The organism is Leifsonia sp. EB41 (genome assembly GCF_041262565.1).
Taxonomy (GTDB): Bacteria; Actinomycetota; Actinomycetes; order Actinomycetales; family Microbacteriaceae; genus Leifsonia.
The window spans coordinates 2,523,518-2,581,188 of record NZ_JBGCCJ010000001.1; the positions used below are offsets into that span (position 1 = coordinate 2,523,518).

Below are 57,671 nucleotides of genomic sequence, written 5' to 3' on the forward strand. Positions count from 1 at the left end.
GCTGTACTGCTTCGGGCACCTGATGCAGGCGGCGGTCGCCCGCGTCCGGACCGGGCACTACGACCTCCTCGTCGACGTCGCCCGGCGGCTCGCCGACCACGTCTACCGCGAGTTCGGGCCGGGCGGCCGGGACGCCATCTGCGGTCACCCGGAGATCGAGCCGGCGCTGGTGGAGCTCGGCCGTGCGCTGGACGAGCCGCGCTACGTGGAGCTCGCTGAGCTGTTCCTCGCGCGGCGCGGCCGGCGCACCCTCGCGACGACGCTCTTCCAGAGCAGCGAGTACTTCCTCGACGACCAGCCGGTGCGCGACGCGGAGGTACTGCGCGGGCACGCCGTGCGCGCTGTCTACCTCGCGTCCGGCGCCGTCGACCTCGCCGCCGAGCGTGACGACGCCGACCTGCTGGCCGCGATCGAGACGCAGTGGGCGAACACGGTCGCCAAGCGCACCTACCTCACCGGCGGCATCGGCTCCCACCACCAGAACGAGGAGTTCGGCCACGACTTCGAGCTGCCCGACGACCGCGCGTACGCCGAGACGTGCGCTGCGATCGGCTCGGTGATGCTGAGCTGGCGACTGCTGCTGCAGACCGGCGACGCGAAGTACGCCGACCTGATCGAGCGCACGCTGCTCAACGCCGTGCTGGTGTCCCCGCGCGAGGACGGCCGCGCCTTCTACTACTCGAACACCCTCCACCAGCGGGTGCTGGGGGTGGAGACGCGGGACGACGAGCTCAGCGAGCGGGCGGAGGCCAGCCTCCGGGCGCCCTGGTTCGAGGTCTCGTGCTGCCCGACAAATGTCGCCAGGACGCTGGCGAGCGTTGCGGCGTACTTCGTGACAGCGGATGCGGACGGGGTGCAGGTGCACCAGTATGCGGACCTCGACGTCGACACGACCCTCGCGTCGGGCGTCCGGGTGGCCTTCGAGCTGCGCACCGGATACCCGTTCGACGGCGGCGTGGCGGTGACGGTGCTCAGTGAGGGGGAGTTCACTCTGCGGCTGCGCGTCCCGGCCTGGGCCGCGGGCGCGCACTCGGCGACGATCGACGGGGAGCCGGTCGCGATCGTGGACGACTACTTCACCGTCGCCCGGAGCTTCCGCCGCGGGGACGAGGTCCGGGTGGCCTTCGACCTGACGCCCCGCGTCGTCGCGGCGCACCCGCGGATCGACGCGGCGCGCGGCGCGGTCGCCGTCGAGCGCGGCCCGCTGGTGCTGGCGCTGGAGTCTGTCGACCTCCCCGCCGGGGTGGACTTCGACAGGGTGCGGGTGGATCCGACGCTTGTGCCCGAGGCGACGCCGGACGGGGCGAGTGTGCGGCTGCGGGTGTCCGGCGGCGGGGACGCGAGCGCGTGGCCGTATGCCGAGGTCGGGTCCCGCGCCGTCCAGGACGGGGAGCAGCAGGTCGTGGAGGCGCGCCTCCGCCCCTACTTCGCGTGGGCGAACCGCGGCCCGAGCCTGATGCGGGTGTGGATCCCCACCGCCGAGTGAGAGACCGCCCGGTCGCCGGCCGACGTCATCGGTGCCGGCGGCCGGGCTTATTCGGCATTGCCTTAATTAAGCGTCCGCTGTACTATCGATCCATGACCACCCCCACCACCGCCTTCGCCGCGCTGGCCGACCCCACCCGGGCGGCCATCGTCGACCTGCTCGCCCGGCGCGGCGAGCTGGCGGCGGGGGAGATCGGGGCGGAGTTCACGACCAGCGCGTCCGCAATCTCCCAGCACCTGAAGGTGCTGCGCGAGGCGGGCCTGGTGACCGTGGAGAAGCGGGCGCAGCAGCGCGTCTATCGGCTGGACGCGTCGGCGCTCGCCGGGGTGGAGGGCTGGCTGGCCGACCGTGCCAGGCAGTGGGCCGCGCGGATGGACAAGCTGGCCGCGCACATCGAGAAGACACGAGACAGGGGAGAACTCTCATGACGAACGAGACGACGGACATCGTGGTGCGGCGCATCCTGAACGCACCGGTCGCCACCGTGTGGCGGCTGTGGACCGACCCCGAGCTGGTCACCGAGTGGTGGGGCCCGGAGGACTACACGTCGCCGTCGGCGCAGGTCGACCTGCGCGAGGGCGGCTCCTACGTGTTCAGCATGCGCGCGCCGGAGTACCAGGGCGGCGCCGAGAGCTTCACCGGCGGCACCTACACCGCGATCGTGCCGGAGGAGCGGCTCGAGTTCACGCAGAGCATCACCGACGAGGAGGGCGTGCCGCTTCCCGACGACCAGCTCCCCGAGGGCTTCACGCAGAACATCCGCACGGTGGTGGAGTTCGCCGACGTGGGAGGGCTCACCGAGCTCACGATCACCGAGAGCGGCTGGTCCCGCAGCCTGATGTCGGTGTTCGCGTACGCGGGCATGCACCAGTCGCTCGACAAGCTGACGACGGACGTGCTCCGCCGGCTGACCGCCGCGGTCGCCTGATGGAGATGCGGCTGGAGCTCGTCCCGCTCCCGGTCTCCGACGTCGACCGGGCCAAGGCGTTCTACGCGGACACGATCGGCTTCGTCCTCGACCACGACGTGCAGCCGGGCAACGGGATGCGGATCGTCCAGCTCACCCCGCCCGGCTCGGCGTGCTCGATCGCGTTCGGCACCGGGATGGGGACAGGGGAGCCGGGCGCGAGCACGGTGAACGGACTCCACCTGGTGGTCGACGACATCGCCGCGGTGCGCGAGGAGCTGGTCTCCCGCGGCGCCGACGTGGGCGACATCCGCGACATGGGCGGCGTGAAGTTCGCCTCCTTCAGCGACCCCGACGGCAATACCTGGGAGCTGCAGGACCTGACCGGGCTCGCTCAGTTGCGGTAGTTGTAGACGTCCAGCCCGAAGCGGTTGAGCCCCGGAGTCGCCGCGTAGCCCAGGTAGGGCAGCCCGAAGGTGTCCTCGATGCTCGCGAGCAGGCTGTAGTGGTTGTACGGGGTCGTGGACCAGGTGCCGCCCTTCACGAACGGCGACAGCACGAGCGCCCCGACCCGGCCGCCGCCGAGGCCCGAGATGCCGGGGAGCGGCGAGTTCGGCCCCGGCCCCTCGTTGCAGCAACTGGAGGCGTCCGACTGCGGGCCGTCCGACTCGTCGAAGGTGATCACCAGCGCGCCGTCCTGCTTGAACGCGGGCGAGGAGGTGATCTTCGGCACCCACTGCTTGAGCCAGGCGTCGGCGCTCGCCAGCCCGCCCGGCCTCCCGTCGACGCACGGCGAGTCGTGGCCGTCGTCGCACAGGTTCGGCGTGATCAGGGAGAAGTTCGGCGTGGTCGCGACGGACGTGAGGTCGGTCGGCAGCCGCGAGAGGTCGACGTCGTTCGCGGCGCAGGCCGCCGACCCCGTGAGGCTATGGAAGTACACGAAGGGGTTGTGGCGGGCGGCGTACTGATCGCCGACCTTCGCCTTCTGCGTGTCGTCGACCGCGCCGAGGGCGGGATGCCGGCACGGCGTCCCCATGTCCTCCATGTAGCCCTTCCAGGTGCGGCCGGACGCGGTGAGCTGGTCGGCCACCGTCTTCACCGTCGACGGGAACACGCAGCCGTCGCCGACCGCCTGACCGGGGGAGGCGGTCCCGCTGCCGGCGAACGGCGAGTAGGTCTGGCAGTCCGCCTGCATCTGCGGGTTCGGGCCCTGGCCGGAGATCTCGGCCACGTAGTTCGGTTGCGAGTTGTGGGCCGTCCCGTAGTAGGAGTTCAGCAGCACGCCCTGGCTTCGCAGCGTCGTCGACAGGTACGGCGCCGCCGAGCCGGGCCCCCAGGTCTCGTCGTAGCCCTTGTTCTCCAGGTTGATCACGAAGACGTGCTTCGCCCCGGGGAGGTACGATCCCGTCGTCGCGGCGCTCACGGTCTCCGTGGCGGACGGCTGGAACGCGAAGGCGACCCCCGCGACGGCTGCCGCCGCGACGGCGAGGCCCGCGATGAGCCGGGTGCGTGTTCTCCTGATGGTCACGGCAGCGTCCACCCTTCTGCGACGGCCTTCTGTTTGAGCGGCGCCCACTCCTCGGCGGCGGGCGGCCCGACCGGTGCGCACGCCGGGCCGGCGACGAACGGCGGCACGGTGTAGGTCGGCGCGGCCGGGTTCGGCGCCGATGCGAAGTCGAGGACTTCGGCGAGGTTGCGCGCGCCGGCGTCGCGCGGGGTGAGGGCGGGGAGGCCGAACCTCCACTCGATCGCCTTCAGCACCGACGTGTGGTCGTACGTGCCGTGCGCAACAGCGCCGCGGCGGGCGCGTGGCGAGACCACCATCGACGGCACGCGGAAGCCGCGCTGGCCGGTGCCGGCCGTAGGGGTCGCGTCGGCGGCCGTGCCCGGCACGACATGGTCGAAGAAGCCGCCCCACTCGTCGTAGTTGATGACGAGCATGGTCCTGGCCCAGGTCGGCGAGGTCGTGACCGCGTGGTAGACCTCGTTCAGGAACAGCTCGCCGCTGCGGAGGTCGGCGTGCGGGTGGTCGTCGCCGGAGGTGCCGGACGACTCGTCCTCGAAGCGCGGGTCGACGAACGACACCGCAGGCAACGAGCCGCTGGCGCAGTCCGCGAGGAAGTCGGAGTAGGGGTGCGAGATGCCGAGGTACTTCGACCCCCACAGCGCGAGGAAGGGCACGTCGCTGAAGTAGTACTTCCCGCTGACGCCTGCCGACGCGAGCTCGTCCCAGATCGTCGGCATCGTCGCCGTCGCCGTCGAGTTGTGGAGGCGGTCGGTCTGCGCGGCGTGCATGTAGATGCGGTTCGGGTACGTCTCGGCGAGCGTCGCCGCGAAGTACTGGTCGCACACCGTCCACTGCGGGCCCGCCTGACCCCAGAAGCCGAGGTCCGCCTGAGCGTAGTAGCCGATCGAGAAGTCGTCGTTCTCGCCGGCCTTCAGCCAGCCGTCGCACTTGCCGCCGTTGAGCTCGATGCGGCCGCCCTCGTAGGAGTGGTCGGGGTCGGGGTGCCCGCAGCCCTGGAAGTCGGCGAGGTGGTGGGGCGTGTGCGGGAAGCCGTACCGGTCGGTGTAGCGCAGGCCGCTCGGCATCCCGGTCGCGCCGGGCATCCAGCCGGTGAGGTGGTCGAACGAGCGGTTCTCCATCATCACGACGACGATGTGGTCGATGCCGGAGGCTGCGGGAGCTGGGAGCGGCGGCGTGGAGGCGGTCGTCGCGCCCGGAGTCGTTGTCGCGGCGTTCGCGGCGAAGGCGGTGCCCGCGGCGATGGCTCCGGCCGTCAGGCCGCCCGCCAGGTTCAGGAAGTGTCTGCGATCGACGTTCACGTCAGGCCACGGAACCACGGGGGCGCGCACATGTGACCCCCGTCGGGTGAGGCGTCACTCAGCGGTCACGCAGCCGTCACCCGCTGTTCACCCGGTGCGACGGGGACGCCTCCGTGCGATCCCGAGCACGATCAGCACCACCCCCACCACCAGCAGGACCACGCCGACGATGCCCCAGAACGAGGACCCGCTCATTACGGACCCGCCGAGCACGTCGGTTCCCTGCAGCGTCCACACCAGACCGATCGCGGCGAGGATGATGCCGGGGACGAGGAACGGCCAACTGCGCTTCATGGGCTCAGAGTACGTCGTGAACGCTCCGGCCTGAATGACCGATCGCGCCGTGACCCACCGCGTCAGGGCCTCCCCGGCCACTCCCGCCCGGCCCACGGGTCGTAGTCGGCCACGAGCGCGCCCTGCTCCGGCCGGTCGGCCTCCTGCACGTGCTGGAGGTTGATCCGCACCCGGTACCACTGCGAGCTCGACCCGCGCATCCCGTCCAGCAGCTCGTCGGCCGGGTGCAGCGACTCCGCCACCTGGGGGTGGGCCGCCTTCCACTGCTCGAGGGCCGCCAGGGCCTCCGGCTTGGTCTTGGTGCGTGCCACCTCGATGAGCGGCATCTGCGAGACCCGGCGGCCGGCGCCGTCGCCGGCCCGCGGCGGCTTCTCGGCCGGCCCGAGCCGCTTCGCCAGCGCCAGCAGCGCGTCCAGCGACCCCGCGGCGTCGTCGATCCCGGCGTGCGGGTCGCCGACCTCCGCGAATCGCGCGGGCACCGTCAGGACGGTGAACTCCTCCGGCCGGCGCTCGCGCACCTCGTCCCAGTCGAGCGGGGTGGAGACGCGCGCGTCCGGCAGCGGCCGGATCGAGTAGGCGGAGGCCACCGTGCGATCCTTGGCGTTCTGGTTGAAGTCCACGAACACGCTCTCCCCGCGCTCCTCCTTCCACCAGCGCGCCGTCGCCAGCCCCGGCGCCCGGTTCTCGACCTCCCGCGCGAGCGTCTCCGCCGCGAGCCGCACGTCCGCGAAACTCCACTCCGGCGCGATGCGGACGAGGATGTGGAGGCCGCGCGACCCGCTCGTCTTGGGCCAGCCGACGAGCCCGTGATCCTCCAGCACCTCCCGCGCGACGAAGGCCACATCCACGATCTGCGACCAGTCGACCCCCGGCATCGGGTCCAGGTCGACCCGCAGCTCGTCGGGATGGTCGAGGTCCTCCGCCCGGACGGCGTGCGGGTTCAGGTCGAGGCAGCCGAGGTTGGACACCCACGCGAGCCCCGCGGCGTCACGGAGGACGGCCTCCTCGGCGGAGGTCCCGCGGGCATAGTGGAGGGTCGCGGTGTCGATGAAGTCGGGATGCCCCTCCGGCACGCGCTTCTGGAAGAACGGCTCCTGCGTGAGCCCCTTCACGAACCGCTTCAGCACCATCGGCCGCCCGCCGGCCCCGCGCAACGCGCCGTCCGCGACGGCGAGGTAGTACCGGGCGAGGTCGAGCTTGGTGAGCCCTGGCTCGGGGAAGACGACCTTGTCCGGGTTCGAGATGCGGACGTCGTGGCCGCCGGCCTCCAGGAACACCTCGGACTTCGACGACGGGGTCATGCCGCCACGGTAGCCGCGGGGGCGGCGCGGGGCCAGGGGGCTCTGGGGCGACCGCGCCCTCTGGACAGGTCGGGCTATGGTGGGTTGTGGCATTGAAATCGGCAATGTCACGTGCAACAGAAGGATAGCGATTGTGAAAGTCATGAACAAAGTTGTTTCGACGGTCCTCGCGACGGGGGCCCTGACGATCGGGGCGGCCCTCGGCGCGGCCCCGGCGAATGCGTACACGAGTTACCCCGAGGGCGGCACGTGGGACTACGGCAACTCCGGGAAGACGTGGTCGAACTACCACCACGGCTCGAAGACGCACCGTTCCACCGCGTGCAATTCCTACACCTGTCTGAGGTCTTCCGACGCGGGGAGAGGCTCGTGGTCGTACTCCTCGGTCGCGTGGACCGTGACCGGAAACACTTGGTACTACTACAACTACTAGGACCGGGAGGGTGGGGTGGCAGAGGCCACCCCACCCTTTCGTCCCTGAAAGCCGCCATGACGAGATTCATTTCACGTATCGGGATTCTGATCGCCTGCGCTCTGGTCCTCACCGGCTGTTCCGTCTCGGGTGAAACATCGGGCGAACAACCCGATCGGCCGGCACCCGCCGGCGCCGGCTGGGAGAGCGAGATCGCGGATGCCGTTCGACGTGCGACGACGGACTTCGAGAGGAACGCGCTGGCCGACGGACGGATCTCCGATGCGGAGTTCGCCGAGATGGAGAACGGCTTCGTGGCCTGCCTGAGCGATCGGAATGTCGCTTTCGGTGGATTCGGGCCGGCCGGGGGATACGGCTTCACTCCCGGACCCGGGACGACCACAGCCGAGGCCAATGGAATCGCGGATGAGTGCTCGGCCAGCAGTGGGCTGGACACCGTCGGCTCCCTTTACTTCGCGATGCAGCGGAACCCGCAGAATCTGGACGAAGCCTTCATCACCGCGGCCTGCCTGGTGAAGAAGAAGGTCGTTCCGCAGACGTACTCGGCAAGCGACTACGCCCGGGATACGCCGACGAGAGCGTATCCGTTCACGGACAACGCTCGCGGCGAAAAGGCGATGGAGGAATGCGACACGGACCCGTTGGGTCTTCTGGAGGGCCAGAAGCGATGAGGTCGGGCGTCCTGCCGCGGTTCCTCGTCATCGCCGTTGCCGCCACGGTTCTCTTCGCGTCCGGGGCGACCGCGGCCTGGTTGTGGTGGGGAGCCGAGCCGCCCGCTTCTCTCGCTCCGCCGAAGCCCGCCGGCGCTGCCCCCGTTTCGTACCGGGAGTTCTTCGACGAGCGGACCGTGAGTCTTCGGATCGAGTCCGCTGAGGATTCGCGACTGGAGTCGGGGGTCGGCGGTCGCGTCACCTCCTTCGCGTGCTCGCCGGGCGCCGTCATCGAATCCGGATCGGTGATCGCGGCGATCGACGGCCGTCCCCTGGTGGCTCTCGCGACGTCGCCGCCCCTCTGGCGCGATCTGAGGGTGGGCGACAACGGCGACGACGTCCGGGCCCTCCAGAAGGAGCTCGTGCGTCTCGGATATCCGGCGACTGTGGATGGAAAAGTCGGGAAGCGGACGCTCGGCGCCGTCGCCGCACTCTTCGAGCGCGCGGGTGATGCTACGTACGATCCGGGCGTCGTGGAGGCTGCGCGGATCGTCTGGTTGCCGGCCGAATCGGTGACGGTCGGGGAGTGCACGGCGTCGATCGGCGAAACGCTGGAGGCGCGCGCCGCGCTCGCTTCCGTCGCGGGGGCGATCACCCGCGTTTCGGTGGACGAGCCGAATGCCGGCGTCGTTCTCGGCGAACGGACGCTGACGGTCGACGCGATCACGGTCCCTCTCGACGAATCGTGGAGCGTGACCGATCCAACCGCCCTCGGGGCGCTGGGCGTCGCCCCGTCGATCGTTCGACAGAGGAACACGGCGATGAGCGAGACCAGCGCGGATGCCGGTGGGACTCTGCGCGGCACACTCGCCCTCGCCTCCCCCGTCGACGTGGGCATCGTTCCGCCCGCGGCCGTCCACTCCATCACGGGACAGGTGGGGTGCGTCGCTACGGGGCAGAAGGCGCTCCGCGTCACCATCGTGGGGTCGCAGCTCGGTCAGACCTACGTGCTGTTCGAAGGCGGGGAGCGGCCGGACACCGTGCAGCTCTCGGAATCGCGACGCCCCTCGTGCTCGTAGCGCTCGACCGGTTGGGCCACCGGTTCGGTCGATCCGGGGATTGGCTGTTCAGGGGGCTCAGTTTCGAGTTCCGTCCGGGCGAGGTCTACGCGTTGACCGGGCCGTCCGGGTCGGGGAAGAGCACGCTGCTCTCACTGCTCGGCGGACGGAGCCGCCCGGCGGAGGGGGCCGTTCAGCTCGTCGGCATCGGCACCGTGAGCTGGGTCTTCCAGAACCCGTTCGGGTCGCCGCGGCGGACGGCGCTCGACCACGTCGTGCTGCCCATCATCGCCCGCGGCGAGCCGATCGCGTCGGCCGAGCGGCAGGCGCGGGAGTACCTGACGCGCTTCGCCCTGGAGTCGGTTTCGGATCGGAGGTTCGGCGAGCTGTCCGGTGGCGAGTCGCAGCGGCTCATGCTGGCTCGCGGCCTGGCATCGCGGCCGAGCCTTCTCCTCATCGATGAGCCGACCGCGCAGCTCGATCGGCGCACCGCGGAGCGCGTCGACGCTGCGATTTCGGCCGTCGCCGATCCGCAGACGATCGTGATCGTGGCGACGCATGACGCGCGGACGCGCGATGCGTGCACGGGGCACCTCGACCTGGGCTCTCAGCAGGAGCTGAGCGCCGGGTGAGGTTCTCCAGTCTGTGGCGGGAGGCCGGCCGCAACATCGCGACAGGCACCGCACGCTTCGTTCTCCTCAGCATGCTGCTCGGCGTCGCGCTCGGGTCCCTGGTGCTCATCGACGGGATGACGACCTCGGGCCTCATCGCCTCCGCGGAGAGATTCCGCTCGTCCGGAGCGGCGACGGAGACCCTCGTCGCGGAGGGTCGCGTGGACGGAGAGGCGTGCGAAGCGGTGTCGAGGCTCCCCGGAGTCACGGCTTCGGGAGCGTTGCGGTCGTCGGCGGGCAAGATCACCATCGCCACCCTCCCCGACGCCCCCGTACCGCTGTACGAGGTGTCGCCCGGCTTCGTCGGCATCCTCACGGATCGGACCGAGCTCCCAGGCGGGGTTCTCGTCCCCGCCGAGTCGGCCGAGACGCTCGGTGTCTCGGCCGGGGAGGTCGTCGCCTCGGACGTGGGCCCGATGCCGATCGCCGCGACCTACGACTATCCGCCCGATGGCCGCCGCGCGGGCTTCGGCTACGCGATCCTCGCGGTCACGAACCAGGCCGGGGAGTACGACGAATGCTGGGCGCAGGCCTGGCCGCAGCTCCCGAACCTCCGGACCCTCCTGCTCGCCACCGTCATCCCGTCGGACGGCGCCGATGAACGGAAGCCCCAGGTCTCGCAACTGAACTCGTCGCTCGGCGCCCTGTTCGAGGGAAGCGCTGCGTTCGCCGAGCGTCTGACCCGGGTGGCGACGCCGGCGGCGGCGACCATCGCCGCCGGTCTCGGTCTCGTCAGTGTCCGGTCGAGGAGACTCCAGCAGGCGTCGGCCCTCCACGCTGGTGTGGCCAGAAGCGACCTCTTCGCGCTCAACCTCCTCGAAGGCGGAGCGTGGGCGGCGTCGGCCGGGGCGATCGGGATGGGGATCGTCGTCGCTGTGGCCGCGACCGTCGGGCCGGGCGACCGCGTCGCCGTGTTCCAGTCGTTGGCGGCCGTCCCGCTGGCAGGCGTGGCGGGAGCGCTGGTCGGAGTGGCGGTAGGGACGGCCGCGATGAGCGAACGACAGCTCTTCCGCTATTTCAAGGACCGGTGACGGCACCTCACTGCAGACAGAACTCATTCCCCTCCGGATCGCGCATCATGATCGCGAACTCCGGATACGGGCCCCACGACCCGTCGAGCACCTGCTCCACCGTCGCACCCAGGCCGACGAGGCGGGCAGCCTCGGCCTCCACCTCGTCCCGCGTCGCATGGCGGTCGGCGGAGGGGGTGATGTCGATGTGCATCCGGTTGCGCTGGCGCTTCTCGTGGTCGTAGCGGGTGAAGTAGAAACGCTGGTGGGCCGGGTCCGCGTCCCAGGCCACGGCGCGGGCGGCGAGGTCGTCGTCGGTCAGGCCTGCGGCGCGGAGCTCGGCCTCCTCCTCGGGTGTCAGCCACTCCGGCTCGGGGTAGCCCATGACGGCGGCCCAGAAGCTGGCGAGGGCGGCGGGGTCGGCGGCGTGGAAGGTGACGTTCGCGATCCGTGCGGTCATCCTCCGGAGTGTAATGGGTCGCTGTGGCCCGGTGTCGACTGAGGAGGCGGGCGCCCGGAGACAGCGCGGGATTCCACACCTAGACACGCGGAGCGCCACACCTTAGACAGGGCGTGTGCCGGCGCTGGACCCCCGTCCGGCGCTGCTTCCCGCTGCCTCTCCGACAGCGACCCGGACGGAACCGAGCTGTACTACACCGATCAAGGCTCGGGACGTCCCGTGCTCTTCTCCCACGGCTGGCCGCTCAGCTCGGACGCCTGGCAGGTCGAGCTGAAAGTGTTCGCCGACGCCGGCTATCGGGTCATCGCCCACGACCGGCGCGGCCACGGCCGCTCGTCCCAGACCTATTCCGGAAACGACATGAGCACGTACGCCAGCGATCTCGCCGAGCTCGTGGACCACCTCGACCTCCGCGAACTCGTCGTCGTCGGCCACTCGACCGGTGGCGGGGAGGTCGTCCGGTACGCCGCTCAGCACGGCGCCGGCCGGGTCCGTGCCGTGGTGACCGCGGGAGCCGTCCCCCCTCTCATGCTCAAGACGGATTCCAACCCGGAGGGCACCCCGCTGGAGGCCTTCGACGGCATCCGCGCGAACGTCCTGCACGACCGCTCGCAGTTCTGGAAGGAGCTCGCGCTGCCGTTCTACGGCTTCAACCGCGACGGCGCGGCCGTCTCCCAGGGGCTCATCGACGACTTCTGGCGGCAGGGGATGCTGGTGAACCTCGCTGCCGCCTACGACTGCGTGAAGGCGTTCAGCGAGACCGACCAGACGGCCGACCTCCAGGCGCTGGAGGTGCCGATCTTCATCGCGCACGGCGACGACGACCAGATCGTGCCGATCGTCGCAGCGGCGGAGAAGTCGATCACGCTGGTCACGGACGGGACGCTCAAGGTCTATCCCGGAGCCTCGCACGGCATCTACGGTTCATACCAGGAGGAGCTCGACAAGGACATCCTCGCGTTCATCGCGTAGCGGGTCCGGCCGGGGTCCTCCCTTCCCGTCGTCGGTTGGAGGACCCCCGTCATGACCTCCGCGCTCGCCCCGCTCGGGGTCCGCGTCTTCCGGTTGCTGTGGATCGCGGGCCTGGTCAGCAATATCGGGAGCTGGATGCAGACCGTCGGGGCGCAGTGGCTCCTGGTCGAGCACGGCAGCCCGGCCTCCGTCGTCGCACTCGTGCAGACGGCCGCCGCAGCGCCCGTCCTGCTGCTGGCCCTCCCTGCCGGAGTGATCGGCGAGTTCTTCAACCGGCGGACGCTGCTCATCGTGGTGCAGGCGGCGCAGTTCGTCATCGTGCTCGGCCTGGCCTGGCTGACCTGGGCGGGCGCCACCACGCCCGCCCTGCTGCTCGCCCTGACCTTCCTGCTCGGGGCGTGCTCGGCGGTGCAGCTCCCCGCCTACCAGGCAGTCGTGCCGGAGGTCGTGCCCGCGCCGATGATCGCGGACGCGGCCGTGCTCTCCTCGGTCGGCGTCAACGTCGCCCGCGCGATCGGCCCGGCCCTGGCCGGCCTCCTGGTGGCGCAGCTCGGGGTGACCGCTGTCTTCGTCGCGAATGCGCTCTCGTTCCTGGTCTTCCTGGTCGCATTGGTCGCCTGGCGCGGCTACACGCCGACGCGCGGCCGTCCGGAGCGCTTCCTCGACGCCACCCGTGCCGGCATCCGGTATGTGCGGAACGCGGGCGCGATCCGCGGCCTGTACCTGCGGCTCGCGCTGTTCCTGCTCCCGGCGAACGGACTGTGGGCGCTGCTCCCGGTGCTGGCCAGCGCGGAGTTGCACCTGAACGCCGGAGGCTACGGCCTGCTCCTCGCATCTCTCGGCGTCGGGTCCGTCGCCGGGGCGTTCCTGCTCCCGCCGCTGCGTGCGCGGTTCAGCACGGGAGCGATCGTCGCCGCGTCGTCCGGCGTCTTCGGGCTGTGCACACTCGCGCTCGCCCTGCTCGCGAACCTCGGGCTCGTCCTCCTCGTGCTCGTGGTGGCCGGGTTCGCCTGGATCGGCGTGATCGCGACGATCAACGGGACGGTGCAGTCGTTCCTCCCGGTCTGGGTGCGGACCCGCGGGCTGTCGATCTACCAGCTCGTGCTCTTCGGCTCGACGGCGGTCGGCGCCGCCGTCACCGGGGTGCTGGCGGGCTGGGCCGGGGTCGTGCCCGTGCTGGCGGTCTGCGGCATCCTGCTCGTCCTGCTGGGGATCGTCGGCGCGCTCCGCCCGGCGATCGACACGCGCGACAAGGGCCGGGCGATCGTCCCGATGCCGCTCACCGACCTCCCGATGGTGCAGGGCGAGGAGGGCCCGGACGGCGCCGCGGATGCTCCGGTACTCGTGCTGATCCGTTACACCGTCCCGCCGGAGCGCCGCGACGAGTTCGAGACCCGGATGCGTTTCGTCGGTCGCTCGCGGCGCCGCACGGGTGCACGGGACTGGAGTCTCTACTCCGACCGCGAGGACCCGGACGTGCTGGTGGAGGCCTTCCGGGTCGGGTCCTGGAGCGAGCACCTGAGCCAGCACGAGGAGCGCATGACCGAGTACGACCGGCAGCTCCTCGACGCGGCGCGGGCGCTCGCCGAAGGGGAGCCGGAGGTCGAGCACCTGCTCGAGGCCGAGACGACCCGGCGGCGGCGCTAGGCTGCCGCGCATGACCTTCGACCCCGAGAGGGACGTCGCCGCATACGGCCGGCGCGCGGCCGGCTACGAGCGCGGGCCGCGCGGGTTCCTGCACGGCGAGATCGTGCGGCGCGTCGCGGTGCTGGCGGTGTCGCTGGTCCGCGGGACACCCGAACCGCGCATCCTGGACGTGGGGTGCGGCAGCGGGGCGCTGCTGCGGCTGCTCTGCAGCCTCCGCCCGGACGCGCGGCTCACCGGGGTCGATCCGGCGGCCGGGATGGTACGGGCCGCGGCGGCCTCCACGCGCGCCGAAGTGCTGCGGGCCGCAGCGGAGGAGCTCCCGTTCGCAGACGCGTCGTTCGACCTGGTGGTGAGCTCGTCCTCCTTCAGCCACTGGGAGGACAAGGCGGCCGGTCTGGCCGAGTGCCGGCGGGTGCTGGCGCCGGGAGGCGCGCTCCTGCTCGCGGACGTGTTCACGACGCGCGGACTGCCGGTGCGGGTGTTCGGGCCGGGCGGGGCATCGGGGAGCAGGGAGCGGGCGGCGGAGGCGATCGGAGCGGCCGGCTTCGCGGTGCCGGTGTGGCGGCCGGTGTTCGCTCGCGTCATCTGGGGTGCAGCCGCGCGCGCGTGAACAGGAAGACACGTCCCGATCTCCTTCGCAACGGCGTTCGGCAGGAGTTCGGACGCGCGTCGCGGCCGTAACTCCTTTCGGAGGGGGCAGGCTGCTAGTGTCCAGGGAAAAGCCGAGGGAGGCCAGGTGTCGGTAGTCGGCATCGTCGCTGAGGGGCCGGGCGAAGCCCGCGTCGCGTCCAGCCCGAGTTCCGTGAAGAAGCTCGTCTCCCTGGGGTACGACGTGCGCGTGGAGTCCGGCGCGGGAGTCCTGGCCGCGTTCACCGATGACGCCTTCGCCGCGGCGGGCGCGACCGTGACCTCCCGGGCCGACGCATGGGCCGCCGACATCGTGATCAAGGTCGCCCCGCCGACCGAGGACGAGATCGCGCTCCTCTCCGACGGCGCCACCCTCGTCGCGACCCTCAGCCCCGGCCTGCGCCCCGACCTCCTCGCCGCGCTCTCGCAGCGCGGGATCACCGCGCTCGCCCTCGACGCCGTGCCGCGCATCTCCCGTGCGCAGTCGATGGACGTGCTCAGCTCGATGGCGAACATCTCCGGCTACCGGGCCGTGGTGGAGGCCGCCCACGAGTTCGGCCGCTTCTTCACCGGGCAAGTGACCGCGGCGGGCAAGGTCCCGCCCGCGAAGGTGCTGGTCGCAGGAGCGGGCGTCGCCGGCCTCGCCGCGATCGGCGCCGCCTCCAGCATGGGCGCGATCGTCCGCGCCACCGACCCGCGGCCGGAGGTCGCCGACCAGGTGCGGTCGATCGGCGGCGAGTACCTGGCCGTGGAGGTCGCCGGCGACGACGCCATGCAGTCCACCGACGGCTACGCCAAGGCGACCAGTGAGGCCTACGACCGCCGCGCCGCCGAGATCTACTCGGAGCAGGCACGGGACGTCGACATCGTCATCACGACCGCGCTCATCCCCGGCCGCCCCGCACCGAAGCTCCTCACCGAGGCCGACGTCGCGAGCATGCGGCCCGGCTCGGTGGTCGTGGACATGGCCGCCGCACAGGGCGGGAACGTCGCGGGGTCGGTGGCGGGGGAGCGGGTGGTCACGCCGGGAGGGGTGATCATCCTCGGCTACACCGACCTCCCGTCCCGCCTGCCGACCCAGTCGTCGCAGCTCTACGGCAACAACCTGGTCAGCCTCCTCACGCTCCTCACGCCCGGCAGCGACGGGAGGCTCGTCCTCGACTTCGACGACGTCGTGCAGCGGTCGGTGACCGTCGTGCGCGACGGCGAGACGACCTGGCCGCCGCCACCCGTCACCGTCTCCGCGGCGCCGCCGCCCGCGGCCGCTGCGCCGGTCGCCGTTCCCGCGCCGAAGGAGCCGTGGCTGACCCCGGTGCGCAAGGCGGTGCTGACCGCCGTGGGCCTCGCCGTCCTGCTCGCGCTGGCGGCGCTGGCTCCGCCCCCGTTGCCGCAGCACTTCACCGTGCTCGTGCTCGCGACCGTCATCGGGTTCTACGTGATCGGCAACGTCCACCACGCGCTGCACACCCCGCTGATGAGCGTGACCAACGCCATCTCGGGCATCATCGTCGTCGGCGCGATCGTGCAGCTCACGTCGCACGACCCGCTCGTGCAGGCGCTCGCCGCGATCGCGGTGCTGGTGGCCTCCATCAACGTGTTCGGCGGGTTCGCGGTGACGCGGCGGATGCTGGCGATGTTCACACGGAGCGACGCGGTCGGGGGTAGTGGGCCCGGCGGTTCCGGCAGCGGTTCCGGTCGCGGTAGCGGTTCCGGACGCAAGGGCGGGGCGAACCGGTGAGCCTCAGCGTCGCGGACGCCGCCTACCTGGTCGCGGCCGTCCTCTTCATCATGAGCCTCGCCGGCCTGTCGCGGCACGAGACCGCCCGCGGCGGGGTCGTCTACGGCATGGTCGGGATGGGGATCGCGCTCGTCGCGACCATCGGGTTCCTCGTGCTGCCCGCGTCGTCCATCGTCCTGCTGATCGTCGCCATGGTCGTCGGCGCCGCGATCGGTCTGTGGCGCGCCCGGGTCGTGCAGATGACCGGCATGCCGCAGCTGATCGCCCTCCTGCACAGCTTCGTCGGCCTCGCCGCCGTGCTCGTCGGCTGGACGGGCCACCTCTCGCACCCCGAGCTGACCGGTTCGCTCCGCGGCGTGCACAACGCGGAGGTGGTGATCGGCATCTTCATCGGCGCCGTCACCTTCACCGGGTCGATCGTCGCCTACCTGAAGCTCTCCGCGCGCATCTCGTCTCGCCCCCTGGTGCTGCCCGGCAAGAACGCGCTGAACATCGGAGCGCTCGTCGTGTTCGTGGCGCTGACCGTCTGGTACGTGATCACCCCCGAGCTCTGGCTGCTGGCAGTGGTGACGCTGATCGCCCTCGCCCTCGGCGTCCACCTCGTCGCGTCGATCGGCGGCGGCGACATGCCCGTCGTGGTGTCGATGCTGAACAGCTACTCCGGCTGGGCCGCCGCCGCGTCCGGCTTCCTCCTCGACAACGACCTGCTGATCGTCACCGGCGCCCTCGTCGGCTCGTCGGGCGCCTACCTGTCGTACATCATGTGCAAGGCGATGAACCGCTCGTTCCTCTCTGTGATCGCCGGAGGTTTCGGGATCGAGGCCCCCTCCGCCGCCGTCGAGGAGGAGGGCGAGTACCAGGAGATCTCCGCCGAGCAGACCGCCGAGCTGCTGCAGAACGCGACCACCGTCGTCATCACGCCGGGCTACGGGATGGCCGTCGCCCAGGCGCAGTACCCCGTCGCCGAGCTCGTCCAGAAGCTCCGCGACCGCGGCGTCGCGGTCCGATTCGGCATCCACCCGGTCGCCGGGAGGCTGCCCGGCCACATGAACGTGCTGCTGGCGGAGGCCCGCGTCCCGTACGACATCGTGCTCGAGATGGACGAGATCAACGACGAGCTGCGTGACACGGACGTGGTGCTCGTGATCGGCGCCAACGACACGGTGAATCCGGCCGCCGCCGAAGACCCGGGCAGCCCCATCGCCGGCATGCCGGTGCTGCGGGTGTGGGAGGCCCGCCAGGTCGTCGTGTTCAAGCGCTCGATGGCCGCGGGTTATGCGGGCGTGCCCAACCCGTTGTTCTACCGCGAGAACGCGAGGATGCTGTTCGGGGATGCGCGGAAAGCGGTGGATGAGATCGTGGGGTACTTCTGAATGGTGGACGGTGACGCGGGCGAGGTGAGCCGCCGGCTCGGACCCGGCTGGTATCCGGACCCGTTCGGCGAAGCGCCGCTGCGCTGGTGGGACGGCACGAAGTGGGAGGCGGCGGTGAGCGGAAACGGTCCAGCCCTCGCCGCCGCGCCGCCCGTGCGCTACGCCCTGGAACGCCGCCCGCTGCCTCCCGAGACGCCGGTGTACACGCCGTGGGTCTGGCTGGTGGTGCTGCTGCCGCTGGCGAGCACCGTCGTCTCGCTGGCCACGATCGGGAGCGTCACTCGGTCGCTCGCACAGCTCGCGAATCCGGGCCTCGCGAATCCGGGCTCCGCGAACCTCGCGCTGCTGACCTCGCCCGGCTACCTCGCTGGCAGCATCCTCGGCTGGGTGGTCTTCGCCGCGTCGGTCGTCTTCAGCTGGCTTGACTACCGGACGCTGAACCGCCGCGGCGTCGACGAGCCGTTCCACTGGGCGTGGTCGTTTCTTGCGTGGCCGGTCTACACGATCGGCCGCGCAGTGATCGTGCGCCGCGTCGCGGGAGGCAGGGGGATGGGTGTGCTCTGGGCTTCGATCGCGGTGTTGATCCTCTCGGTCGCCGCGGGGATCGCCGCAACCCTGATCCTGGGGTCGGCGCTCCTCCAGACCGTCCACCAGCTCCCGGGCGCCGGCGCCTGAGAGCCGGGTTGTCCGGCCGCGCCCGGAACGTCCGTTATGATGGCTGTCGTGCGTCCGCCCGCGGGCGCTCAGGAGACGTCGCATAGTCAGGCCTAGTGCACCACCCTGCTAAGGTGGAGTCCCCGTAAGGGGACCGAGGGTTCAAATCCCTCCGTCTCCGCCGATCGAAACCCCCGAAATCCCAGTGATTTCGGGGGTTTTTTACGCGGTGGGAGTTGGGCTTGCCCACATTTTGCCCACATCTGCCGCAGCGACCGCCGCGTGAAGTCGCAAGGCCACGTCGTCGAGGTCGTCGTCGAACAGGTCTGCGTAAAGATCGAGTGTCATCGCTGCGGACGCGTGCCCGAGCATCCGCTGCACCGCTTTGACGTTCGCACCGGAGCTGATGGCCAGTGAGGCAGCCGTGTGCCGGAGGTCGTGGAGGGTCATCGGCTCGAGCTCCGCGTCTCGGAGCGCAGTCTTGAACCAGCTGCGTGAGCCGGTGCTGACTCGCGTGCGTCGAAGGTGCTGGCCATAGGCGTCGCTGAACACCAGATCGTCTCGGCTCTTCTTTGCGATCTGGGCGGCTACCAGATCAGAGAGGAACGGCGGATAGGGCACATCGCGCCGCTTGTGTGTCTTGGGTGTTCCGATCTCGATGACCCCGGCCACCTCGACGGCATTCACGGTCACGGTGATTCGTCGACGACGAAGGTCGATATCTCGCGTACGCAACCCGACCGCCTCGCCCCAACGCAGTCCGGTGTATGCGAGCAGGAAGACGAGCAGCGCGTGCTGACCAGACGCTGCCGCGAGCCGATGCACTTGCTCATGGGTGAGATAGACGTGCGGCTTCGCGACCTTACGTGGCAGGTTGACGCCGCGGGCCGGGTTGGAGGAGATTCGCCTATCGCGCACCGCGACATCGAGGATGCCGGCCAAGACCCCATACGCCCGCAGGACGACGGTTGCCGAACGGTCCTGGCCGATGCGCGTGACCCAATTCTGAACTTCCGAGAACCGGACGTCGCGAACCTTGACACGGCCCCAGCCCGGTTGGACGTACTTGTGCCAGGCAATCTCGAGCGGCTTCTTGGAAGACGGCTTGAGGTGAGATTGATTGTTGAGCCACGCCGGACCGAGCGCGCCAATCGTGATCGCGGACTGCGACGCTTCGACGAATTCCCCACGCGCTTTAGAGATCTCGATCGAGGCGAGAAAGAGCTCAGCATCGCGCTTGGTCTTGAAGCCGCGCTTGTCGGTCTGCGAGTTATCCGGCTTGCGGTACCGGACGCGGTATCGCCTGCCAGCTGCTGTGTCGTACGGAGTGATGCTCCCCATGGCGGTGAACCTAACTCTTAGTACCGACCCGCACTGTGGCGATCTCGGCGGTCGGGTGCAGTCTGGAGCCGTGGACATGGATTCGTTGCTTCCGGAACCGATGCCTTGGGGCGCGAACGACGCCGAGGCAACCGAGCTCTGTCGCCGATGGATGATCTATCTCGGCGCGAGCGACACCGTTGTCGCGTCTGGCGATGATCGACGAGCGTGCGACTTGTACTCCTCGCGCTATCTCGGTTGGGTCGACAACCGAATGGGAAACCTCGAGGTCGAGTTGGTGGAACGTTCCGCCTCGGTCGCGATCGCTGACGGTCGTGCCGCTGTGATCTTCGTGCGCCGCGGTGTTCTTCCAGCCGCTCGCCAGAGAGCCGATGAGCTGGGCGTTGCCATTCTCGGGTTTGATCCTCAGGACGCGGCGTTGGACGGGGCCAACCTGCTCGGACGTGAAGTCTGTGCATCTGGTTTGGCGGATTGAATACGCTCGCTGTGTCATCGGAGGCCGATCGAAGCCGATTGGCGAGACGGTTCAGGGACGACTGGGACCGTGGCCGATTGCGCAGCCCGTCTTAGCTCGGATCGCGCAGCGGCGCGCGACTTGTCAATGGTCTCTTCGATCGGTTGACGCTGCATCATGTCGACCAGCTGGGATCTCGCGGACTCCTCTGTCGGAGCAACGAGCACGACCGCGTTGCGGTCTTTGCCTCGGGTGAGGCCGACGTACAGACCGGCAGCATCGACTCCCGGCCCGACCAGGGAGCGGTCGGTGGTTTCGCCCTGAACTCCAAATACGGTTGTGGCGTAGGACAGGTGAACGTGTCCTTCTGCGTAGGCGAGGCTGATCTTTCTCAAATCTGTTGAATCGGCGCTGGCGGCGAGGATCACGTGGTCTTTGCCAATCGTCTTCACGATCCAGTTCTGGCGGTTCTGAACGTCGGCGACCGAATCGTTGCGACGGGTCTGCACGACATCGCCTGCGAATATTGCCTGACCCGACTGACCGACCATGACTCGATCTGTGCGAACGGCCTTGGAGTCGATTCGTCGGGCCTGGATCGCCTCACTGACGTCCTGCGCAGCCGCGTGTGTGGCGGTTACTAGCGAGATGGTCTCGTGGTGCGCCGCGGCCTCGAACCAAGCCTCGACCATCGCGTCGCGTGCGGCTACGTCGCTATCGGTCAGCACGACATGATCGGTTCGGATGAGATCGTCAGCGACCTCACCAGACGTGGTCTCGCCCTGTGGATCGCGCAGTCGAAGCGTGAGGTCTGCCCACTCGGGATCGGTGAAGCGGTGCGTGGTTGTGAGCTCCACACGATCGATTGAGCGACGCCAGAAGAGGGCCATGGCACCGGAGTGTCCAACGGGCAAAGCCTGTCGTTGATCGCCTACGAGAGCGATTCCGGCCCCCGTACGTGCAACAACATCCATGAGGGCACTCGCGGCCTCAAGGTCGAGCATTCCGGCCTCGTCAACGACGATTCGATCGCCGGAACCGATTCTCACGCGTGGTCCGTTGTAAATCCCGCCCGTTGTTGGGTCCGTCGCGCCGACCTCGAGACGGGTCCACTCCGTGGCGCCGGCGTTGTTGGGGGCCCAGCGCCAGCCGAACTCGTGAAGGAGTTGGTGCAGGGACGACGATGAACTCATCGTCTCGCGTCCCGCAACCGCCGACGCCTTCTTGGTTGGGGCGACGATGATCATCTTGTGGCCGCGTCTACGGAGCGAAGCGCCCGCGACCTTGAGCATGGTGGTCTTGCCTGTGCCGGCTGGTCCCGAGATGGCGACGTTTCTCGACGTGCCACCGATTGCGGCTGCACCGACGAGCTGCGCCCCATCCAGCGCGCGACCGGGCTCTATCGCGTGGGCAATCATGGCGACTTCTTCGCGGTCGAGCATTCTCCCGGGATTCGAGATCGCGTCGACCTTGTGGGCGAGGGTGGCCTTCAAAGTGGCGGTGGAGACCGCCATGAGGTGCTTGACGTGCTTCGGGGCGTCCGGTTCGGAGATCAAGGTCACCGTGTGCGTTCGAGCCACGACTTCCTCAGCTAGCGTCGTAAGGACGCCGCGGGTGGCGACGACGCCAGTCTCCGCGATTTCGCGGAGCGCGCCGGCGCGCACGTCCATCCAGCTGAAGCGGCCGCCGCTGCCGGTTGAGCGGGCGTCCGCGTCGACAACGGCCTTGGCTGCCAGCAACTCGAGGTCGAGATCCTCGACGGCGACAGAAGGCAGCGGTGCAGGAGAACGCTGCATGCCGAGCGCAGGGTCGGCGGCATGCAGTTCATTGCGGACCAGGTCTGCCCAGTCGTCTTCGTTCAGCTCGCCCGGTTTGTTGGGTCGGTCGGCGGCCCACGCCCAGTGGTCGATCTGGCTGAGCACATCGTGCGACGGTTCCTGCCCTGGGTGCTGCTGTCTCCACCAGGCGATCCGCGTCGCCTTGTTGGCTTCGATCTGTGCGGACCGCTTCGAAAACGGCCGCACCAGGTGCTGCAGTTGGGTGATCTCGCCGTCCTGGTTGAGGGTGAACCCCTTCGCTGCGAGAGCGGTAATCCATGCTGGATCCGTGCGGGAGGCGAGGTCGCCTTCGGCGTTGATGACGTTCTGGAACCGCAGCGCGACCCGGGTGTCGATGTTGGACCATTTGCCGTCTTGGCCTTGGACTTTGACATTCAGCCAGAGGTGGCGGTGCTTGTGCGGGTCCAGGGAGCGGGAGCGTTCGTGGCGGAGTTCGACGACTTCGATCCGGGCGAGGTCTTCGCGGATGGCGCCGCCTTTGCCGCGGCGGGCGTTGAGCTCCGTCTGCCACAGCTTGATGATCCGATCCCGGAGCCGATCTTGAAGGTCTTCGTATGCTGCGGCGAGGTCGGGGTCGAGCATCGCGGCGATCGAGAACGACTTCGGTGCGTTGATCGTCGCATCCAGGACCAGGTCCGCGACCGGGGACTCGAGGTCCCGGCCACGGCGTTCCCCGGTGAGCGGGTCGAGTCCGTCGACCCAGGCTTTGAGCTGGTCGCGGGTGAGGAGGTCGTCGCGGATGGCACCGTTCTCCACGATGTACCGGGTCATGACGGCGGCGGCGTAGCCGGCGGCGGCGATGACACCGTCAGCAGTTTTGGCGGTGAGGGTGGCGTCACAGACACCGCTGAAGGCATAGCTGACCGCTTGCTTGACCCCGTGGGAGGACTGTCCCCGCTTCCACCTGGCTACTCCACCTCGCACCTAAACTCACCTCCCTCTAACCTCTTCTTGGGCTTCTCGAAACTGGACGGTCTTGTCCTTTCGAAAAAAACTCCCTCTACTTACAAGTTCCGGTTCGGCGGACGTTTTTGCGCGCATTTGGCGCGCATCCGCACTCCTTCCGGAGATCGCTCCCTCCCCGGACACCGGTGATCGGCCGGATCTGGCCTGTGTTTCCGGCCTTTTGGGCGCGGGAATCGACCTCACCTGTGAATTTGCAGCCAGCGACGATTACCGAGCGCACATTGACTTCAAATCCGTCCGTCTCAGAGCGGCGGCGGCCCACGCCACGGAGGACCGGCGCGGCTGTCAGAGAGCCGCGCCGTGCTGTCGTGTCCAAATCGATTGCCTTCATACCTACACGTTGTGTTTCCCAGCCGGTTTTGACGCGCGAACCCCACAAATGTCCGAAACCCGCTAGGAACTCGGAGGAATCGTGGCGACACTTTCGACTCGAACCGTGCTGGGGGACCGCAAGGCCACGGTGCGACTAACCACCGACGGTGTCGCGCAGTGACTGAAGCTCGCTCTCGTCAACGACCAGGCGGGTGAGGTTGACGAAGGGTACGCACGACGTTTCCGCGGTGAGCGCGGCCAACCATCCGATAGGCGTGTGCGGGTCGGCGGCGATTACCCACCCGTCCATCACGTAGGTGCTGACGGTCTCGACGCACTCCTGCTTTTCCGCGACAGCGGGTCCGAGGACCCTTCTACGCCGATGAGTCCGCCGTGCAGTTCCGGTGCCATGTTGCTGGCGTCGATGACGAATACCCGCATCCCACTCACTCCCAAGAGTCGATCGTTTTGAGTGCCTTTCCGGCGGGTGATCGAGAGCGAGTGGGAGGTGTGTAGTGCCGGGTCTGTGGAATAGCGGAGCGGAGTGAGCATATGCCGCGAAAGCCCGGCACGGAGGACCGGGAGGGAGCTACGATCGTGCGGCGGAAAGGCCCTCAAACCTCATAAGTGCGGCGCCGCCTGCGGCGTCTTCGACCATCGGCATGCTGCCATGAATGTGGCCCCGTCATCGTCTCGGGTCACGACACGGGACCAGTTGAGACACCATCCATCCGGATGCTGAACGGTTGCAAGTAGACGTCCTTGTCCAAGCGGATTGGAGCTGCGGAATAGGAATCGCTTCACTCCAGACGCCGCTCGGATCACGGCAACGAAGTTGTTGCGAGACCCCGTCGACGGCAGCCATTCCACTTAAGTGCCTACGTGCATCCACTTCTTCCATCCACTTCTTTCTCTTCGCTCATCTCTTGGTCTTGGTCTCTACTGTTCATAGCTTGGGTTCTATCTCGGTTGGCTATTTCCTTCTTTGGTCCCTTCTCAGTTCTGTCCTTGTTTGATCGCGTCCCGTGTCCAGCAGCCTTAACCCGGCACGCTCGAACCTCATGACGCACTCCAGTCGTCAGGGCTCGCCGAAATCGTGCGAGTCAGCCTGACGTGGCTGACCGTTTCGTCACCGTTGCTCCGACGTGCGGTGCTCCCGGGTTGGCAGAGCACCCCCCCGTTTTGGGGTTTCATTTATTGAAAGACCTTCATGAATCTTCTGTTTCTTGCAGTCGCGCAGATCGATAGGTTCGTTGACGTTGCTGAACTTCCGCGGCGCCATTCGCGCGGGAACGAAGCAGTCCGAGCCGTCGGGGGCTCCATGAATGCTTCGTGAGGTTCAGATTCCCTCAGATCGGGTCCAAACGATGTAGGGACACGTTCCGTCGGCTGACGGCGAGTTTCCGCTGGGGGAGGAAATAGACGTGGGTACTGCTGGTCGCGGTGTGCTGAGCCGCGTTGCAAAGTCGGATCAGGTGAGGATTGCGGCGATAGTAGCGGCCGCTGTTGTGGCAGTGACCCTCTGCGTACAGCCCTTTTCGGTGCCACCGGTGCACGCTGATCAGGCGGCGCAGGCATCTGATGCAAGCGCGCTGCCGCAGCATGTCACGAACGCCGCGACCCCGGGGTCCCCGTTGACGAACGCGGGCGTGCGTCAGGTGGGGGAGCTGCCGTCTGCGCCCGGCAAGCCGAATGGGCTGGCAGGTGAGGCATCGGGTGCTGCCTTTGACCCGAACACGTCGACGGTGTCGTCGCGGTCGCAGTTCGAGACGGTGTTTCAGAACACGGATGGGTCGAAGACGGCGCAGTTCTCGACTGTCCCGTTGAACGTGCAGAAGTCTGACGGTTCGTGGGCCACTGTGAACACGCAGGTCACGAAGGACTCTTCCGGGGACCTCACGGTGGGTAATCATCCGCTGTCGCCGAAGTTCGCCGCGGACTCCGGATCGTCGGCGGGTGACTATCAGGTGACCTCGGATGATCACACCGTGTCCTTCAACCTGGTGGGGGAGAAGGCGGAGCCGGCTGGGCAGGCGACGGCCGCGCAGCGGGAGATCACCGGGGGTGGCGCTGCGTCTTCGGTCGCCTACGACAATGTCGCGTCCAACACCGACCTGACCTATCAGGTGACGCCGGGGCAGGTGAAGGAGACCCTGATCCTGAACGCGAAGCCGTCCAGCGCGAATCCGTCGTATGCGTGGAATGTGCACGCTCCGGGACTGATCTTGGCGCAGGACTCTCTTGGGGATATCACCTTCACGGACGATGTCACCGGCAAGGTCGTGTTCGTCACGCCGGTGCCGGCGATGATGGACTCCTCCGCTGTGGCCGGCCAGTCCTCCGCTGCAATCAAGAACGTGCCTGTCACGCTGACGCAGACGTCGACGGTCGACTGGCAGATGACGTTGACGCCGGACCCTGCCTGGTTGGATGACCCGGCCCGGGTGTATCCGGTGCACCTGGATCCCTCGTTGGCGTCGAACTACGCCAACGACACGCATTCGTTCGAGAACAATGGCACCGTGCTCTCCGGTGTCGCCTATGTCGGAAACTCGCGTGCCGGCGGCGACACGATGTGGCGGACCGTCACGCACATCCCGTATGAGCAGCTGTTCGGCTATCAGGTGCTGACTGCTGACCTGCAGGAGTCGTACGCCGGGGACGGCACCACGAACTCGACCATTGGGATGGTGGATATCGCCACCGGGCAGTCCTACGGTTCAGTGGGCACGGCCTTGTCGCCGATCACGATCTCGGCTGGCACATCCGGGTATGGGGACGCCACCGGTGGCGGGTTGGCGAGCACGCTCGCGTCCTGGGTTAATGCGGGCAGCGCGAACAACTACTTCATGCTGGGTGGGCAGGAGACGGCCGGGGCATACACCTACAAGTCGCTTGGGTTGGAGATGTTCGTCAACTACGAGGCGAAACCGACCGCCGGGTGTTCCCAGGTGTCGGTGCCGGATCCGAACGGCTTCCGACCCTACGACATCGTCGCCGGGGTGCGTGGTCACCGGATCGCACATGCTCGGTCCGGCGACGCCGACGTTCCGTGCCACCTACACGCAGGACGGTGGCAACGGGGGAGCGGCCGTCAACTTCAACTACGCCATCTCCAACTCACAGTCACCGTTCGCGTCCCCGTTGTGGACGACCGGGTGGACCTCGTCACAGCAGGTGCAGATGCCGGCGGGGATCCTGCAACCGAATGCGCCGTACTACTGGCAGACCGAGGTACGAGACGAGTGGGGGACCGTGGCGGTCTCACCGCTTTACGGGTATTACACGTCGTCCAATCCGGTGCAGAACGCCGGGACGACCACACCAGCGAACAACTCGATCGTGGCCACAACCACACCGAAACTCTCTGCCCCAGCGGCTGTGTCCACGAACGGGAACTCGTCTTTGAAGTATGCGTTCCGGATCGCGACCGGCACCGACGGCACCACCGGGCAGGTGATCTTGTCACCGGTGCTGACCACCCCGGACTCCAACGGGATGCTGAACTGGACTGTGCCGCCGAACATCCTCACCGACGGCACTGCGTACAGCTGGACATTGCTGGTCAACGACGGCTACGACGACTGGATACCCTCCGTGCAACATGTCACCGTGAACCTGCGGGTGACCAATCCCGGGCCGGCGCCGACCGACACGGCGGGTCCGGTCAGCGTGAACCTCGCCAACGGCAACGTCTCCACCTCGATCTCGACCCCGACCGTGAACACCGTCGGTGGCCCGATGGGGTACCAGCTGACCTACAACTCGCAGCAGGCCACCAACGCCGGCCTGATCGGGCACTACTGGAACCTCACCGGATCCCCCTCCACCTACTCCTACACCACCCTCCCGCCGGCCTCGCAGACCGCGCTGGTGCGCACTGACCCGCAGCTCGCGTTCAACTGGGGCGCCACCGAGTCCCCCGCCGCGGGAGTGAACCAAACCTACTTCCAGGCTCAGTGGGCGGGGTTCATTTCCCCGCCGGCAGGGTCCTACCAGTTCGGGTTCTCCGCCGACGACGGTGTCGAGCTGAGTCTGAACAACACCCCGGTGATCACCGACCAGTTCAACGCCCACGCCGCCCCCAGCAGCCCGCAGATGGAGACCGCCGCCTCCCAGACACTCGTGGTCTCCGGAACCGGCAACACCCTGACCGCCACTCTGGGCGGCCAGACGGTGCCGTATCCGGTGCCGATCACCGTGAACTATTACCAGATGCACGGGCCCGCCTCGATCTACCTGTACTCGCAGACGACCGGGAAACCGGAAACGGCGCAGCCGATCCTGGCGGATTGGTTCACCCACGCCGTGCAGGCCCTCCCGGATGGGTGGGCCGCGTCCCAGCCGATCATGGGCGACGCCGGCCAGTACGCCAGCGTCAAGAACAACGGCGGCTCCGTCACGGTCACCGACACCAGTGGGGCCACCCACACCTACACCCGCACCAGCACCGGCGGCTACACGCCACCGGCGGGTGAAAGCGGCACCCTCGCCCTCGACGGCAGCGGAGCTCTCGCTCTGACGGGCGCCGACGGCACCGTCTACCGGTTCAACCCGGCCGGTAAGCTCACCTCGGCGACTCCGGCAGTTGATGTCGGGAGCAAACCGGCCACCCCGATCCCCACCTACGTGACCACCTCCACGCTGGAGAACGCGTTGCGTTCATTGTCTGACCCGCTCTCCAACACGGCCACCTCGGGCACCCCGTCGTACGCGCGGGCCGTGTACTTCGCCTACGCAGGCGAGCAATACTCCGACCTGGGCATTCCTGCCAACGCAGGCATCACCGGATCGGGTCCGGTCTGCCTGCCGCCGACCGGTGACGGGTTCGGAAGTGCCCCTTCCGGGATGATGTGCGCGATCGTCTATCCGGACGGCAGCACAACCCAACTGGACTACACCGTGCACGGACAGCTCGGCAAGGTGATTACTCCGGGCGGCGCGACGACCCTGCTCAGCTACAGCTCCGGCACCCAACCCCTCGCTCTCACCGGTGTGTCCACCCCAACCGACACCGACTGGGCCGCCGCGAACAACGCCACCACCCCCCAGACGGTGATCAGCTACGACACCACTGGACGCGCTACCGGAGTCACCCTCCCCGCACCGAACAGCACGACCCCGGCACCGGCGAAGACCTACACCTATGCGGCCGTCCCGCTCACGAACCCCGACGGGTCCACCACCGACGGCACCACCTACGTAGACGTCGCCGGGCTCACCCCGCCCACCGGCGGGATGGGCCACCAGGCCGCGGTTACCTTCGACACCGCGTTGCGGAAAACCTCCGCCACCACCGCCTCCGGGTTGACGACGAAGACGTTGTGGAACAACCACGACAATGTCCTCGCCACCCTGGACGCCAACGGGCACGAGACCTCGACCGTCTACGACACCCAGGACCGCCCCACCGACAGTTACGGGCCCGCACCTGCGTCCTGTTTCGGCGCCACAAGCAGCCTGCCGTTCGGCCCCGCCGGCCAGGACCCCAACAAGGGTCTGGACCCCTCCGACGGGCCCGTGCCACCTGCCAACTGCGCGGCGATGAACGGGACTGCGATCGCGCACACCTCCACCGGCTACGACACCTCCCCCAACGAGGAAGGACTCGCGGCGACGTACTACAACAACCTCACCCTCACCGGGGTCCCGGCCGGGTACGGGCAGATCTACAACATCGTCGGATCAAGCGCGCAACAGATCTGGTCCGGCGCCCCCGCAACCGGGATGGGGACCACGAACTGGTCCGCACAGCTGAACGGGCTGCTCACCTTCACCGGCGGTTCCGGGACCACGTGTCAGAACTGGACCTTCAGCGTCTACACGGACAACACCGTCCAGATCTACTTCAACGATCTCCTCGCCATCAACGGAACCACCACAGGCACCTACTCCTACAACTACTGCGCCCTCCCAGGCCAAGTTGTCCGCTTCCGCGCCGTATACACCCACGCCACCGCGCCCACCCCCACATTGCGGATGGCGTGGGTTGCACCCGGCAGTAGCAGCGCTTACATACCCAACAGCTCGATCGCACCCGCCTACAACCTCGCCACCAGCAGCCAAACGGATGATGCCGCCCCCACCAGTGTCACCGGGGTGACGAACGCGAACGTGCCGTCAGTGAGCTCCGCCACCAGCTACGCCTACCCGTGGTTCGGAACCAACCCCACCAGCACGGTCGACCCCAGCAGACTGGCACTGGCCTCGAAGGCTCTCTCTGAGAGCCCGGGCAATGGATATTTGCGGCAAATGACAACCACGAAACCTGCTGGCGGCACGACAACGACCCTCTACTACGGCGGCACCGACACCGCCACCCTCAACCCCAACGTGTCTTATGGGACGGCTCTGAACATCACAAGCCCAGTGTGCGGAGTGGCACTGAACACACCGCAGGATGGTCTCACAATGTCCGTCACCGGGCCCGCGCCTGCGACGGGTACCGGCACGGCCCTGGTGACCAAGTACATCTATGACAACATGGGCCGTGTCGCTGCCACGTTGGCACCCGGAGACACCACGTGGGCGTGCACAACGTATGACAACCGCGGCCGCGTGCAGAAGCAGACCGTTCCCGCTTTCGGCGCGGACACTACCGGCCGCACCCTCACCTACACGTACAGTGCGGGTGGTTATGACAGCAACGGCAACCAGAGCGGCGACCCGCTCACTGCCACCGTGACCGACTCCACCCAGGCGTCCACTCCGACGCACGGGACGATCACGACCCTGGTGAATCTCGACGGCGGGACGGTCTCGTACACGGACTCGTGGGGAGCCGTCACGACTACCGACTACAACCAGGCGATGCAGGTCACCTCCGCTACGGCGACGCTACCGGACAGCTCGAGCCACACCGAGGCCTACGCCTACAACGCAGACGGACAGGCCACAACCGTTACCGAAGACGGGAACACGATCGCCCAGTCCACGTACACGAACGGAATCCTCACCGCCGTCGCGTACCCGGCCGGGGCCGGAAATGCCGGCAATGGCACCTCCGGCACGTTCACATACGGACCCACAGGCGCGGAAACCGCGGTTGCCTGGGCGTTCGCAGCCGGGCAGACCGGGATCAGCGACACCCACGCGCTGTCGCAATCGGGCCGGATCGTGCAGGACACCATCACCGACGGGACAACCAACTACGTCTCCACCTACGGATACGACACTGCCGGGAGGTTGACCACGGCAAGCGTGCCGTACAACCAGCTGACTTACGGGTACGCCGTCGGCGGCGGGTGCGGCCAGAACGTTACCGCCGGCAACGACGGCAACCGCACCAGCATGACCGACATAACCACCGCGCCGGGAGCGAGCAGTTCGAACCCGACGGTGACGATCAGCTCCTGCTTCGACAACGCGGACCGGCTCACCTCCGACACCGTCATCGGCGTCCCGGCCAGCCCAGACATCGTCATGGGCAACAACCTGACCTCCACCGGAACCGGGGCGAACCTGGTCTACGACTCCCACGGCAACATCACCCAACTCGCAACCGAAACCCTCGGCTACGACGACACCAACCGGCACCTAACCACAACGCTGGCCGATGGGACCACCGTCACCTACCAACGCGACGCGGAAGATCGGATCATCTCGATGACCCAAACTCCCGCCGGCGGAACAGCGACCACAACGCACTACGCATTCGCCGGAGCCGGCGACAGCTCGAGCTTTACACTAACCGCAAGTAACATCGTCCAGGAGCAGACCATCGGGCTAGCTGGTGGAGCTACCGCGTCTATCCGTGCGGGCTCGCAAGTCTGGTCCTACCCTGGTTTGAGCGGACACGACCTCGTAACCACCGATGCGACAGGGACACGCACCGGAAGTCTGGCGCTCTACGACCCGTTCGGCGACCCGATAAACCCGACTACCGGATGCATAGGCACGACCGCTGCGGACACATCCGGGCCGACCAACATCACAACCGCGAACGAGTCCAACGGGTTCGAAGGGTCCCAATCCAAAGCCCTTCTTGCCCTTGATGGCCTAGCCACAATTGAAATGGGCGCACGTCAGTACATCCCCCTTCTGGGACGTTTTCTGTCCGTGGACCCCGTCGCTGGCGGCAACTCGAATGATTACAACTACCCAAACGACCCGATCAACTCGGTCGATCTAACGGGAAGAAGCTTCTGGGGCTGCTCGCAGTACTGTCAGGCCGATTGGAAGAACTTCTACAATATGGGAGTGAGCGGAGTCGAAGCGATTGGACCCAACCTTGCCGGGATCGGTGATTGTGTAGTCGCGCTCGCGTGTGGGGACTTCGATGCCGAATCAATGGCGGACTTCTGGAAATCGGAACGAGAGTGGTGGGACGGTGAGCAGGACATGCTCCTTCACGACGCCCATATCAAAGTGATAGTGGTTGTTCCTGTCCATGCTCTCCCTCCAGCCCCACGACCCGCGCCCCGCAGGGCGACTTCAAACTCGACCAAGTCGCGCGGTCGACCGACTCCCTCTCATGTGCCGGGCCCTGTAGCAGTTGGTGCCGGAAACTACTCAAAACGCACAATCCGATTCTTCTGAGGAACACGATGTCGACCAAACGCGGGCTTCGATGGATGGCGCAATGGCGGGGGGCTCCTGCTGCGATAAAGGGATCTGTAGGAGTTCTCATCGCTACCAGTGCAGTGATGCTTGTTTTCGGCGTCCTAGATGTTGCTTCCGGCGCTGCGCGGCCCTTGTCCAACTCGACTGTTGCTCAGATGACGCAGTCCGGCCGAGATGCCGGCGCTGATTTTGGCGTTGCTTTGATCTTCATCATTTTCAGTCTCGGAATCATGTTGTTGTCGATTCTCCCGGCTGCGCTCGGTGCGCTGATCCTCAACGGGGCGTCTGCGGCACGTATCGTGCTTATCGTTCTTGGACTGTTTCTTCTCGCTCTTGGAGCATCCGCTTCCGATTCGCCGCTGGCGATCGTTGCAGTTCTGCTCCTCGTAGCGGTGGCTCTTTCATTCTTTCGGTCCTCCCGCGCTTACCTTTCAAACAAATCAAGCCCGCTTAACTAGCCGAGCCAAAATTCGCGGCAAAACCCGCGATCTGAATTCCGTTGGGTTGGGGCCAGGTCGACTCCGTTCCGTCACACAGCAACCGTGAAGGATTAGGGATTTGCCCACATTTTGCCCACAGATGAACGAGATCCAAATAGATCCAATGAGATCGTAAGTGATCCAAATAGATCTTGTGATCAGGACTATTTGACAAAAGGCCGGGAACTTCAGGTCAGTCTCATAGAGTTCAAATCCCTCCGTCTCCGCCGATCGAAACCCCCGGAAGCTCAACGATTTCGGGGGTTTTTCAGGCTCAGAATCGCCCCCCACAAACCCCACCACTCATTTCAAGGCGGCGTCATCGAGCCGTGCCGAAACGTCGTCCACGTCATCGTCGAAGAGGTCAGCGTGGATATCGAGAGTCATCGCTGCGCCGACTGAAGCCAACAGGTTTGCGTTGGTCTGATATCCACTTGACACCTCTGGCTAGACCGCTCATAATGATCCGGCTTAGCCGCAAAATCGTTTTATATAAAACGATTCGGAACAAGGAGACAACGGAGTCATGACGCTGGAAGTGGGTCTGAAAGAAGTCGCCATTCGTGCGGGTGTGAGCCCGGCGACTGCCTCGAACGCGCTCTCCGGAACGCGCCCGGTGGCGGAGGCGACGAGACGGCGGGTCTTCGCCGTGGCCGAAGAGTTGAACTATCGCCCGAACCTCGTGGCGCGCGGACTGCGCCGGCAGGAGACCAGGACGATCGCTCTCCTCGTCGCCGACATCGCGAACCCGTACTACCCGGCGGTCGCACGCGCCATCCACGACCGGATCGGCGCTCACGGCTACGTCTCCTTCATCGGCAACACGGACGGTGACCCTCAGGCCGAGGTCCGCGTGCTCGAGGAGATGCGATCGCGGAGCGTCGACGGCGTCATCATGAGCACGATGGCCTTGTCGCCGGAGCAGATCCGGAGTGTGGTCGGCCCGACGATGCCTCTGGTGCTCATCACCGGCGAATGGGTGGAGACCCCCAAACACGAGGTTCGCGCGCTCCGTGCCGACGAGGTCGGCACGGACGATGCCATGGGTATCCAGGAGGCCGTCGGCCACCTCCGCTCCAAGGGTGTCACCGAGATCGGATACATCAGCGGGCCGGCCGACTCCGTTCCCGGCGCTGGACGGCTCGAACGCTTCCGATGGGCGATGGTCGACTCCGGGCTCCGCGTCGTGGACGAGTGGGTCGAGCACGCCGCCGGCTACACGCTGGAGGCCGGCTACGAGGCGGCCGACAGGCTCCTCTCTCGCGCAGTCCGCCCAGCAGCGATCATGTGCGCCAACGACCTCATCGCCATCGGCGTGCTCGAAGCCGCGCGCGACAACCAGCTGAATGTGCCCGACGACCTCGCCGTGATCGGCTTCGACGACATCCCCACCGCGAAGCACGTCAGCCCGCGACTGACCACCATCATCAACCCCGCCACCCTCGTCGGCTATGCCTGCGCGGATGCCCTCATGCGCCGGATCGAGCGCCCCGATCTCCCCTTCGAGCACACCGCGCTGCCGACCCACCTGGTCGCGCGGGGCTCGGCGTGACCGTCACCAAGAGAAAGAAGCACGCAACGTGACCAACACTGACGTCTCGGCGACCGTCGAACTCAGCTCCGACTACCAGTCCAAGTTCTTCAACGCCCTCACCCCGACGGACCTCCTGCACGACGAAGTCGTCCAGCGTCGAGAGACAGGCTACGACGTCGACGCGTTCGTCGAGGAGGCGAATCGCACGGACCCGCGCGACAGCGCCGCCGTCCTCGACATCGTCGACCGGATGGAGACAGCCGAGCGCCTTCCCGGCTGGGACTACGTCGAGCCGGACGCCCTCGCCGACATCGAGGCAGCACTCGGGGAGCAGCCCCGGGCGAAGTCGCTCCCCGATCTCACCCTGCGTGACAAGATCAACGCCGCCTGGTTGGGCCGCATCGCCGGATGCAATGTCGGCAAGCCGGTCGAATGGGGCAGCCACTGGACGTCCGAGCACATCCGCGACTACCTGATCCTCGCGGACGCCTACCCGCTGCGGGACTACGTGCCGGTCCTCGACCCCATGCCCGCGGGCTTCGCGCTGACGGAATGCTGGCCGGAGACCACCCGCGGAAACGTCAAGGGCTCCGCCCGCGACGACGACATCGACTACCCGATCCTCGCCCTCCACCTTCTAGAGACGCACGGTCGCGCGCTCCGAGCGGAGGACGTCGGCGCGGCGTGGACGCGGCTGTTCCCCATCGAGCAGGTCTTCACGGCAGAGCGCGCTGCGTACCTCAACCTCGTCGAGGGATTCACCGGTGCCGATGTCGCGAGGAGGCGCAACCCGTACCGGGAGTGGATCGGCGCGCAGATCCGCGGCGACGTCTTCGGCTACGTTCACGCAGGAAACCCGTGGGCAGCGGCCCGCGCCTCCTACCAGGACGCATCCCTGTCCCACGTCGGCAACGGGATCTACGGAGAGATGTGGGCCGCAGCCCTCGTCGCCGCCGCGTTCACCGCAACGTCGGCGCAGGAAGCAGTCGAGCAGTCGCTGGCCGTCGTCCCGCCGCAGTCCCGGCTCGCCGAAGCCCTCCGGCACGTGCTCGCCCTGCGGGCGTCCGACGTCACCTGGGATGAGGCGCTCGCCGAGATCCAGGGAGCATACGGGCACTACTCCTGGGTCCACACCATCAACAACGCCGCCGCCGTCGCCACCGCACTGCTCTGGTCCGACGACGACTTCGTCACCGGCGTCGGCCGAGTCGTCATGAGTGGGTGGGACACCGACTCCAACGGCGCGACCGTCGGCTCCGTCCTCGGGGTGCTCCTCGGAACACGGAACCTTCCCGAACACCTCATCGCGCCCCTCGAGAACCGAACCCGCTCTGCGCTGTTCGGTTTCGACAACTCCGTGATCTCCGACCTGGCCGACCGGACCACGACCCTTGCACTCAACGGCCTGAAGTAATCCGAAACCGAGAGAAAGAGACGAAGATGCCTCGCACCATCCCCCCGACGCACCGCAGCGCCTCCCGCCGCCGGCTCCTGACAGCCGGAGCGATCGCGGTCGCCGTAGCCGCAACCCTTGCGGCTTGCACCTCCAGCAGCTCCACCGCGAACACGAGCGGTGACCCCAACGGCCAGATCCAGTACTGGTTCGCGCCGAACACCCCTGACGCGAAGGGAGTTGCCGACTTCACCACGTACAACATCACGCCCTTCAAGAAGCAGTACCCGAACGTCAACCTGCAAGCAGTTCAGAAGAACGTCAACACCATCAACCAGCAGATCCAGGTCGCCCTGTCGGCGAGCAAGGGACCCGACATCGTCACGGCGTCTGGTATCACCAACCAGATCACGTACTCGAAGGCCGGCTACCTCACCGACCTCAGCTCGTTCGCCGACGCGAACAAGTGGAGTGACACGCTCCTACCCTGGGCGCAGGAAGTCAGCAAGGTCGACGGCAAGATGGTGACGCTGCCGCAGGGGTATGAGACGCTGATCATGTACTACAACAAGACGCTCTTCGAGAAGAACGGCTGGACGCCGCCGACGAACCGCCAGGAGCTGGAAGCTCTGGCCGCCAAGATGGAGGCCAAGGGCATCACTCCCTTCGCGGCAGGCAACTCCGACTACCCAGCCGGAACGGAGTGGTACGTCAGTGCCTTCTTCAACGACGTTGCGGGTGCCGCGACAGTGCACGATGCGCTCACCGGGAAGATCGACTTCACCGACAAGCGGTTCGCCGACTCGATCAACCTGATGAAGGACTACTGGGACAAGGGCTGGTTCGGCGGCGGCGTGAAGAAGTACTTCTCCACCACCGACCCGCAGAAGTACACGCAGTTCGCCAGCGGCCAAGCCGGGATGTACATCTCCGGCTCCTGGGAGTTCGTGACGCTCCCGGACTACTTCAAGAAGGCGAACAGCGAGTTCGACTGGGCTCCGCTTCCGTCGCTCGCCGACGGTGTCCCGGTGACGTACCCGCTGTCCATCGGCAACACCCTCTCGGTGAACAAGAGCACCAAGAACGCGTACGCAGCGGAAAAGTACCTGGACTGGAACCTCAAGGACACGAAGACCATGTGGGCCCAGGTCGCGGCCACCGGCGCCGACGCGATGCCGGTGAACATCAAGCCGTCGGACATCCCCTCCAATGTCGACCCGCGCATCGCTCGGCAGTACTCCGAGCTCGCGAAAGCCAGTGAGGCCGGCGCCGTCGGTTACACGACCTGGACGTCCTGGGGCGGGTCCTCAGACCAGTACATCGTCGACAACACCGACAAGGTGCTGAACGGGAGCCTGTCGACCTCGGACTACCTCAACGGTCTGAGCGCCGCGTTCAAGGACGACGCCAAGAAGGGCAACCTCCCGACCGTCTACTCGACAGGAAAGTCGCTGGGCTGATGAGTTCCACTCTGATGACGGGTACGGCATTCGAAGCCGCGGGCGAGGAGAGGATCCTCGCCCGCGGGCGCCGTCGTCGTGCGAGGCGTCGTAGTGCTGTGACGGGTTTGCTTTTTCTGGCGCCGGCGTTGGTTTTGAATCTTCTGGTGATCGGTGGTCCGTCGATCTCGAATTTGTATTATGCGTTCACTGACTGGTCGGGGTTGGGGCCGGCGAAGTTCAATGGGCTGGATAATGCGGTGCGGTTGTTCCATGATCAGGGTTTCTGGAACGCGTTGGAGCACAACTTCATCTACATGGTGTTCTTCCTGACGGTGCCGATCGTGATGGGTCTTTATGGTGCGTTCGCGTTGTCGCGGGTGCGGCGTGGTGCGGCGCTTTTCCGGGTGCTCTTCTTCATCCCGTATCTGATCGCCAGCGTCGTCAACGCGGCGATCTGGAAGAACATTCTGGACCCGCAGGCGGGTCTTGCTGCAGCGTTGGACAAGGTCGGTATCCATTGGCTGGATAACGTCTATTTCTTCGGCGACCCGAATCTTGCCCTCGGCAGTGTGATGTTCGTCGATAACTGGCATTTCTGGGGTTTCCTTGTCGTGCTGTTCCTCGCGGCGACCACGAACATCGACGGTTCCCGTTACGAGGCGGCACGCATCGATGGTGCGAACGCGTGGCAGGAGTTCTGGCACGTCACGTTGCCGGGTATCCGGCCGACGCTCGCGTTCGCGCTGACCATGATCTCGCTCTGGTCGCTTCTCGCCTTCGACTACGCCTATGCGCTCACCGGCGGCGGCCCGGCCGGATCCAGCGACTTGGTCTCGCTGCTGGTCAACCGGACGGCGTTCGGAGCGAACGAAGCCGGATACGCCGCCTTCATGGGCCTCACCATGTCGGCTCTGGGCGGAATCCTCGTCATCATCATCGGACTACTGCGCCGCAAGGGGGACGAATCATGACCTCGGCAACCAACACCTCGCACGTGATCGCTCAGACATCGCACCCGCGACGCCGGCGCCGCTCGAGGGACGCTCTCGACTCGCGGCCCGGTGGGCTCAAGCGGGCTCCGATCTCGGTGTTCGTACTGACCCTTCTGGCGCTGTTCGCGATCCTGCCGGTCGTGGTGCTCGTCCTGAACGCGTTCAAGTCGGACACCGAGCTGGCGACGAACCCGATCGGGCTGCCGTCGTCGTGGGACTTCTCCAACTTTCAGACGGCGTGGACCCAGGGCGGTCTCGGGCAAGGGTTGGGCAACAGTGTGATCCTTGTGTTCGGCACGATCATCGGTGTGTGGATCTGCGCGGGGATGGCGGCTTACGCGCTCGCCCGGCTGCGCGTGCCGTTCAAGCGGGGGATCTCGTTCTATCTGCTGATCGTCATCTCGCTGCCGGCTCAGATGTTCCTGGTCCCGTTGTTCTTCCTCTGGACGAACCTCGGGCTCTACGACAACCTGTTCGGGCTGATCCTGATTTACACGGCCCTGAACGTCCCGTTCGCGACCCTGCTGCTGGAGACCTTCTTCGCCGGGATCCCCGCAGAGCTCGATGAGGCAGCGCGCCTCGACGGCGCGAACGAGTGGCAGGTCGCGACGAAGGTCATGCTCCCGCTGGCGCGACCTGGCTTCCTCACCGCCGGTCTCGTCGTCGGACTGGCCGTCTATGGTGAGCTGTTCTTCGCGGTGATCTTCATCTCCTCGCCGAACAACCTGCCGATCTCCACCGCTTTCCTCACCTTCCAGCAGGGCTTCACCCGGCTCTATGGCGTCACCGACGCCGCCGGGCTGATCATGATCATCCCCGTGATCCTGCTGTTCCTGCTGATGCAGCGCAACTTCATCAGCGGTCTGGCATCCTCCGGGGTGAAGGGGTGAGCGGCAGAGTCACCGTCGTCGGCAGCGCGAACGTCGACCTCGTCACCCGTGTCGAACGCATCCCCGCCCCGGGAGAGACCGTCACCGCCGAATCGTTCAACATCTACGCAGGAGGCAAAGGACTCAACCAAGCCATCGCCGCCCAACGCGCCGGCGCCCAGACAGAATTGATCGCCGCGGTCGGGAGCGACAGCTACGCGCAGGTGCTCATCGATACGGTCGCCGGCGAGGGTATGGACGACACTCTGTTGAGACGTGAGCCCGGCAGCACCGGCACGGCGTTCGTCACCACCGACGCGACCGGCGAGAACAATATCGTCATCGTCCCCGGCGCGAATGGGCGGCTTCGCCGCCTGACCGACGCCGAGCGGGACTGCATCCGGCGAGCCGACGTCCTCGTCTGCCAGCTCGAAGTGCCGACCAGCGCAGTCGAAGACGCCGTCACCACCGCATGGGAGGCAGGAACAGCAGTCGTACTGAACCCGACTCCCGTTCGCCCGGTCCCGGCTGCGATCCTCGCCGCCGTCGACGTACTCATCGTCAACGAGCACGAGGCCGAGCAACTGCGCGTCGACGAGCTTCCGGTTCCCTGCGTCCTCACCACGCTCGGCCCCAAGGGAGCGACGCTTCGGATCCGGGGCGAGCGGACGATCCAGGTGCCCGCCAGAAGGACGATCGCCATCGACACGACCGGCGCCGGCGACACCTTCGTCGGAGCATTCGCTGCAGAGATCGCGCGAGGGATCGGCTACGCGGAGGCGGCCACCCGAGCGAATGTCGCTGCTTCCCTCTCCGTCGAGGAAGAGGGCGCCGTCCCATCCATCCCGACCAGGCAAGCCGTCGACGACGCGCTGAGCGTGGAGAGAGTAGAGAACCAGTGAACGAGGGAACACGGAATCGAATCCGTGGAGCGGTGCTCGGACAAGCCATCGGAGACGCGCTCGGCGCGCCGACCGAGGGCATGACCCGCGCAGGAATCCGAGAGCAATTCGGTCGGGTGACCGACTTCCTGTCCGATGACCCGGCGGGAACCGACGACACGGAGTACGCGGCCCTGACCGCGCAGATCCTGCTCGAATACGGCACCGCCGTGTCGCCGTCGGACGTCGCCCGCGAGTGGACCGCTGCGCTCGTCGACCAGGAGACGCCGTTCGACGGCGGTGGATTCTCCGAGATGGATGCGATCCACAACCTCGCCAAGGGCCTGCTGCCGCCGGCGACGGGATCCGACAACCACGAACTGTGGAGCGACGGTTCGGCGATGCGGGTCGCGCCGATCGGGGCGTTCGCCGCGGGTGACCCTGGGGAGGCGGCACGTCTGGCCGGCATCGACGCACAGGTCAGCCACGCCCTGGACGGGATCTGGTGCGGTCAAGCTGTCGCCGCTGCCACCGCAGCGGCCATCACCGCGAGCGAGTGGCGGGAAGTCGTCCAAGCCGGCATCGACGCGACTCCGGAGGACTCCTGGTCCCGGCGCATGATCGATAAGGCTCTTGCCGTGGCTGCGAGTCCGGGAACGGCGGAGGAGCGTCTCGACGAACTCGAGCGCCGTGTCGCGATCTTCCACTACCCGTGGGCGGATGTGGCGCCCGAAGCGACCGCTCTCGCATTCGGGGTGTTCGCAATCGCGGAAGGCGATTACGTCGAAGCCGTCCTCGGCGGGGTGAACATCGGTCGCGATGCCGACACCATTGCCGCGATGGCCGGTGCAATGGCGGGCGCGCTCAACGGAGTCGACGCTATTCCGGCCAGATGGACGGATCGCCTCGGGCCTCTGCGTGGCAGCTGCATCGCTGCGATGGCCGGCGTGGATCTCTGGAAACTCGCGGACCGCATCGCCGACTCCGTCGATGCACGAAAGGCACTTACCAATGTCTGAACTTCTCTCTCGTGCTTGCGGAGCATTCTCTGGCCTGGCTGCCGGCGACGCATCCGGCTTCCCGTCCCGTTACCACCGGATGACACGCGCGTCGTTCCGGCGCGGTCTGCTGTGGAGTCAAGCGGTGGAGATGGACGACCAGCTCATCAACAAGTTCCCCTTGCCGTTCACGCTTTCAGCACCTCTAGCAGCGGAGACATTCGCCGCGACGGATGATGCCGAGCAGGCAGCGCTCGGAGGTGCGATCCTGCTTCGCGCGCTCGCCAACCGCGCAGCTCCGTCCGACGCGGTCCCGGAGACCTGGGAGCTGTACTCCGCATGGCAGCAGATCGTCCTGCCTCAGGCCGATGACTACTGGGGTTCTGTCGCAGACCGTTCCGCGATCCTCAACAGTCTCGAAGGCCTCAAACCGCCGGCGACAGGGACGGACAATCCGCACTTCTACGACGACTCATCCGTGGCCCGTTCGCTTCCGATCGGCGTGGCGTTCGCAGGACGACCGTCGGACGCAGCCGATGTCGCGAGGCGGCTGGCTTCGATCACCAACGCGGGCGTAGGAATCGACGCGGCCGCGTCGTTCGCGAGCGTGATCTCATCGACCGTCGGTGGAGGCACATTGCGAGACGCGATCGCGGAAGCAGAATCGGAGATCGACCCCGAGACCTGGCTCGGTCGTAAGCTCCAGCTCGCGGAATCGATCTTCGCGGACGCGGGGTCGCTGATCGGTGCCATCCCGGCCTGGAACGATGAGGTCGCCAATCTCGAGTACAACTTCGGAAATGTGGCCGCCGAGACGCTTCCGCTCGCTCTCGTGATCGCTCGCGAAGCGCATTCGTTCGCGGAGGCCATCGGGATCGCCAACCTCATCCCCAAGCAGGCCGACACGATGCCGGCGATGGTCGGGGCGATGGTCGGCGCGACGCACGGCTTGACCGCCATTCCTGTCACGTGGCGTGAGCGCGTCGATACTCTTCGCGGCTACTGCGTTCCTTCCACCGCCGGCCTTCGGCTTCAGGATCTGGCCGAGGAGCTCGTCGGTCTCGCACAAGTGACGTCCTAGTGACCTCGAGCCGACCCGTCGGCCGGTCCGAGAGGAGCCCTGCCCCCGAGGGAGGACGTCCTGAGGGAGTGTGGAACACGGCGAAACAGAAGTAGCTGGTTCCTGCGGTGGAGTCATCGCCACCGCGCACGAGGGGCCGCGCCGTTGCGCGCGGCCCCTCTCCATACCGTTCAGTGTGCGGGTCGCGCGCGGCCAAGCAGTTCCAGCCGGGTCAGTCGGACTCTTGACAGACGCGAACCGTGACCTCAATACTTGTGCAGCCTTAGCCGATAAAACGTTTTAGATATAACGTTTTAGACGGTTTAGGCGTCTGAATCCGAGAGCAACTGACGACGATGCCGCGCCTCACGACCTTCGAGGTGGCGCGCGGGAGGCGAGGTGACGAAGTAGCACCCACACCGGATATGAGCCTTTCATCGATTCGAACAATGGAGTGAGATTCAATGCCAAGACCCAAACTACGAGCCGCACTCGCTGCGTCCCTGGCCGCAGCATTGCTGGTCACCGGGGCTGTCACGGTGTCGGCACCCGCAGCCGCAACACAGCCGCCTGCATCGCAGACCGCGAAACCGATACAGCAGAGCACGGACTTCCAGAACCTCAACGGCTTCATGTGGTTCTACAACACGTACTTCGACTACAAGTACACGGACATCACCAAGAAGCTCGATCAGTTCAAGGCAAGCGGGATCCGGGTACTGGGATTCTTCAGCCCGTATGACGGTGACAAGACGCTGTGCGCCGGGTGCGACCCGCTCGACTTCTACTCGGTATCGCCGCAGAACGGGACCATCCAGGACTGGAAGAACCTCGTCGCTCAAGCCCACAAGCGCGGGATGAAGGTCGTCTCCTACTTCGTCAACATCTACATGGACGAGAACTCGCAGTTCTTCCAGAATGCGCAGCAGCAGTACGCGGCAGGGGACCGGACGTCTCGTGAGGTGAGTTCGTTCACCTGGACGACGAACCCGAACGACCCGCTCCCGTCGCTCAGGATGGGGCCGCCATGGGCGAGCAGCTGGGAGTGGAGTGCCACTGCGGGCGCCTACTACTGGAAGCTCTGGTTCGGACCGGGATTCAACTGGGACCAGCCCACGAGCGTCGCCGAGGTGAAGCGTTTTGAGGAGTTCTGGCTCGACACGGGCATCGACGGGTTCATGTGGGATGTCGGGCGGCTCGACTCGCGCTTCCAGGAGGCCGCCGTCACTCTGCCGAAGACCTATACGACGAACGACAAGTGGCTGACGTTCGAGACCTCGGGCGCGACGAACGCGCAGGCGCTGCATGCTTTCGGCTTGAACTCGTGGTTCAACTACAGCGATCAAGGCAACTGGACGAACGATTACACGCGCCTGGTCAATGGCCAGATCGACGTAAACGGGCTCGAGACCCAACTCGAGAACTCGGACTACGCTCGATCCGTCGGTGCGACCACCCACGCCTGGACGATCGCAGCCGACGACGACGCCAACCTCGCCGATCACGACTACCCGTCGTATCCGAATGACGAAGTGCAGCGGGTTCAGGAGGCGGCGCTGCTCGCCGGCTCCGGCATCCTCTACGGTTCGCCGATGTACGACCAGTACATCCGCTGGTCGCCGACCGTCCGGGCGAACTGGGATCGCGTGCTGAGCACAGTGAACGACAACAAGGCGCTCCTGCCCGCAGCGAGTCGTGACCGGGTCCCCGCGGGCCCATCCGCCACCGCGTTCGCGGAGCGCCGCACCAGCGAGGACGGCAAGCAGACCGCGCTGCTCGTGTACAACTTCAGCCCGACCCCCGCGACGGTCACCGTCGACCTGACGGGGACCGGAATCGACCTGAAGCAGCAGCCGAAGGACCTCTACAACGGCGGCAAGGGCGCGAAGATCGACGGCGCCGCGTACAGCGTCAGCCTGCCCGGATACGGCTTCACCATGCTGGAGGTGAAGACCACGTAGCGAACGACGCGTGGGCAGCGGGCCGGTCCCGCTGCCCACGCAATCGTGAGGCGCCGGCGACCAGCCGGATCCCCATGACGCCGACGGAACGACGTCGACAGCATCACCCGACCACAAGGAGAGACTCCGGTGCTTCACGAGGTGTCCAGCGACGACCTGAACGCGATGCAAGAGGTGATCGGACCGTTCGGCCCGGCACGGGTCGGCCGCGAAGACGTCACGGTTCAGACGCTCGACGGAGCGGTCCTTCACGGCACCGTCACCCGGCCGATCGTCGACGAAACGCTTCCCGCGATCCTGATCCGTACACCGTACGGCCGGGCGGAGCTCGACGCCGCGGCGGCATTCCTCGCCTCCCACGGTTACGCCGTCCTCGTGCAGGACACCCGCACGTCCACCTCGTACTTCCACGAAGCCGGAGACGGCCGAGCAGCGGCAGACTGGATCGAAGAGCAATCCTGGTTCGACGGGAACCTCATGCTCACCGGGTTCAGCTACCTCGGTTTCACCGCCTGGGCGACAGCATCGACCCGGCCGGCCTCCCTGCGAGCAATGGCGATCGCCGAATACAGCTCCGACCGGGTAACGGCGTGGTATCCGGGAGGTGTTTTCACGCTCGACCAAGCCTTGACCTGGTCGGTCGAGAACGAACCAGGAGGCTCGGCCGCGCCGCCACGACTAGAGGACTTCGCACATCTGCCCCTGAGCGACGCCGACCGGGCGGCAACGGGATCGACGCTCCCCTTCTATCAGGAGCGTCTCGAGTTCGGCGCGGACTCTCCCCACTGGGCGCCGATCGACTATTCGCACATTGCCGAGAGCGTCTCGATCCCCGTTCTGCTCTTCGACGGTTGGTACGACTACCACCGCATCCCCATTCTCCAGGACTTCGAACGCCTGGGGAGCGCCGGAGTCCCTCGGCGACTCGTCGTCGGGCCGTGGACCCACAACCCCCTGGAAATACGCACGTTCTTGGAAGAAGTGGTGGCCTGGTTCGACGTGCACGTCAGAGGCAAGGGCGGGACGCCGCCCGAGGCTTCGTTGTTCGACACCGGTGCTGGCGCCTGGGTCGACTACACCGAATGGTCGGACGACATTCCAACGCGGACCTTCTACGCGGCCGCAGGCAACCAGCTTCACGACAGCGCACCGCCGCACGCAACCGACATCGGCTGGACCTACGACCCGTCGAACCCGACCCCGGCGATCGGGATCACCGCGTTCGGCGGTCTCGATGCCGGCGGCCCCCACGACAACCGAGCCCTCATCGATCGTCCCGACGTGATCACGTTCACGACCGCCGCATTGGCGGCCGACCTCCGCACCGCCGGGCGTGTCTCAGCCCACGCGACAGTCCGCGCCGACGCATCCAGCGTCGACCTGTTCATCCGCGTCCTGGACCTGACGCCATCCGGGGAAGCGTTCAACGTCTGCGAGGCGATCCGTCGGATCACCGATCCGGCGCTTCAGGCAGAAGACGGGGTGGTCGTGGACATCGATCTCGGCCCGATCGTGCACCGGTTCGGCACGGGCCACGCTGTCGGCGTCCTCGTCGCAAGCGGTGCGTACCCGTACTACGACCGCAACCTCGGATACGGAGACGCGCCGCGGGATGCGATCCGATCCAGGATCACGCATCCGGTGATTCAGGCCGGTGGCAGCGGCGGCCTGTCGATCACCTTCTCCGACCACCCGGTCACCGTCACCGACTGAGGGTTCGAGCAAGGGCGTCGCAGACAGTGAACAAGGTCGCTGGCATTGAACCAGTGTGATCTCGTGCACGGCCGCGGCGATTGCCGACCTCCGGGGCGGGAAACGTCTTGTGGTCGGCGTATGCGGCCCCTCAGGGTCCCGTGGACAAGCTCCACTAGGTCGACGGCGGTAGCCAGGCGTCCGCGCGGAGCCCCACAGTTTCCGTCTTCGCCACGAGAGTACTGATCAACCACCTACTGCCGTACAGAGCCATCGTTGCATTGATCACGCACGGTCAACGCGCCCTGAGCATCTAGCACGCACTGGCATCGCGGAGTGGACGCAGGCGGCCGGCTCTCCCGCCTTCACTCGACCACGAGCGGCTTCCAGTACCCGGCGCAGGAGGCGCCGTCCTCGAAGTCGTCGTAGGGGCTGCCCGTGACGGAGACGACCGCGTCCCCGAGCGGGAACGTGGACGGGACGATGATGTGGGCCTGGAACCGGCCGTCCGCGGCGACCTCGACACGCTGGGGCGGCGTCCGCACCTCCCGATGCTGCAGCACGACCTCGTACGTGTGGGCCGGCGGATAGGGGAGCCGGCACGCGGCGGCGTCGCTGGAGAGCACCACCTCGTCCCCTGGATGTGCGACGCCCGGCTGGAGGTGCAGCGGTGCGGGCAGGCAGGCGATCGGTGGAGGAATGATGCCGGTCGACTGGGCCTGCGCCACGAGCGCGACCGTACCGAGCGCGGCGGCAGCCGTCAGCACGGTCGCCGCGGCCGTGACCAATCCCCGTCGACGCATGACCACATCCTGGCCGACGCGGGGCGTCCGCGCGGCCACCGGGTAGCGCGGTCCTATCCCGCGGCGAGCTCGCTGGACGTGGGCGGCTCGGCCCCCGCCCGGGACACGGTGATCGCGGCGGCGCGGGCAGCGTATCCGCCGGCCGACGCAAGCTCAGCGCGTGTGCGGTCACGCGCGGGGTCCGTGCCCGAGCCGAGGAACCAGGCCAGCAGCGCCGCCATGTAGCTGTCGCCTGCGCCGACGGTGTCCGTCACCCGCACGGCAATGGGTTCGATCGCGACCGTCGAGTCTCCCGCGGTGAGGATGGAGCCCGCGGAGCCCTGGGTGACGGCCACGAGTGCGCCGGTGGAGGCGATCGCGCGTGCCGCCTCGTCGACGCTCAGGTCGGGGTAGAGGAAGAGCGCGTCCTCGTCGCTGAGCTTCACGATGTCGGCGAGCTTCGCCAGTCGTTCGAAACGCGCGACAGCAGCGGCTCGGTCGCCGACCAGGTCCGCGCGGATGTTCGGGTCGAAGCTGACGGTCGCCCCGGGGTGGACTTCGTCGGCGAGTTGTTCGATCCTGTCCGAACCGGGTGCGAGGAAGGCGGAGATCGAGCCGATGTGCAGGTGGCGAACAGGGGGGAGGTCGATCCGGTGGGGGAGCTGCCAGTGGATGTCGAACTCGTACGTCGCCGAGCCGTCCGCCCCGATCGAGGCTGCCGCGCTGGAGGTCGTCGGAAGACTCCACGACTCGGGCAGGAGGGCGACGCCGGCCTCGCCCAGCCGGGCGGCGATCGCCTCGCCTCTCGCGTCGCGGCCCAACGCGGTCAGGAACGACGTCGCCACACCGAGCCGGGCGAGGCCCAGTGCGACGTTCGCCGGGGAACCGCCGGGATGCTCGCGCGTCGTGCCGTCGAGGTGGATCACGTCGATGAGCGCCTCGCCGGCGACCAGTACGCGAAGGGGCTCCGCAGACGGGTCGAGGACCTTCTCGGGCGGCGTCGGGGTCGGCATGTGGGGATCCGCTTTCTTCCGAATGGACTTGACCTCCGCAGCCAGGCGTTCCAGACTGCGTACTGATCACTCTAACTAATACGTATTAATTCGTCGAGTTTTCGTTGTGCTTGCAATCAATACGTATTAGTCCAGCCTTCAGAGAGGAAGCGCAACTCCATGATCCGATCCCTCACGATCGCGACGGCCCTCGCCGTCGGCATCACCTTGACCGGGCTCGCCCCTGCGGCGGCCCGCGCATCGGCGGCTCCGCCACCGGTGGCGACCCAGCCGGCCGCCCCATCGCCCACTGCGACACCCTCGACCGGGACCGCGGGCGCCTACCACGAGCAGTACCGCCCGCAGTTCCACTACTCGCTGCCGACCGGGTGGATCGGCGACCCGAACGGGCTCGTCTACAAAGACGGGCTGTACTACTTGTTCAGCTACGGCACCTGGAAGGGCGCGGTGAGCAAGGACCTGGTCCACTGGACGAACATCGATGTCACCGGCCCTGCGCCGGATCCGGGCGCCGGCGCGTTCTTCTCGGGCAGCGCGGTCGTCGACACGCAGAACACCAGCGGGTTCGGAACGGCGAAGAATCCGGCGATGGTCGCCATCTACACGAGTGTCCAGTCGGGCACGAACGTCGAATCCCAGGACATCGCCTACAGCACCGACAACGGTCGCCACTGGACGCGCTACGCCGCCGACCCGGTCATCGACATCGGCTCCGTCAACTTCCGCGATCCCAAGGTCTTCTGGTACGCCCCGAAGCACGAGTGGATGATGTCGGTCGCGCTGAGCGATCAGTACACGGTGGCCTTCTATACGTCGCCCGACCTCAAGACCTGGACGCGAGCGGGCGCCTTCGGCCCGGCAGGCGCCACGACAGGGGTGTGGGAGATGCCCGACCTCTACCAGCTGCCCGTCGACGGCGACAGCCGGAACCAGAAGTGGGTGCTCAGTGTCAGCGTGGGCAGCACCGGCGTGCAGTACTTCGTCGGCCGGTTCGACGGCTCGACCTTCGTCCCGGACGGCCCTGCCACGTACACGCCCCCGGCGGGCACGGCGCTCGACGCGTTCCAGTCCGGGAGCTACGGCGACTGGACGACGACCGGCTCGGCCTTCGGCGCGGCGCCGGCATCGGGCGCGCTGCCCGATCAGCAGCCGGTCACCGGCGCTGACGGCAGCTACGTCGTGGACAGCTTCAACGGCGGCGACGCCGCCACCGGCACGCTCACCTCCCCGGCGTTCACGATCGACAAGAGCCGGCTCAACTTCCAGGTGGGCGGAGGCGACAACCCGTACGCCGCGGGCGCTGTGCCGTTCGGGACCCTCCCGACCGGGACCGTCTTCACCGACTTCTCCGGCACGTCGTACGATCCCGGCTGGACCACGACGGGCTCGTTCGTCGGAACCGGCCCGAGCCACGAGAAACTCGGCAACCAGGTCAGCGCCGGCGTCCTCGACACCTGGGGACCCGACGGCGACCCGAGCGAAGGCACCATCACCTCGCCGAGCTTCACCGTCGGATCGCCCTACATCGATCTGCAGGTCGCCGGCGGCACGCATCCGATGAGCCAGGCGAATCCCACGGCGGTGAACCTGGTCATCGGCGGGAAGGTCGTCGAAACCGCCACCGGGAACAACGCGGGCACCCTCGACTGGACGAGCTGGGACACGTCCGCGTACCAAGGCCAGCAGGCGCAGATCCAGGTCGTCGACCAGAACGACGGGTCGACCGGGTGGGGCCACCTCATGGTCGGCGACATCGTCTTGGCCGACCAGAAGGCGCCCGTCTGGGACACCGAGACCGCGGTGGATCTGCTGGTCGACGGGAAGGTCGTCCGCTCCGCGACCGGCAAGAACAGCGAGAACCTCGACTGGGCATCCTGGGATGTCAGCGACCTCCAGGGCAAGCAGGCGCAGCTGCAGGTCGTGGACAACGCGACCGGCAGCTGGGGCCACATCCTCGCCGACGGCTTCGCCCTGGCCGACAAGCCGGCCCTGAACCAGATCCAGCGAGCCAGCTGGATCGACTACGGCAGCGACTTCTACGCGGAGAACACCTGGACGGACGCTCCCGGTGGGCAGAGGATCAATGTCGCCTGGATGAACAACTGGGCCTACGCCTCGAACGTGCCGACGACGCCGTGGCAGGGAGCCGAGTCGTTCCCGCGGACGGAGTCGCTGCAGACGATCGGCGGGAAGGTCCAGCTCGTCCAGACGCCGGTGGACGCCCTCTCCGGCCTTCGCAGCGGCCCGGTTTCGAACGTCCGGAAGGCGACGGTCACCGGAACGACGACCCTTCCGGTCTCCGGGGCCGAGCTCGAGCTCCAGGCCCGGCTGACGAGGGGAACCGCGTCGACGTTCGGCCTGAACGTGAGGACCGGAGGCGGCCAGTACACGCAGATCGGCTACGACACAGCGGCGGGTGAGCTCTACGTCGATCGGACGCATTCCGGCGACACCGGCTTCAGTCCGTCGTTCCCCGGCCGGGCCGCCGCGCCCGTCGCGCTGGACTCCCGCGGCGGACTCGACCTCCGCATCCTGATCGACGCCTCGTCCGTCGAGGTCTTCACGGGAGACGGCACGCGGGCGATCACGGAGCAGATCTTCCCCGACGCCGCGAGCACCGGCGTCAGCGCCTTCGCCACCGGCGGAACAGCCGGGATCGACTCGCTGCGGGCGTGGAGGCTGACCTCCATCTGGAACTGATCCGACCACGCGAGAAGGCTCCCCGCCCGGCGCGACCGGACGGGGAGCCTTCTTCGTGTGCGGCGCCTAGAGCACCCGCGCGGCCAGCCTGCGGTCGTGCAGCAACGCAACCGACCACGCGAGGTAGTACAGCGCGATCAGCGGGCCTGCGAGCAGCAGCATCGAGATCACATCGGCCGACGGCGTCACGATCGCGGTGAAGCCGAGGATGACGAGGAACGCGATCCGCCAGCTGCGGAGGATCGACTGCGCCGACAGCATGCCGAGGAAGTTGAGCAGCACGAGGAAGACCGGAGAGACGAAGGCGAAACCGGCTGCGACGACGAGCTTCAGCACGAACTGGAAGTAGTCGTTGGCCTGGATGAACGACGACGAGCCGTCCGCCGCGAATCCCGTGAGCAGGAGGACGATGTGCGGCACGATCAGCCAGCCGGCGACGCATCCGCCGAGGAAGAGCGGAACGGCCGTGAAGAAGAAGCCGAACCCGTACTTCAGCTCCCGCCGGTTCAAGGCGGGGACGAGGAAGGCCCAGACCTGATAGAGCCAGATCGGGCTGGACGCCACGATGCCGATCGCGAAGGCCGCCTGCATCCGCAGGTCGAACGCCCCGGTGATGGTGTCGAAGTTGAGCGCCGCGAGGCGGTGCTGGGACGCCGCCGCCTCCGTGATCGGCGCCCGCAGAGCCGCGAGCAGCAGCGGGCCGAGAAACCACCCGCCGACCGTCCCGGCGACGATGGCGGCGGCGGCGCGCACCGCGCGGCGACGCAGTTCCGCCACATGCGACGACAGCGACATGCGGGCGGTGCGGTTCCCGCGGGTCATGGCGCGTCCGACCCTGATCGCTCGAGGGCGTGCCGATCCGGTTCGGGCTCAGCGAGGAGCGCCTCGCGGATGATCCGTCGCGGGTCGTACTGCCGCGGGTCGAACCTGCGCCAGTCGAGGTCGACCGACTCGCCGACCTCCTCGCGCACCTGGCGCTCCACGTCCTCGGCGAGTCCGCGCACGGAGCGGACGAGCTGACCGAGTCTGGCGGCGTACGCCGGGAGCCGGGTCGGCCCGATCAGGAAGGCGGCGATCACGCCGATCACGAGCAGTTTCTCGAAGCTCATGACAGTACGCTCACGGCCGAGCGGAGACCCCGTCGGACCCGGAGGTCGCGGCTGACTTCTCCGCCGCGCTCGCCGTCTCGCCGTCCGAGAGGTCGTGGACCTCCTTGCGGAAGATCCGGATCGACTGGCCGAGGCCCTTCGACAGGGCGGGCAGGCGCGTGGCGCCGAACAACAGCAGCACCACCGCGAGGATCACCAGCAGGTGCCAGCCACCGAGATTAGCCAACATGAGTCATCTCCTTTGACAGACCAATACGAGCCAATTCGTATTAGTAATTCGTATTGGCAGAGTAGGCACCTGGCCGGGCGATGTCAAGCCGGATGGGCCTCAGCCCCGGACCCTGGCCTCCAGGCGCAGCAGGTCGAACGCGCCGTCCGTCGCGAAGACGCCGACCCGGCCGGAGGTCAGGTCGTAGACGCGCGTGCTGAGCGCGACCCGATCGTCCACGACGACCACGCAGATGTCACCGTCGAGGTGGACCTCGACGGTGTGCCGGCCCGGCGGCAGCGGCACGGGGCGCTCCGACTCGAGCTCGTGCGGCACGTCTCCCCTGATCTGCCACTGCTCGCCGCCGGTCGCGCCCCGCGGCCAGCGGTCGAACACCAGCCGGTCGCGGTACGGCTCCAGGCGGATCGAGTACGCCTGCTCGGCGTCGTCGGAGCTGCGGAGGAGGAGCCCGCACGCGTGGGTGGAGGGCGCGATGTCGAACTCGGCGACGATGAGGGCTTCGCTCGGAAGCTCGCCGGCGAGCCAGGTCGAATGCCGGTCCTGCGCGCCGTGGCCGACGACGGCATCCGCGCCCTGCACGGGGGCGAGCTCCGGCAGGAGGTCGCGGGCCGTGCCATAGAGCGCTGTGACGGCCCGTGGCAGGCCGAACCGCAGTGAGCCGTCCGGGGCCTGCTCGGCGCGGAGCGACGACATCGTGCCGGCCCACTGCCAGTCGCCGCTGTCGGTCTCGCCCGCCTTGGTGGCGATCCACCCGATGAAGTGGCGCTCCCCGGCGTGCTCGACGGTCTTCGACGCGTAGAAGGCGCGGCCGTCGACGGTGTCGTACTCCGGCGCGCGCCAGGGGCCGTCGGGGGAGTCGGCGATCCTGTAGCGGGTCTGGAAGGAGTCGGAGAACTCCGAATAGACGAGATACCAGTGGTCGCCCCACGGGAAGACGTCGGGGCACTCCTGGGTGATGAACCGGCGCGGATCCCAGAAGGGCTCCGCGTCGCGCCAGCGCACGAGGTCGTCCGAGACGAGTCGTGCGACGACGCCGGAGCGGCGATAGGGCGTTCCGGTCCGCCGGGTGGCCAGCAGCAGCTGCCACTCCTCGCCGGGAGCCGTGCGGAACACGAACGGGTCCCGCCAGTCCTCCGGCGAATAGCCCTCGAGGGCGCCGAAGGTCCACTCGGGATGACGCGTCCAGGAGTCGAGCCCCGCCGAGGATGTCGCGTGGCAGACGACCTGCGCATCCCCGTCCTCTGTGCGGATGCGGGGATTGTGCCCGGTGTAGAAGAGGTGGTGCACGCCGTCGTCGTCCGTCACGACGCTCCCGGTGTAGCAGTCGAAGTCCTCGGCCTGGGCGCCGCCGGAGGGCAGCACGACACCGCGGTCGGTGAACCGTGCGAAGTCGGTGGTGGTCACCGCCGCCCACGGCATCCCCTCGTCGCGGTCCAGCGGGCGGCGTGGGTCGCGGGTGTCCAGCAGGTAATACAGCCAGACCGTGCCGTCGTGTTCGAACGGGATGACATCGCCGACGTACCCGCCGTCGGGCCGGAAGTGGGCGGAGCTCATCGCGCGGAGTCCGGGCGCGGCGCTCCGAGCGAGGCTCGATCGATGTAGTGACAGGGGACGAGGGTGCGCCGCGGCGGCTCCTCCTCCTCGATCAGCAGCTTGCCGGCGGTGATGCCCATCTGGAGGTGGGGGAGCGCGACGGTGGCGAGCGGAGGGTGCAGCTCCGCGGCGAGCTCCGGCTGGTCGTCGAAGCCCACGATGGAGATGTCCCTGGGACACTCCAGCCCGGCCTCGTGGGAGGCGAGCAACGCGCCGACCGCCATCCGGTCGTTGCCGCAGACGAGGGCTGTCGGAGGCTCGTCGGCCAGGATGCGGGACGCCAGCTCGTAGCCCGAGGACACGTGGTAGGTGCCGTAGGCCCGGGCGACGGACGCGGGGTCGATTCCGGCCTCCACGGCGGCGTCGACGAGGCCGCGCTCGCGCTCCTTGCACGCGTAGTCGTCGGACGGGCCGCCGAGGAACGCGACCCGTCGATGCCCGGCGGCGAACACGGCGGCCGCGACATCCCGCCCGCCCTGGTACTCGTCGGCCAGCACGAGGGGCGCGTCCTCCACGTTGTCCGCCCAGCAGTTGACGAAGACCGTCCGGATGTCCTCGCCGATGTCGAGGGCGGAGATGGGCTCGGGGCCGGGTGCCGCGTACACCAGCCCGGCGACGCCCTGCCGCACGAGGTTCTCCACGGCCGCCTTGCCGCTGTCCGGCGCCTCGGAGATCTCGACGACGAACGAGACGTAGCCCGCGGGCTGCACGGCCTGCTGCACGCCGAGCACGATCTGGCCGGCGTAGGGCTGCGAGACGACGCGGTGCGCGATCACGCCGATGGTGAAGGGGCGGTTGGAGCGCAGGGACTGGGCCGCCCGGTTGGGCTGGAACCGGAGCTCCTTCGCCGCCTTCAGGATCCGCTCCCTGGTCTCCGGGGCGACCGAGATGTCGCGCCGGTCGTTGAGCACGAAGGACACCGTCGGTTGGGACACCCCCGCCCGCCGAGCGACATCCTTCATGGTCACCCGCTTCGCCGGGCCATTGTTGTTCGCAGCCATCTGATCGTTCCTCCCGCAACCGATCATGCCACACAGCCAATACGTATTTGCAATCTGGCGCGGGATAGGGTTATGCTCGGAACCCCAATACGTATTAGTCCGGTCGCGGCACCCGCTGCGGCCTAGACGCTCAGAGAGGAGCGGACGGATGACCAGCACCTTTGGAACGGCCATAGACCGTCGCACTGTGATCAAACTCGGCGGCGCGGGCCTCGCGCTGACCGGTCTGGCCTCCTTGGCCGCCTGCTCCACAGGCGGAGGCGGTGGCACCAACGCATCGGGCACCATCAAGATGCTGTACTTCGGCGACCAGAAGGCGGCCACAGCGCTGCAGAACACCCTGCAGCCGCAGATCAAGAAGCTCGACAAGAACGCCAAGCTCGAAGTCACCGCCATCAACGGCACCGACTGGAACGACTTCCTCGCGAAGGTGCTCACCCAGATCGCCGCCGGCGCGGCGCCCGACCTGGTGAGCGTCGCGACCGAGGGCCTCCAGCTCATGGCCTCCAAGGATCTGCTGATCCCTCTGGACAGCTACGTGACCAAGGACATGTCCTCGCTGCAGAGCTACTTCGACCAGATCCACCCCGCGCTCGTGGAGTCGATGATGTACCAGGGGCACCTGTACGAGCTCCCCGACAGCTTCAACGCCGGCAGCATGTTCTACAGCACCGACCTCTTCCAGAAGGCCGGGCTCTCCCGTCCGGCCGACAACTGGACGATGGACGAGTTCCACACCTATGCGACGAAGCTCAAGGGGCTCGGCGGCGACGTCAACGCCTTCGACTGGGTGGTGCGGCTCTGGGGAAGCTGGACGTCCTTCCTGTACGCCAACAACGGCAACCTGCTCGAAGAGGGCAAGTACTCCGGCGGCGACTGGCTGTGGAACTCCGCCTTCAAGAACAACCCGGTCGGCGTGCACGGCCGCAAGGGCGGCTGGAAGTGGGGCACGCCCACGGCCAACTCGGAGGCCGCCGTCGAGGCGCTCGAGTACGTGGTCGACCTCCAGCGGTCCGGCCTGTCGCCCTCGCCCGACGTCGGAGGCGGCGCGACCCTGCAGGGCCTGTTCTCCACCGGCCGCATCGGGATGACGATCGGTGGCGGGTTCTGGGCCGGCGGCCTGCACAACGCGGGCATGGCGGACGGCAGCTTCGACGTGCAGCGCTTCCCGACCTGGAAGAGCAACAAGTCGCTCTTCGGAGCGGGCGGCTACGGCATCTTCAACTCGTCGAAGAACAAGGACCTGGCGTGGGAGGTCGTGAAGATGATGGTGGAGCCCTCCACCTTCGACATCATGTTCCCCGGCAATGTCACGACCCCCGGCCGCAAGCAGCTGCTGACGGCCGACCGGTACAAGACGACCGGACCGGAGAACTGGTCGGTCTTCTACGACCAGCTCGAGGGCTCGGTGCCGATCTCCGCGCCGCCGTACTACAACGCGCTGGCCACCTCGCTCAACCAGCGGACCACGCAGGCGATCTCGTCGGGCAACGCCAAGGCGGCCCTCGACGGCATGCAGTCCGACTTCGAGAAGGCAGCGCAGGCGTCCTGATGGCTGTCCAGACCCAGGAGCGCCCGCGCGTGAATGGGGCGACCTCTCCTCGCCGTGCCGTCCGTCGCCCCGGTGTGCGACGGGCGGCCCGGCGGGAGGGCGCGTTCGGCTATTCGATGATCGGACTCGCGGTGGCGTTCGTCGCCGTGTTCACGTTCATCCCGATCCTCGCCTCCCTCGGGCTCTCGTTCTTCTCGTGGGACGTCATCTCGCCTCCCAAGTTCGTCGGCGTCGCCAACTTCACCCGGCTGTTCAGCGACGGCTCGACCCTCGCGTCGTTCGGCGTGACGATCCTGCTGGCCATCGGAATCGTCGTGCTCCAGATCACTCTCGGTCTGCTGCTCGCGGTCCTGGTCAACAGCCGCAGGCGGAAGTCCACCAAGGTCTTCTTCCGGACGGCGTTCTACCTGCCGCTGCTGGCCTCCACCGCAGCCGTGTCGATCTTCATGGGCTACCTGTTCGACGCGAAGTTCGGGCTGATCAACTACTACCTGACGCAGCTCGGGCTGCCCGCGGTGCCGTGGCTGACCAACCCGGTGGCGGCGCAGATCACGATCATCCTGATCGTCGTCTGGCAGCAGGTCGGCTTCACCTTCGTGCTGTTCGTCGCCGCGTTGACGTCGGTGCCGCAGGAGGTCCAGGAGGCCGCGGCGATCGACGGGGCCGGAGCGTGGCGCACGCTGCTGCGGATCAAGATCCCGCTGATCAGCCCGACCATCCTGTTCGCCACGGTCGTGGCGATGATCAACGCGATGCAGCTGTTCGACCAGCCGTTCATCATGACCAAGGGCGGCCCGGGCACGGCGACGACCACCGCGACGATCGCGATGTACCAGACCGGGTTCCAGAACCTGCAGTTCGGCTACGCCTCGGCGATCGCGATCCTGCTGCTGGTGATCATCCTGGCGCTGACCGGCATCCAATTCCTCGCCGCACGAAAGCTGGTGTTCTACCAATGACCACAGATGTCGCTCCGAGCCCGACGGTCGTGCTCGGCCGTCGCCGCCGGCCGATCGTGAAGGTCGGCAGCATCGTCGGCATGGTGCTGCTCATCCTCTCCGCGGTGTTCGCGCTCGGCCCGCTGCTCTGGACGCTGACCACCTCGCTGCGCACGCCGGCGGAGGCGTTCACCAACCCGCCGCAGTGGATCCCGACCAGCCCCGACTTCAGCAACTACGCCGCGGTGTTCAACCAGATCCCGATCGGGCAGTTCTTCCTGAACAGCGTCGCCGTGACGGTGCTCATCGTGGTGGGCCAGACGATCACCTGCACCCTCTCCGGCTACGCGTTCGCGATGGTGTCGTTCCCGGGCAAGAACACGATCTTCGGCATCTTCCTGGCCACCATGATGGTGCCGCTGCAGACGATCATCATCCCGGTCTTCGTCATCGTGAAGACGATGGGCATCAGCGACTCGCTCGCCTCGCTCATCATCCCGGCACTGGGGAGCGCGTTCGGAACCTTCCTGATGCGGCAGTACTTCATGCAGATGCCGAGGGAGCTCGGCGAGGCGGCCCGCATCGACGGCGCGTCGCACTGGGGTGTGTTCCGGCACGTCTACGCGCGGATGGCGACCCCGGCGATCGCGACGCTGGCGATCCTCAACTTCTCGGGATTCTGGGCCGAGTTCTACCGGCCGCTGATCTTCATCCAGTCGCAGAGCAACTTCACGCTGCCGCTGGGACTCGTCGGACTGCAGGGCAACCTGGGCACAGGGTCGATCTCGGTGGTCCTGGCCGGCGTGATCCTCGCGATGATCCCCAGCGTCCTCCTCTTCATCTTCGCTCAGCGCTACTTCATCGAGGGCGTCACAGCCGGCTCCTTCCGCTGAGCCCCGCACCGGCCCCGTCGAGGCGGCCGTCCACTAGAGAGATGTGAACTCCATGCAGGACCACCACCTTCCCCAGTTCCACGTGCGCCTTCCGCGCGGGTACCTCAACGACCCCAACGGCCCCGTGGAGTTCGGCGGGACGACGCACCTGTACTTCCAGTCGCGTTCGCACGCCGAGCTGGCGGTGCCGGTGGAGTGGGGGCACGCGACGAGCGAGGACCTCGTGCACTGGACGCTGCAGCGGCCGGCCATGAGCCCGGTCCCGGGCGGCGTCGACTCGGGCGGATGCTGGTCGGGGAACACGGTGGTCGACGGAGACCGCGTGCGTGCTTTCTACTCCGGAAAGGTGGACGACAGCCCCTACCAGTCGATCCTGACCGCCGTGTCCGACGAGGACGGCACGAACTTCAGCCGGCCGTCGCAGGTGGTCGACGACCCGGCGCCCGAGGAGGGCGTGACGATGTTCCGCGATCCGTTCGTCTGGCGGGACGGTTCGAGGTGGGGCATGGTGGTCGGCGCTGCCGGCCCCGACAGCACGGCGAGCATGCGTCAGTACGGCTCCGCGGACGGGCTGTCGTGGGAGTTCGAGGGGGAGCTGGCGCGGCTTCCGAGGACCGTGTTCGACGGTGTCGACACCGGCGAGGGGTGGGAGTGCCCGCAGCTGATCGCGGTCGACGGCCGCGAAGTGGCGCTCGTCTCGTCCTGGTCGCACGCGGGCGGTCCGGGGGCTGTGCTCGCCTTTCCCGTCGATGAAGCCCCGGCTCCGCGTCGAGTGGACGACGGTCACAACTTCTACGCGGCGTCCGTGATGCGCGAAGGATCGTACGGGCAGGTGCTGTTCGGCTGGATCACCGAGGGCAGAGAGGCAGCGCAGTGGCAGGCCGCGGGCTGGGCCGGCGCGATCTCCCTCCCTCGGCGGACGTGGCTGGACGGCGACCGGCTGTGCAGCGAGCCGCACCCGGCCGTCGACGCGCTGCGCG

General features: G+C 67.4%; 48 protein-coding genes and 1 tRNA gene (2 of these 49 running past the window's edge). 35 read left to right on the top strand and 14 right to left on the bottom strand.

Going from position 1 to position 57,671, the window contains the following annotated elements:
• The 4 genes from ABH923_RS12500 to ABH923_RS12515 all read left to right on the top strand — a co-directional run.
• Positions 1-1,486: the 3' portion of a glycoside hydrolase family 127 protein gene (locus ABH923_RS12500; protein ID WP_370055691.1), read on the top strand. Its footprint begins 455 nt before the window's first position; only the last 1,486 of its 1,941 coding nucleotides appear in the window; its start codon lies beyond the left edge, outside the window; its stop codon occupies positions 1,484-1,486.
• Between the two features lie 92 nt (positions 1,487-1,578).
• Entirely contained in the window at positions 1,579-1,914 is a 336-nt protein-coding gene (locus ABH923_RS12505) for a metalloregulator ArsR/SmtB family transcription factor (RefSeq protein ID WP_370055692.1), read from the top strand.
• Positions 1,911-2,414, top strand: coding sequence for an SRPBCC domain-containing protein (locus ABH923_RS12510; RefSeq protein WP_370055693.1), 504 nt, complete (start codon positions 1,911-1,913; stop codon positions 2,412-2,414). Before ABH923_RS12505 ends, ABH923_RS12510 begins: the two co-directional genes overlap by 4 nt.
• A gap of 5 nt (positions 2,415-2,419) precedes the next feature.
• Positions 2,420-2,800 (top strand): VOC family protein, encoded by a 381-nt coding sequence (locus ABH923_RS12515; RefSeq protein WP_370055694.1) that lies wholly within the window; start codon positions 2,420-2,422, stop codon positions 2,798-2,800.
• On the opposite strand, the gene ABH923_RS12520 is transcribed toward ABH923_RS12515, so the two are convergent.
• The 4 genes from ABH923_RS12520 to ligD all read right to left on the bottom strand — a co-directional run bounded on the left by ABH923_RS12520 (position 2,788) and on the right by ligD (position 6,814).
• Positions 2,788-3,921: an alkaline phosphatase family protein gene (locus ABH923_RS12520; RefSeq protein ID WP_370055695.1), complete on the bottom strand. Its 1,134-nt coding sequence runs from the start codon at positions 3,919-3,921 to the stop codon at positions 2,788-2,790. The genes ABH923_RS12515 and ABH923_RS12520 overlap by 13 nt on opposite strands.
• Positions 3,918-5,219, bottom strand: a complete 1,302-nt coding sequence (locus tag ABH923_RS12525; RefSeq protein WP_370055696.1) for an alkaline phosphatase family protein — start codon at positions 5,217-5,219, stop codon at positions 3,918-3,920. Before ABH923_RS12525 ends, ABH923_RS12520 begins: the two co-directional genes overlap by 4 nt.
• An 87-nt stretch (positions 5,220-5,306) precedes the next feature.
• Positions 5,307-5,513 (bottom strand): hypothetical protein, encoded by a 207-nt coding sequence (locus ABH923_RS12530; protein WP_370055697.1) that lies wholly within the window; start codon positions 5,511-5,513, stop codon positions 5,307-5,309.
• Between the two features lie 62 nt (positions 5,514-5,575).
• Positions 5,576-6,814 carry a non-homologous end-joining DNA ligase gene (gene ligD / locus ABH923_RS12535; RefSeq protein WP_370055698.1) on the bottom strand — a complete coding sequence of 413 codons (1,239 nt, stop codon included), beginning with the start codon at positions 6,812-6,814 and terminating at the stop codon, positions 5,576-5,578.
• Positions 6,815-6,956: 142 nt separating this feature from the next.
• Between ligD and ABH923_RS12540 the strand changes: the two genes are divergently transcribed.
• From ABH923_RS12540 to ABH923_RS12560, 5 genes are read left to right on the top strand one after another with little or no spacing between them, the layout of a single operon-like run.
• Positions 6,957-7,247: a lactococcin 972 family bacteriocin gene (locus tag ABH923_RS12540; protein WP_370057357.1), complete on the top strand. Its 291-nt coding sequence runs from the start codon at positions 6,957-6,959 to the stop codon at positions 7,245-7,247.
• A gap of 56 nt (positions 7,248-7,303) precedes the next feature.
• Complete coding sequence (locus ABH923_RS12545; protein ID WP_370055699.1) at positions 7,304-7,918, top strand: hypothetical protein; 615 nt, start codon at positions 7,304-7,306, stop codon at positions 7,916-7,918.
• Complete coding sequence (locus ABH923_RS12550; RefSeq protein ID WP_370055700.1) at positions 7,915-8,976, top strand: peptidoglycan-binding protein; 1,062 nt, start codon at positions 7,915-7,917, stop codon at positions 8,974-8,976. Before ABH923_RS12545 ends, ABH923_RS12550 begins: the two co-directional genes overlap by 4 nt.
• Positions 8,967-9,587, top strand: a complete 621-nt coding sequence (locus tag ABH923_RS12555) for an ATP-binding cassette domain-containing protein (RefSeq protein ID WP_370055701.1) — start codon at positions 8,967-8,969, stop codon at positions 9,585-9,587. Before ABH923_RS12550 ends, ABH923_RS12555 begins: the two co-directional genes overlap by 10 nt.
• On the top strand, positions 9,584-10,657 hold the full coding sequence (locus ABH923_RS12560) for a hypothetical protein (protein WP_370055702.1): 1,074 nt from the start codon (positions 9,584-9,586) through the stop codon (positions 10,655-10,657). Before ABH923_RS12555 ends, ABH923_RS12560 begins: the two co-directional genes overlap by 4 nt.
• 7 nt (positions 10,658-10,664) lie before the next feature.
• Here ABH923_RS12560 and ABH923_RS12565 read toward each other — a convergent pair whose 3' ends face one another.
• On the bottom strand, positions 10,665-11,096 hold the full coding sequence (locus ABH923_RS12565; RefSeq protein WP_370055704.1) for a VOC family protein: 432 nt from the start codon (positions 11,094-11,096) through the stop codon (positions 10,665-10,667).
• Between the two features lie 219 nt (positions 11,097-11,315).
• On the opposite strand from ABH923_RS12565, the gene ABH923_RS12570 reads away from it, so the two are divergent.
• From ABH923_RS12570 to ABH923_RS12600, 7 genes are all read left to right on the top strand, one after another.
• Positions 11,316-12,068: an alpha/beta fold hydrolase gene (locus ABH923_RS12570; protein WP_370055706.1), complete on the top strand. Its 753-nt coding sequence runs from the start codon at positions 11,316-11,318 to the stop codon at positions 12,066-12,068.
• 51 nt (positions 12,069-12,119) lie between these two features.
• A complete protein-coding gene (locus ABH923_RS12575) occupies positions 12,120-13,715 on the top strand; it encodes an MFS transporter (protein WP_370055707.1) in 1,596 nt (531 codons plus the stop codon).
• Between the two features lie 10 nt (positions 13,716-13,725).
• Positions 13,726-14,325, top strand: a complete 600-nt coding sequence (locus ABH923_RS12580; protein ID WP_370055708.1) for a class I SAM-dependent methyltransferase — start codon at positions 13,726-13,728, stop codon at positions 14,323-14,325.
• A gap of 126 nt (positions 14,326-14,451) precedes the next feature.
• Positions 14,452-16,080, top strand: coding sequence for a Re/Si-specific NAD(P)(+) transhydrogenase subunit alpha (locus ABH923_RS12585; RefSeq protein WP_370055710.1), 1,629 nt, complete (start codon positions 14,452-14,454; stop codon positions 16,078-16,080).
• Positions 16,077-17,453, top strand: a complete 1,377-nt coding sequence (gene pntB, locus ABH923_RS12590; RefSeq protein WP_370055711.1) for a Re/Si-specific NAD(P)(+) transhydrogenase subunit beta — start codon at positions 16,077-16,079, stop codon at positions 17,451-17,453. The genes ABH923_RS12585 and pntB overlap by 4 nt, the downstream gene beginning before the upstream one ends.
• Positions 17,454-18,128 (top strand): DUF2510 domain-containing protein, encoded by a 675-nt coding sequence (locus ABH923_RS12595; protein WP_370055712.1) that lies wholly within the window; start codon positions 17,454-17,456, stop codon positions 18,126-18,128.
• A 71-nt stretch (positions 18,129-18,199) separates the two neighbouring features.
• Positions 18,200-18,288 (top strand) — tRNA-Ser (locus ABH923_RS12600).
• Between the two features lie 41 nt (positions 18,289-18,329).
• On the opposite strand, the gene ABH923_RS12605 is transcribed toward ABH923_RS12600, so the two are convergent.
• Positions 18,330-19,448, bottom strand: coding sequence for a tyrosine-type recombinase/integrase (locus tag ABH923_RS12605; RefSeq protein WP_370055713.1), 1,119 nt, complete (start codon positions 19,446-19,448; stop codon positions 18,330-18,332).
• Positions 19,449-19,518: 70 nt separating this feature from the next.
• Here ABH923_RS12605 and ABH923_RS12610 point away from each other — a divergent pair, with 70 nt between their 5' ends.
• Entirely contained in the window at positions 19,519-19,923 is a 405-nt protein-coding gene (locus ABH923_RS12610) for a hypothetical protein (protein WP_370055714.1), read from the top strand.
• 14 nt (positions 19,924-19,937) lie between these two features.
• Here ABH923_RS12610 and ABH923_RS12615 read toward each other — a convergent pair whose 3' ends face one another.
• Positions 19,938-22,511, bottom strand: a complete 2,574-nt coding sequence (locus ABH923_RS12615) for an AAA family ATPase (RefSeq protein WP_370055715.1) — start codon at positions 22,509-22,511, stop codon at positions 19,938-19,940.
• A gap of 1,931 nt (positions 22,512-24,442) precedes the next feature.
• On the opposite strand from ABH923_RS12615, the gene ABH923_RS12620 reads away from it, so the two are divergent.
• The 13 genes from ABH923_RS12620 (at position 24,443) to ABH923_RS12680 (ending at position 44,902) form a co-directional block, all read left to right on the top strand.
• Positions 24,443-26,902: a hypothetical protein gene (locus ABH923_RS12620; RefSeq protein WP_370055716.1), complete on the top strand. Its 2,460-nt coding sequence runs from the start codon at positions 24,443-24,445 to the stop codon at positions 26,900-26,902.
• Positions 26,892-31,556, top strand: a complete 4,665-nt coding sequence (locus ABH923_RS12625; RefSeq protein ID WP_370057358.1) for a PA14 domain-containing protein — start codon at positions 26,892-26,894, stop codon at positions 31,554-31,556. The genes ABH923_RS12620 and ABH923_RS12625 overlap by 11 nt, the downstream gene beginning before the upstream one ends.
• Positions 31,557-31,564: 8 nt before the next feature.
• Complete coding sequence (locus ABH923_RS12630; protein WP_370055717.1) at positions 31,565-32,038, top strand: hypothetical protein; 474 nt, start codon at positions 31,565-31,567, stop codon at positions 32,036-32,038.
• A 547-nt stretch (positions 32,039-32,585) separates the two neighbouring features.
• On the top strand, positions 32,586-33,611 hold the full coding sequence (locus tag ABH923_RS12635) for a LacI family DNA-binding transcriptional regulator (protein ID WP_370055719.1): 1,026 nt from the start codon (positions 32,586-32,588) through the stop codon (positions 33,609-33,611).
• A gap of 28 nt (positions 33,612-33,639) precedes the next feature.
• On the top strand, positions 33,640-35,007 hold the full coding sequence (locus tag ABH923_RS12640) for an ADP-ribosylglycohydrolase family protein (protein ID WP_370055720.1): 1,368 nt from the start codon (positions 33,640-33,642) through the stop codon (positions 35,005-35,007).
• Positions 35,008-35,033: 26 nt separating this feature from the next.
• A complete protein-coding gene (locus tag ABH923_RS12645; protein WP_370055721.1) occupies positions 35,034-36,446 on the top strand; it encodes an ABC transporter substrate-binding protein in 1,413 nt (470 codons plus the stop codon).
• The gene (locus tag ABH923_RS12650) at positions 36,446-37,399 is read left to right on the top strand and encodes a carbohydrate ABC transporter permease (RefSeq protein WP_370055722.1); all 954 of its coding nucleotides are present in this window, start codon (positions 36,446-36,448) and stop codon (positions 37,397-37,399) included. The genes ABH923_RS12645 and ABH923_RS12650 overlap by 1 nt, the downstream gene beginning before the upstream one ends.
• Entirely contained in the window at positions 37,396-38,310 is a 915-nt protein-coding gene (locus tag ABH923_RS12655) for a carbohydrate ABC transporter permease (protein WP_370055723.1), read from the top strand. The genes ABH923_RS12650 and ABH923_RS12655 overlap by 4 nt, the downstream gene beginning before the upstream one ends.
• Positions 38,307-39,191 carry a ribokinase gene (locus tag ABH923_RS12660; protein WP_370055725.1) on the top strand — a complete coding sequence of 295 codons (885 nt, stop codon included), beginning with the start codon at positions 38,307-38,309 and terminating at the stop codon, positions 39,189-39,191. Before ABH923_RS12655 ends, ABH923_RS12660 begins: the two co-directional genes overlap by 4 nt.
• Before the next feature lie 32 nt (positions 39,192-39,223).
• Entirely contained in the window at positions 39,224-40,189 is a 966-nt protein-coding gene (locus ABH923_RS12665; RefSeq protein WP_370055726.1) for an ADP-ribosylglycohydrolase family protein, read from the top strand.
• Entirely contained in the window at positions 40,182-41,249 is a 1,068-nt protein-coding gene (locus tag ABH923_RS12670) for an ADP-ribosylglycohydrolase family protein (protein ID WP_370055727.1), read from the top strand. The genes ABH923_RS12665 and ABH923_RS12670 overlap by 8 nt, the downstream gene beginning before the upstream one ends.
• Positions 41,250-41,767: 518 nt before the next feature.
• On the top strand, positions 41,768-43,189 hold the full coding sequence (locus ABH923_RS12675; protein ID WP_370055728.1) for an alpha-amylase family glycosyl hydrolase: 1,422 nt from the start codon (positions 41,768-41,770) through the stop codon (positions 43,187-43,189).
• Positions 43,190-43,318: 129 nt separating this feature from the next.
• Positions 43,319-44,902, top strand: a complete 1,584-nt coding sequence (locus ABH923_RS12680) for a CocE/NonD family hydrolase (RefSeq protein WP_370055729.1) — start codon at positions 43,319-43,321, stop codon at positions 44,900-44,902.
• A gap of 344 nt (positions 44,903-45,246) precedes the next feature.
• Here ABH923_RS12680 and ABH923_RS12685 read toward each other — a convergent pair whose 3' ends face one another.
• Both ABH923_RS12685 and ABH923_RS12690 read right to left on the bottom strand, forming a co-directional pair.
• Positions 45,247-45,684 carry a hypothetical protein gene (locus tag ABH923_RS12685; protein ID WP_370055730.1) on the bottom strand — a complete coding sequence of 146 codons (438 nt, stop codon included), beginning with the start codon at positions 45,682-45,684 and terminating at the stop codon, positions 45,247-45,249.
• A gap of 53 nt (positions 45,685-45,737) precedes the next feature.
• Positions 45,738-46,676: a carbohydrate kinase gene (locus tag ABH923_RS12690; RefSeq protein ID WP_370055731.1), complete on the bottom strand. Its 939-nt coding sequence runs from the start codon at positions 46,674-46,676 to the stop codon at positions 45,738-45,740.
• A 159-nt stretch (positions 46,677-46,835) separates the two neighbouring features.
• On the opposite strand from ABH923_RS12690, the gene ABH923_RS12695 reads away from it, so the two are divergent.
• Positions 46,836-49,376 (top strand): GH32 C-terminal domain-containing protein, encoded by a 2,541-nt coding sequence (locus tag ABH923_RS12695; protein WP_370055732.1) that lies wholly within the window; start codon positions 46,836-46,838, stop codon positions 49,374-49,376.
• 66 nt (positions 49,377-49,442) lie between these two features.
• Here the strand turns inward: ABH923_RS12695 and tatC are convergent, their stop codons facing one another.
• The 5 genes from tatC to ABH923_RS12720 form a co-directional block, all read right to left on the bottom strand.
• Positions 49,443-50,198, bottom strand: a complete 756-nt coding sequence (tatC, locus tag ABH923_RS12700; RefSeq protein ID WP_370055733.1) for a twin-arginine translocase subunit TatC — start codon at positions 50,196-50,198, stop codon at positions 49,443-49,445.
• Positions 50,195-50,485, bottom strand: coding sequence for a twin-arginine translocase TatA/TatE family subunit (locus ABH923_RS12705; protein ID WP_370055734.1), 291 nt, complete (start codon positions 50,483-50,485; stop codon positions 50,195-50,197). Before ABH923_RS12705 ends, tatC begins: the two co-directional genes overlap by 4 nt.
• A 10-nt stretch (positions 50,486-50,495) precedes the next feature.
• Complete coding sequence (gene tatA, locus ABH923_RS12710) at positions 50,496-50,714, bottom strand: twin-arginine translocase TatA/TatE family subunit (RefSeq protein ID WP_370055735.1); 219 nt, start codon at positions 50,712-50,714, stop codon at positions 50,496-50,498.
• Between the two features lie 99 nt (positions 50,715-50,813).
• Positions 50,814-52,268 carry a GH32 C-terminal domain-containing protein gene (locus tag ABH923_RS12715; RefSeq protein WP_370055736.1) on the bottom strand — a complete coding sequence of 485 codons (1,455 nt, stop codon included), beginning with the start codon at positions 52,266-52,268 and terminating at the stop codon, positions 50,814-50,816.
• Positions 52,265-53,308 carry a LacI family DNA-binding transcriptional regulator gene (locus ABH923_RS12720; protein ID WP_370055737.1) on the bottom strand — a complete coding sequence of 348 codons (1,044 nt, stop codon included), beginning with the start codon at positions 53,306-53,308 and terminating at the stop codon, positions 52,265-52,267. Before ABH923_RS12720 ends, ABH923_RS12715 begins: the two co-directional genes overlap by 4 nt.
• A 148-nt stretch (positions 53,309-53,456) precedes the next feature.
• Here ABH923_RS12720 and ABH923_RS12725 point away from each other — a divergent pair, with 148 nt between their 5' ends.
• The 4 genes in view from ABH923_RS12725 to ABH923_RS12740 are tightly spaced (at most 52 nt apart) and all read left to right on the top strand, a layout consistent with a single transcriptional unit that may run on beyond the window.
• Positions 53,457-54,860, top strand: a complete 1,404-nt coding sequence (locus ABH923_RS12725) for a sugar ABC transporter substrate-binding protein (RefSeq protein ID WP_370055738.1) — start codon at positions 53,457-53,459, stop codon at positions 54,858-54,860.
• Positions 54,860-55,819, top strand: a complete 960-nt coding sequence (locus ABH923_RS12730) for a carbohydrate ABC transporter permease (RefSeq protein WP_370055739.1) — start codon at positions 54,860-54,862, stop codon at positions 55,817-55,819. Before ABH923_RS12725 ends, ABH923_RS12730 begins: the two co-directional genes overlap by 1 nt.
• Positions 55,816-56,691: a carbohydrate ABC transporter permease gene (locus ABH923_RS12735; RefSeq protein ID WP_370055740.1), complete on the top strand. Its 876-nt coding sequence runs from the start codon at positions 55,816-55,818 to the stop codon at positions 56,689-56,691. The genes ABH923_RS12730 and ABH923_RS12735 overlap by 4 nt, the downstream gene beginning before the upstream one ends.
• Before the next feature lie 52 nt (positions 56,692-56,743).
• A protein-coding gene (locus tag ABH923_RS12740) for a glycoside hydrolase family 32 protein (protein ID WP_370057359.1) crosses the window boundary here: on the top strand, positions 56,744-57,671 show its 5' portion. 437 nt of this gene lie beyond the right edge of the window; only the first 928 of its 1,365 coding nucleotides appear in the window; its start codon is at positions 56,744-56,746; the stop codon falls past the right edge of the window.

Coding starts and splice junctions, on each gene's coding strand:
- ABH923_RS12650 (WP_370055722.1), top strand. CDS start 36,446: ATGAGTTCCACTCTGATGACGGGTACGGCATTCGAAGCCGCGGGCGAG.
- ABH923_RS12670 (WP_370055727.1), top strand. CDS start 40,182: ATGTCTGAACTTCTCTCTCGTGCTTGCGGAGCATTCTCTGGCCTGGCT.
- ABH923_RS12730 (WP_370055739.1), top strand. CDS start 54,860: ATGGCTGTCCAGACCCAGGAGCGCCCGCGCGTGAATGGGGCGACCTCT.
- ligD (WP_370055698.1), bottom strand. CDS start 6,814: ATGACCCCGTCGTCGAAGTCCGAGGTGTTCCTGGAGGCCGGCGGCCAC.
- ABH923_RS12615 (WP_370055715.1), bottom strand. CDS start 22,511: ATGACCCGGTACATCGTGGAGAACGGTGCCATCCGCGACGACCTCCTC.
- tatC (WP_370055733.1), bottom strand. CDS start 50,198: ATGACCCGCGGGAACCGCACCGCCCGCATGTCGCTGTCGTCGCATGTG.
- tatA (WP_370055735.1), bottom strand. CDS start 50,714: ATGTTGGCTAATCTCGGTGGCTGGCACCTGCTGGTGATCCTCGCGGTG.
- ABH923_RS12630 (WP_370055717.1), top strand. CDS start 31,565: ATGTCGACCAAACGCGGGCTTCGATGGATGGCGCAATGGCGGGGGGCT.
- ABH923_RS12725 (WP_370055738.1), top strand. CDS start 53,457: ATGACCAGCACCTTTGGAACGGCCATAGACCGTCGCACTGTGATCAAA.
- ABH923_RS12530 (WP_370055697.1), bottom strand. CDS start 5,513: ATGAAGCGCAGTTGGCCGTTCCTCGTCCCCGGCATCATCCTCGCCGCG.
- ABH923_RS12735 (WP_370055740.1), top strand. CDS start 55,816: ATGACCACAGATGTCGCTCCGAGCCCGACGGTCGTGCTCGGCCGTCGC.
- ABH923_RS12510 (WP_370055693.1), top strand. CDS start 1,911: ATGACGAACGAGACGACGGACATCGTGGTGCGGCGCATCCTGAACGCA.
- ABH923_RS12705 (WP_370055734.1), bottom strand. CDS start 50,485: ATGAGCTTCGAGAAACTGCTCGTGATCGGCGTGATCGCCGCCTTCCTG.
- ABH923_RS12550 (WP_370055700.1), top strand. CDS start 7,915: ATGAGGTCGGGCGTCCTGCCGCGGTTCCTCGTCATCGCCGTTGCCGCC.
- ABH923_RS12595 (WP_370055712.1), top strand. CDS start 17,454: ATGGTGGACGGTGACGCGGGCGAGGTGAGCCGCCGGCTCGGACCCGGC.
- ABH923_RS12695 (WP_370055732.1), top strand. CDS start 46,836: ATGATCCGATCCCTCACGATCGCGACGGCCCTCGCCGTCGGCATCACC.
- ABH923_RS12645 (WP_370055721.1), top strand. CDS start 35,034: ATGCCTCGCACCATCCCCCCGACGCACCGCAGCGCCTCCCGCCGCCGG.
- ABH923_RS12605 (WP_370055713.1), bottom strand. CDS start 19,448: ATGGGGAGCATCACTCCGTACGACACAGCAGCTGGCAGGCGATACCGC.
- ABH923_RS12580 (WP_370055708.1), top strand. CDS start 13,726: ATGACCTTCGACCCCGAGAGGGACGTCGCCGCATACGGCCGGCGCGCG.
- ABH923_RS12720 (WP_370055737.1), bottom strand. CDS start 53,308: ATGGCTGCGAACAACAATGGCCCGGCGAAGCGGGTGACCATGAAGGAT.
- ABH923_RS12635 (WP_370055719.1), top strand. CDS start 32,586: ATGACGCTGGAAGTGGGTCTGAAAGAAGTCGCCATTCGTGCGGGTGTG.
- ABH923_RS12565 (WP_370055704.1), bottom strand. CDS start 11,096: ATGACCGCACGGATCGCGAACGTCACCTTCCACGCCGCCGACCCCGCC.
- ABH923_RS12655 (WP_370055723.1), top strand. CDS start 37,396: ATGACCTCGGCAACCAACACCTCGCACGTGATCGCTCAGACATCGCAC.
- ABH923_RS12685 (WP_370055730.1), bottom strand. CDS start 45,684: ATGCGTCGACGGGGATTGGTCACGGCCGCGGCGACCGTGCTGACGGCT.
- ABH923_RS12690 (WP_370055731.1), bottom strand. CDS start 46,676: ATGCCGACCCCGACGCCGCCCGAGAAGGTCCTCGACCCGTCTGCGGAG.
- ABH923_RS12515 (WP_370055694.1), top strand. CDS start 2,420: ATGCGGCTGGAGCTCGTCCCGCTCCCGGTCTCCGACGTCGACCGGGCC.
- ABH923_RS12715 (WP_370055736.1), bottom strand. CDS start 52,268: ATGAGCTCCGCCCACTTCCGGCCCGACGGCGGGTACGTCGGCGATGTC.
- ABH923_RS12540 (WP_370057357.1), top strand. CDS start 6,957: ATGAACAAAGTTGTTTCGACGGTCCTCGCGACGGGGGCCCTGACGATC.
- ABH923_RS12545 (WP_370055699.1), top strand. CDS start 7,304: ATGACGAGATTCATTTCACGTATCGGGATTCTGATCGCCTGCGCTCTG.
- ABH923_RS12575 (WP_370055707.1), top strand. CDS start 12,120: ATGACCTCCGCGCTCGCCCCGCTCGGGGTCCGCGTCTTCCGGTTGCTG.
- ABH923_RS12505 (WP_370055692.1), top strand. CDS start 1,579: ATGACCACCCCCACCACCGCCTTCGCCGCGCTGGCCGACCCCACCCGG.